This window comes from Jiangella muralis, from assembly GCF_001270745.1.
GTDB lineage: Bacteria > Actinomycetota > Actinomycetes > Jiangellales > Jiangellaceae > Jiangella > Jiangella muralis.
The window spans coordinates 1-57,671 of sequence record NZ_LFXL01000036.1 but is presented as its reverse complement, the minus strand read 5'-3'; the positions used below and the strand labels follow the sequence as shown (position 1 = coordinate 57,671).

Genomic DNA, 57,671 nt, shown 5'->3' with positions numbered 1-57,671 from the left:
CCCGCGATCGAGTAGGCGTCGGGGTCGCCGTACAGCTCCAGCAGGTAGGGCTGCATCGCGTAGAAGCCGTAGAAGCTGACGCCGGACACGAAAGGCGCGGCCAGCATGACCCAGCGCACCGGAGGGTTCTTCAGGCCGTGCTCGATGGACGCCGACCAGATGCCGCGCACCGCCTGCGCCGTGCCCGCCGACCGGTCCGGGGTGAAGCCGAGATCGCGCATCAGCAGGCCCGCCACGACGAACATCGCCAGCAGCACGCCCACCCGCAGCAGCATGGGCACCCCCAGGTCGGTCACCTGGGCGATCACGCCGCCGGCAACCGACCCACCGAGCATCGCCACGCCGGACACCATCTGGCCGCGGCCGAAGACGGCCTCGAGGCTGCCCTCGTACCCAGCGTGGTGCAGGGCGTCGACCAGCCACGCCTCGACCGCGCCGGAGAAGAACGTGAACCCCAGGCCGAGTAGCGCCGACACCACGGCCCACGCCCAGAACGGCGCGCTGATCTGCCACATCAGGTAGTACAGCGCGGTCGTCACGGCGAGCGTCACGGTGCCGAGCAGGTACGACACCCGCCGCCCCCAGGTGTCCGCGATGACCCCCGTCGGAACCTCGAAGAGCACGACGCCGACCGTGTAGAACGCGTTGGCGGCGAACGCCTCGAGGTTGCTCAGCCCGGCGTCGAGCAGGAACAGCGTGTTGATGCCCCAGATGAACGAGGCGGCCAGCGTGTTGCCGAGCATCAACGTGATGTAGACGCTCTGGATGCGGCGGGCCTGCACGTTCATGCGTGGGGCGTCCTCTCGTCCGGTCGCGTCGTCGCGACTGCCTTGCTACAAGCGCCGGCGGCCGTGAACTATGCCCGGCTGGTCACGTCCCCACGCCGCGATCGTCCAGCACCTGCTGGAGCAGCGTCGGCCGGTCGGTCATGATGCCGTCGACGCCGAGGTCGATGAGCCGCTCCATCTCGACGCGGTCGTTGATGGTCCAGACGTGGACGGCGAGGCCGCGGCGGTGCGCGTCGGCGACGAAGTCGGCCGTGACGACCGGGATGCCCGACTGTGACGGCGGCACCTGCAGCGCGTGGTGTCCGTGCAGCGTGATGCCGGTCAGCGGGCCGAGCGTGTTCAGCCAGAACGCCGTGGCCTGCGTGCTGCCCGGCGACGTGCTGACGTCGCGGTTGTAGAGCTTGAACCGGGTGACGGCGCTGTCGGAGAACGAGGCGACGACGGTGTCGGTGCCGCGGCCGAACTCGGCGAGGAGGTCGGCCATGGTGCGCTCGTATGGCGACGTCTCGGGGCGGGTCCGCTTGATCTCGACGTTGAGCAGGACACCCGGGAACGTCTCGAGCACCTCGCGCAGCGTCGGGATGCGGAAGTCGGCGGCCGTGTACCCGTCCGGCGCCGGCCGCTCCCCTGTCGCGACGCCGCGGAACGCGTAGGCGGCGGGGTCCTGGCCGTGGCAGGTCCCGCAGCCGGGAACGAACCAGTGGGCCGCGTCGAGCGCCCGGATCTGCTCGAGCGTGAGCGCGTCGACCCGCCCGGCGCCGTTCGTCGTGCGGTCGACGGTGGTGTCGTGCAGGACGACCAACTCGCCGTCGGCCGTCGCGTGGACGTCCAGCTCGAGCACGTCGGCGCCCTGGTCGACCGCCGACTTGAACGCAAAGAGGGTGTCTGACGGCGCCTCGATCTCGCCGCCCTGGTGCGCGATGTTGAGGACGCGCCGCTCCAGCCACGGGTTCTCCGTGGCGGCGGTGGCCGTCGTCGTCGGGATGAGGACCGCGGCGACGGCGCCTGCGGTCAGGAGACCGGTGAGCCTGCTCATGGGGCGAACGGTAACGCCCGCCACTGACACGTGCGGCGACCCGAAGCTGAATGTCGGACCCCGCGGGTACCGTCCCGGCATGACGACCTATCCCAGCGTGTTGCAGACCGTGCTGGACACCACCGACGCACGCGGACTGGCGGAGTTCTACCGGCAGCTGCTCGGCTACGTGTACCGGCCCGGCCACGAGACCGTCGACCCCGCCGGCGACGACTGGCTGGTCCTGCACGACCACGACGGCAACCGCCGGCTGGGCTTCCAGCAGACCGACCAGCTGACGCCGTCGACGTGGCCCGACGGCGCCGTCCCGCAGCAGCTGCACCTCGACATGACCGTGCCGTCGATGGAGGAGCTGCTGGTCCAGCACGACCGCGTGCTCGAGCTCGGCGGCCGGATGATCTTCGACCGCATCGACGACCCCGACGAGCCGCTGCGCGTCTACGCCGACCTCGCCGGCCATCCGTTCTGCATCTTCGTGGCCTGACGGCGACAGCTCACTCGCCGGCCGGACGATTGGCGCGGGCGAGCCGGACCATTCGCGCGTTGGCCAGCATGCCGACGCCCAGGAAGCCGCAGAGCACCGTGAAGGCGAGCTGCCGGTCCGCCAGGAAGATCGCCAAGCCGGCCCCGGCCGAGACCAGCTCGGCCGCCAGCAGCTTGCCGTCGAACCGTCCGCGACGGAGCCGGTAGCGCTGTCCCAGCGTCATGTACATCCAGCCGATCGCTCCGGCCACCGGCGTGGCGGCGAGCGTGAGCACGAACAGGCCGGCGCCGCGACCGGCCGCGGCCACCACGAGCCCAATGCTGACGCCGATGAAGAGCACGCCGAAGGCGATCGAGAAGGGATACGCCCCATTCGGCCACATGCGGTCGTCGCGAGGGACGGGTGTCTCTGTCACGGACGAGAGCGTCGCAGACGCCCCGGACATTTCGCCCCGCTGGCGTCAGCCCAGGCGCTCGGCGAGGAAGTCCTCCCAGGTCCGGGTGCCGACGTCGGCGCCGTCCAGGGTGAGGTTGGCGCCGTCGCGATAGGCGCGGCCGGTCTTGCCGGGCAGCCGGACCGGCAGCAACGGCCGTCGCTTGCCGGCCGCCGTCAGGTACGAGCGCAGCAGGTCGCCCAGCGGCGCGACCCGCGGGCCGGCGAGGTCGGCGACCAGCCCGGCCGGCTCGCCGAGGGTCAGCTCGGTCAGCCGCGCGGCCACGTCGCGTGCGTCGACCGGCTGGAAGCGCAGGCCGCCGGGGACCGGGATCACCGGCAGCTTCGTCATCGCGGCCGCCGTCTTCAGGACGAGGTCGTGGAACTGGGCGGCGCGCAGGATCGTCCACGGCACGCCCGAGCCGGTCACGGCCTGCTCGGCGGCCAGCTTCGCCCGGAACCAGGCGATCGGCACGCGGTCGGCGCCGATCACCGAGATGTGCACCAGGTGCTTCACGCCGGCCGGCGCCGCGGCCCGGGCCAGCCGCTGCGCCGCCTCGCCGTCGCCCTTGGGGCCGCCGGCCAGGTGCAGGACCGTGTCGACGCCGTCGACGGCGGCCGCGACCGCGTCGCCGGCGTCGTCCGAGCGCAGATCGGCCGCGACGTACTCGACGCCGCCGCCCGGCTCATGCGGCGTGCGGCTGAGCACCCGGACCATCCGTCCGGCCTCGACCAGCCGTGGCACGATGAGACGTCCGAGGGTGCCGGTGCCACCGGTCACCAGGAGGGGTGTGGTCACTGTCAGCTCCAGTCCTGCCGAAGAGGTCCTTCACTGGACCGACCCGCGGCGCCGCGGAGATGTGACCGGATGAGCGACCTCGATTTCGAGCGGCACCGGCCACAGCTGCGCGCCGTCGCGTATCGCATGCTGGGGTCGCTCACCGAGGCCGACGACGCCGTGCAGGAGACCTGGCTGCGCTACCAGCGCGCCGACACCTCCGACGTCGAGAACCTCGCCGCCTGGCTGACGACCGTCGCCGGGCGGGTCTGCCTGAACCTGCTGCGGTCGCGGACGACGCGCGGCGAGGTCCCGTTGGACGACGGTGAGCCCGACGTGCGCCTGCCCGACCCTGTCGTCAGCCCGCTGACCGGCCCCGATCCAGAGCAGGAGGCGCTGCTGGCCGACTCCGTCGGGCTGGCGATGCAGGTGGTCCTCGACACCCTGACGCCGGCCGAGCGGCTCGCGTTCGTGCTGCACGACCTGTTCGCCGTCCCGTTCGACGACATCGCGCCGCTGGTCGAGCGAACCCCGGCCGCCGCCCGCCAGCTGGCCAGCCGGGGCCGTCGCCGGGTCCAGGACGCCGCGCCCGCGCCGGACGCCGACCTCGCGAAGCAGCGGGCCGCGGTCGACGCGTTCTACGCGGCCGCCCGCGACGGCGACTTCGACGCGCTGGTGGCGGTGCTCGACCCCGACGTCGTGCTGCGGGCCGACGGCGGCGCGCACCCGGCCCGGCCGACGGTGCTGCTGCGCGGCGCCCGGACCGTGGCCGGACAGGCGACGTTGGCCCGGCGGCTGGCGCAGCACGTGCGGCCGGCGCTGGTCAACGGCACGGCCGGCGCGGTAGCCGTCATCGGCGGGCAGGTGTTCGCGGTGATGGCGTTCACCGTCACCGACGGCCTGATCACGACGATCGACGTGCTCAACGACCCGGACCGGCTCAGCGGCATCGATCCGGCCGCCCTCGGCGTCTGACCCTGCGACGTGGGTCTTTCGACCCTGCTGGAGCGGCGCCGGCGGGTCGAGAGTGGGGACGTGGCGCGGGGCACGCGGGCCGGACCGGCGTGGCCGGGGGTCGCGCTGGTGCTGGTCACCGCGGTTGCCTCGGCCGCGGTAGCGTCCGCTGTCTGGGCGATCGGCGACGACCGGACACAGCGGGCGATGAGCGATCCGGCGCAGCAGGTCGCCGTCGTCCAGCAGGCCTGCGAGCAGTGGACGGCCGCCGGGCGGCCGAACGGCCCGAGCCGGCCGGACCGCGCGGGCCAGATGAGCCGTCCGGGCCGGGCTCGTCTCGGCGACGACGAGGACCGGTGCTCGGCACTGGCGGCCTGGCTGAACGGTTCGATCGCCCGCACCGGCCGGAGCCCCTGGATGATCTGGGGCTCGCCGCAGCGGCTGCTTCTCACCTGCCAGGACTGGATCGCTCAGACGACGCCGCCTGCCCCCTCGGCCTGGTGCGACGAGTTCGTCGGCTGGATGTCGGCGAACGTGGCCGACTGGAGCAGCGCGGCCGTACGCAACGACCGGGGCGGCACGGTCGGCTGGAGCGGTTGGTTGCGCAGCGATCCGCTGGTCGTGCCCTGACGGACCTGCCGTCCTCCGGCCGCCGCGATCAGGGCGGGTCACTCGCGGACGGCCGCCCGCAGGCCCGGGATCAGCACCGCGCCGACGGCGAGGTGCATCAGTACCAGACAGGCCTTGCCGCCGGCGTCCGCCTCGGCGCCCAGCGGCCCGCCCAGCGACAGCAGCAGCACCGTCAGCGCGACGCCGGTCCACACCCGCCGTCCGTCTCCGCCGCGCCGCCGCAGCAGCCACGTCAGCAACCCCCAACCGGCCAGCGACATCGTCAGCGCGCCGGCCAGCACCAACGGCAGCCCGACGTCCATCGTCACGCCGGCGCTGGTCACCTCGAGGTCCGCGCCGGCGATCACCGCGACGACCCACGGCCCGAGCGCCGCCGTCGTCGCCCCCGCGACCGCCAACGCGGCCCGGCCCCGTACCGCCTCGGCCGTCGTCGTCTCCTGCGTCGTCATCGGGTTCCTCCTGCTGTCACTCTGGCGGCGATGCCTGGACAGCGGTACGACGAGACGGCCCGGCCGAACGTCAGGCCGCACACGTCGGCGGGCTGTCTCGTCGGGAGGGTGAGAGGAGGTCGTAGACCATGACCGACCCGGACCTGACCGCAATCATGAGCGAGCGCCGCCAGCTGATCAACCTCGCCTACCGCCTGCTCGGCTCGCTGGCCGACGCCGAGGACGTCGTGCAGGAGACGTACGCCCGCTGGTACGCGCTGCGGCCGGAACAGCGGGAGGCGATCGAGGTGCCCGGCGCCTGGCTGACCACGGTCGCCAGCCGCATCTGCCTCGACCTGCTGCGGTCGGCGCGGGCCCGACGCGAGCGCTACGTCGGCGAGTGGATCCCGGAGCCGGTGCCCGACCGCGCCGAGTGGGTCGGCGGACGCCCGGGCGGTGCGACGGCCAACCCCGGCGACCCCGCCGACCGGGTCACGCTGGACGAGTCGATCAGCATGGCCTTCCTCGTCGTCCTCGAGTCGATGACGCCGGCCGAACGGGTCGCGTTCGTCCTGCACGACGTCTTCCGGTACCCGTTCGCCGAGATCGCCCGGATCGTCGGCCGCACCCCGGCGGCCTGCCGCCAGCTGGCGTCGTCCGCCCGGCGCCGGCTCCGCGCCGCCGAGGCCCCCACGACCCCGTCCGCCCGCCGGGCCGGCCTCGTCCGCGAGTTCAAGCAGGCGTGGGAGTCCCAGGACATCGAGGCGCTCGTCGGCCTGCTCGACCCGCACGCGACGGCGGTCGCCGACGGCGGCGGCCTCGCCACCGCGCTCGGGCCGCTCGAGGGCAGCTGGCCGATCGCCCGCGCCCTCATCGAGATCGCCGCGGCCGCGCCCGACCTGACGTTCCTGGAGCGGACGGTGAACGGGCAGCCCGGCCTGGTGCTGCAGCAGGACGGGGTGACCGGGACGGTGCTGGCGTTCGACCTGGCCGGCGACCGGATCGCCCGCGTCTGGGCGGTGCGCAACCCGGAGAAGCTGCGGCCCTGGACCAGCTGACCCCCGCCCGTAGACCGCACCGACGCCGGCACCCTCCGTCACCAGGCGCTTACGGAGCGCGACGAACTACCGATCATGCGAACACGTGTTCGATACTAGCGGTATGACGACTGCTCGCTGGCTGGACGATCCTCCGCTCGACCTCCTGGATCTCGATCCGGGGCGGCTGGAGATCAAGGTCCGGGCCCATACCGAGCCGTCCGGTCTCTACACCGCCGTGCCCATCGTCATGGGCGACCGGTCGAGCCGGCGGGTACAGGGGCGGCTGGTCGCGTGGGGGCGGCGACGAGGTGAGCACCGGTGGCGCTACCTGCTCGTCGTCTGGCCGGACCGGCAGGCCGACGCGAAGGGGCGGCTGGCCTGGGGCTGGCGGGCCGGCTGGTGCGTGTTCGATCCGCGCCGGGTCCGGCCGGCGCACCGGACCGAAGTGGTGCACGGCGGCGCCACCGCGGCCGCCGACCTCTCCGCCGCCATCCGCCGGGCCATGCCGCCCGGACTCGAGCCGATGCCGCCGCCCGAGCCGTACCGCTGAAGGAGCCCGATTCCTTTCCGGGCGAGCACCGGTCGGTACGAGGATGGGGCGAAGGAGGACCACGTGCGCGACGAGTTCATGCGGCAGGCGGAGGGGTACCGGCGGGAACTGCTGGCGCACTGCTACCGGATGACGGGCTCCCTCGACGACGCCGAGGACCTGGTGCAGGAGACGTATCTGCGGGCGTGGCGGTCCTACGACGGGTTCGAGGGCCGGTCGTCGCTGCGGACGTGGCTGTACCGGATCGCGACGAACGCCTGCCTCAACGCCCTGCAGCGCAGCGACCGGCGCGCCGTACCCGGCGGACTCGGGACCGGACCGGACGGCGGATCCGAGAGCCCGGCCGCCGGAGTCGGCTGGCTGCAGCCGCTGCCCGACGCCCTCGTCACGCCCGAGTCCGCCGACCCCGCCGCCATCGCCGTCGTGCGGGACGGGGTCCGGCTCGCGCTGATCGCCGGGCTGCAGTACCTGACACCGCGCCAGCGCGCCGTCCTCATCCTGCGCGACGTGCTCGCCTGGCCGGCCGCCGAGGTGGCGACGGCACTGTCCCTCGAGGTGGGGGCCGTGAAGTCCTTGCTGCAGCGCGCCCGGGCGCGGTTGCGCGAGGTGACGCCATCGATGGACGACGTGCTCGAGCCGGACCACCCGCGGGCTCGTGAGCTGCTGGAACGGTACATGACGGCGTTCGCGACGGCCGACGCCCGCGCATTCGAGGACGCCCTGCGCGCCGACGCCGTCCTCGAGTCGCCGGACGCGGCGACCTGGTTCTCCGGGAAGGTCGCCTGCGTGGAGTACCTGATGAGCGAGGTCGTCGGCGTGCCGGGCGACTGGCGCAAGCTGCCGGCGACGGCCAACGGGCAGCCCGCCTTCGGTGCGTACCACCGCGACGGGTCGGCGTTCGGGCTGGCCGTGCTGACGGTGACCGCGGCGGGGATCGCACGGGTCACCGTCTTCGCCACGCCGGAGCTGCTCCCCCGGTTCGGCCTCCCGGCGACGCTCCCCTGACCGCGGCGCCCGGCGCCTGGCAGACCCCTCCCGGTCGGCAGACCCCTCCCGGCCGGCAGACCCCTCCCGGCCCGGGTGGGGCCCACCCCAGGGGCGGGCACCGACAAACTCGCCGACGCAGCCTCCCGGCCGCCACCGTCATCAGCCGATGAACTCCTTGGCGAACCGCCGGATCGCCTCCGGGTCCGTCGCCTCGTGGAAGCCGACGATCAGCTGCTGGACGCCGGCCTCCTCGTAGGCCGCGATGCGCCGCCGCACGGTGTCGGCCGTCCCGTAGAGCAGGTACGACGCGACGTCGCCCGGATAGAACACGCTCATCCCCGGCGACAGCGCCGCCTGCGCCGCCTCGTCCGACCCGGCGACGAGGCAGGCGGTCGTCGCGGTGCGCAGGACGGCGTCGTAGTCGCGGCCGGCCGTCGCGCAGTGGTCCCGCAGCACGCCGAATTTCCGCGCCGCGTCCGCCGGCGACACCATGACGTTGCAGGCATCGGCGTACTCCGCCACGAGCTTCAGTGTCATCCGCTCCCCGCCGCCCGCGATCAGCAGCGGGATCGTCGGCCGCTGCACGCCGCGCGGAAACGTCGTCGGGTGCTCGGTCCACATCGCCTTGATGGTTCGCACGCCGTCGCGCAAGCCCCGCAGCCGCGCGGGCGCGTCGCCGAACTCGTACCCGAACGCCTCGTAGTCCGGCTCGTACCATCCGGCCCCGATCCCGAGCGTCAGCCGTCCACCCGACAGCACGTCGACCGTCGACGCGATCTTCGCCTGCAGTGCCGGGTTCCGGTAGCCGTTCGAGCTGACCAGCGGGCCGATCCGGATCCGGTCGGTGTCGCGGGCCAGCGCCGCCAGCATCGACCACGACTCGAACACCGGCGCCGTCGACGGCGGGACCGTCTGCAGATGGTCGGGCAGCCACGCCGCCGCGAAGCCGCACTCCTCCGCCGTCCGCGCCAGTTCGACGACCCGCTCCGCCGCCTCGACCGGATCGGCGAACGCGGCCAGTTCGCCGCCGAAGCCGACCGGCAGGAAGATGCCGAATTCCAGGGACATGCCGATTCCTTCCGTCCGCGCCGCCGTGTTGCGGCTGTTGTGCGGACAGACCGGGCGGCGCGGCCGGAGGAATCGCGGCGCCGGACGCACGAAGGGGCCGGCCTCAGCCGACCCCGTTCGCTCCCTGCGGTTCGACCTCAGCCGAACTGATGCAGGGCAACACCCAGAATCGAGGAGATCACCACGCCCACCGGCCACAGATCCCTCAGGATCTGGCCGATGACCTCGGTGTGCTCGCGCAGCTCTCGTAGCCTGCGCAGCAACGTCCCTCGCCTGTTGTCGTGGTTCACTGAGGTTCCTCCCAAGTGCTGAGGGCACCGGTGAACCGCGCTAACAGCCCGCCCGGTAGCCCATCTCTGGACTACGCCGGGCGGATTCCCGATGTAGTTAACCGACCAGCATGACATTCAGACAATCAACCCGTCAACGGCTAACATTGGCAGTGGCTGGGGGAGGTGCGCTAACACCGACGATCCCGGCTGAGGCCCCGGCGCGTCCTCCACATCGTGGTTCACTGCGCGCCGGGGCTTCTTCGCGCCTCGACCGCCGGAATGCGGGGATGGCCGGACCGGTTGGCGCTAGGGACACACCCGTCCGTGGGAGGGATGCGACCCCGATGAAGGCGATCGTGCACGACGAGTCCGGCGCGGCCGACGTTCTCCGGCTCACCGAGCGGCCGGTGCCGGAGCCCGGTCCCGGCGAGGTGCGCATCCGGGTCGTCGTCTCCGGCGTGAACCCGACCGACTGGAAGACGCGCAGCGGCGGCTTCGGCGCGGTGTCCGGGACCGAGGCAGTGCCCAACCACGACGGTTCCGGCGTCGTCGACGCGGTCGGCGACGGCGTCGGCGGACTGGCCGTGGGCGATCGGGTGTGGGTGACGCAGGCGGCGTACCTGCGCCCGGACAGCGGGACGGCGCAGGAGTACACCGTCGTGCCGGTCGAGCGGGTGTTCGTGCTGCCCGACGGCGCCGGCTTCGACCTCGGCGCGGCGGTCGGCATCCCGGCGGGGACGGCGCATCGGGCGCTGACGGTCGCCGAGGACGGGCCGACGCGGCTGGGTTCGGGCGCGCTGGCCGGCCGCGTGGTGCTCGTGGCGGGTGGGGCGGGTGCGGTGGGGAACGCCGCGATCCAGCTGGCTCGCTGGTCCGGCGCGACGGTCATCGCGACGGTGAGCTCCGACGCCAAGGCCGCGCTGGCCACATCCGCCGGCGCCCACCACGTCGTGCGGTACGACGGCGGCGCCGACGTCGCGGCCGCCGTCCGCGCCATCGTCCCGGACGGCGTCGACCTCGTCGTCGAGGTGGCGGCCGGTGCCAACGCCGCGACGAACACGGGCGTGCTGAAGCCGCGCGGCACGGTCGCGATCTACGCCAACAACGGCGACCAGCCGTTCGACCTGAACGTGCGCGCATACATGGGTTTGAACGCGCGGCTGCAGTTCGTGCTGCTCTACACCGTCGGCTGGGACAAGCTCCGCGCCGCTGGCGACGACATCAACACGGCCATCGCTGCCGGCGCACTGCGCATCGGCGAGGACGCCGGCCTGCTCGTGCACCACTTCGCCCTGGAGCAGACGGCCGACGCCCACCGCGCCGTCGAGGACGGCGCGACCGGCAAGGTCCTCATCACCGTCGCCGACGCATGAGGAGCTCCCCGGCTCGCGCCGCCGGGACAGTCATACCGGCCCGCTACCGTAGAGCGCATGCTGGAGGAGCTTGACCACGAGGACGGCCACCACGCCGGTCCAGTGACGTCGGCCATCCAGCCCTTCAGCTACCTCGGAACACCGAACGCGACCCTGTATCGCGACGTGATGCGGACGTTCGCCCAGGCCAAGGCCAGATTCATCGTCCATCTGCGTCCCGAGGACGTGGCCGCCGAACTCCACCGCGACGGCGACGAACAGCTCACCGAGGCACTCGACAAGCTGGTCAGGTGGGGCAATCTTCGAGCCGATCCTGACACCAGCCGTGCCACCTCACCCGAGGACTTCCACCGCAAGCGGTTCCTGTACCAGCTCACCACGGCCGGGCACGCCGCGGAGGAGGCCATCGCGTTCTACGAGCAGGCCATCGGCCGTCGAGGTTCCTTGCAATCGGTGGCGCTGGAGGACATCGCCGAGCAGCTCGCGGCGTTGCTGGTGCTCGCGGAACAGCCCGAGCCCGATCCCGCCAAGACACACCGTCTGTTGTTGTCGCTGGCCGAGCGTTTCGCGTCGCTCGCCGACAACGCACAGGCGTTCATGGCGTCATTGCGGCGGGCCATCGACTTCTCCGACGGCGACGTCGAGGGCTTTCTCGCCTACAAGGAACGGCTGATCGACTACATCAACCGTTTCATCGCGGACCTCGCCAATTCCGGCGCCCGTATCGCGACGCTCCTCGCCGACCTGGAGTCCCACGACCACGACCGGCTGTTGCGGCTGGCGGCTCGGCGAGAAGCACTCGACTCCGTTCCCGACGGCCCGGACGGCACCGACGCCTACACCGACGCCGAGGTCGTCACGCTCGGCGCGTGGCACAACCGCTGGCGCGGGCTGCGCGACTGGTTCGTCTCCGCCGACACCGGCCACCCGTCACAGGCGCGGCTGCTGCGGCAGGCCGCCGTCACGGCGATCAAGCAGCTCATCGACACCGTCGGCCTGCTCAACGAGCGCCGCACGGGCCGCTCCGACCGTTCCGCCGACTTCCGCACGCTGGCGCGCTGGTTCGCCGAAGCACCCGACGACGCAGCCATGCACCGGCTGTGGCGCGCGGCGTTCGGCCTCTCGCCGGCCCGACACCTCAGTGTCACCGCGACCACGCTGGCCGAATGGGAGGAAGCGGAGCCGCCGGCATCCACGCCATGGTCACAAGCGCCACCGATCCGCATCTCACCACAGCTGCGCAGGACCGGCTCGTACGAGCGGCGCGGCCGGCCCCATCGGGTCGAGGATCGCTCGGCCGCGCGTGAGCTGCTCCGAAGACACGCCGAGCAGGAAGCGGCCGAGCTCGCCGCCGCCCGGCGCCGACTCGCCACCAACGGTCCGATCCGGCTGTCGCAGCTGGGCGAACTCGACACGCGGGCGTTCCGGCTCTTCCTCGGACTGCTCGGCGACGCGCTCGCGGCCCGGCTCCCCGGTGAGACCGAGGTCAAGACGACCACGTCCGACGGTTCGATGGAGGTGCGGCTGTCGCTGCTCCAGGACGACACCGACGGTGACACCGCCGTGATCATCCAGACCCAGGACGGCATCCTGCGTGGCCCGGAGCATCTCATCGAGATCACCGACCTGGCGGGTGCGACATGATCCTCGACGAAGAGACGGCCCAGCGGCGCGCCGCGCTGCGCGCCCTGCTCGTCAAGCCGCTGCTGACGGCTGAGCACGACGCGGACGCCTTGGTCACCGTCCGACGTCACCTGCCGTACCTACGCGAGTGGCTGGCCCGCGAGACCGGTTGGCGGCTCCAGGCCGATCCTGAGACCGCTCGGTTGTTCGTGACCACACCGACGACGACCGATTCCACCCGTCCGGCCCGCGGCCGGGCTGGTGAACCCTACGGGCGCCGACGCTACGTGCTGGTGTGCCTGGCGCTGGCCGTCCTCGAGCGTTCCGACGCCCAGACCACGCTCGGCACGCTGGCCGATCAGTTGCTCGACCTGGCAGCGGAACCGGAACTGGCCGCCACTGGCATCGAGTTCACCATGGACAACCGGGCTGAGCGGTCCGATCTGGTCGCGGTCGTACGCATGCTGCTCGACTGGGGCGTGCTCACCAAGGTGGCCGGTGACGAGGACGCTTACCTGTCGGTCACCGGTGACGTGCTGTACGACATCCAGCGGCAGGTGCTGGCCGCGCTCCTCACCGGCAGCCGCGGGCCGTCCACCGTCACCGCTGCGGCGTTCGAGCAACGGCTGACCGGGCTGACCGCCGAGCCGGTACCCGACACCGACGACCTCCGCAACCAGGCGCTCCGCCGGCGGCTGACCCGCCGGCTGCTGCTCGACCCGGTCGTCTACTACGACGACCTCGACCCCGCCGAGCTGGCGTACCTGACGTCCCAGCGGTCCGCCGTCACCCGGCGGATCCACGAGGCCACCGGACTCTGGCCGGAGATCCGCGCCGAGGGCATCGCCATGGTCGATCCCGACGACCAGCTGACCGACGTCCGTATGCCCGAGCAGCGCACCGACGGACACGTCACCCTGCTCGTCGCCGAGCATCTCGCCCGCCGGCAGGAAGCCACCGTCGACGAATTGCACGAGTTCATCCGCCGGATGGCCCGGCAGCACACGGCGTACTGGCGCAAGGGTGTGACGGAGCCGGGCGCAGAGCGACAACTGCTCGCCGTCGCGCTGGAGAGGCTGACCGCGCTGCGGCTGGTCGAGGCCGGCACCCGCACCGTTCGCAGCCTGCCCGCCATCGGCAGGTTCGCCATCGACGAGCCCACCATCCGCTCCGCTGAAGCGCTGGAGACATGATGACCGTGGCCACGGCGCCGCCGACGATGCTCCCTGTCCCGACGTCCCAGCGGTGGAAGCCGCTGCGGGCCGGCCTGGTGGACGTCTTCTACTACGACGTCGAGGAGTTCCACTTCCACGACGGCCGCTTGCTTCTGCGCGGCAACAACGGCACCGGCAAGTCGAAGGTGCTGGCGCTGATCCTGCCGTTCCTGCTGGACGGAGAGCTGTCACCGCACCGCGTGGAACCCGACGGAGACCGCCAGAAGCGGATGGAATGGAACCTGCTGCTCGGCGGGAAACATCCACATCCGGAACGCACTGGATACACCTGGATGGAGTTCGGCCGGGTAGGCGCCGACGGCGCACCCGAGTTCCTGACCATCGGCTGCGGCCTCAAGGCCGTCAAGGACCGCGGCATCGCCCGGCACTGGTACTTCGTCACCCCACAACGCGTCGGTGCGGATCTGGCGCTGGTCGGCGCCGGCCGGGTGCCCGTCACCCGCGAGCGGCTCCGCGACGCGGTCGAGGGACACGGCCTGGTCTACGACCGTGCCTCCGACTATCGCCGCGCGGTCGATGAGGCGCTTTTCGGCCTGGGCGAGCGGCGGTACGAGGCGCTGGTCAACCTGCTGATCCAGCTCCGTCAGCCGCAGCTGTCCAAGAAGCCTGATGAGAAGCGGTTGTCCGCGGCGCTCACCGAGGCGCTCCAGCCGGTCAGCCCGGCCCTGATCCGCACGGTCGCCGAGGCGTTCCGCGGGCTCGACGAAGAACGGCATGCCATCGACGGGTTGCGCGAGGCCGAGCAGGCCGCCACCGAGTTCCTGCGGCACTATCGGCGTTACGCGGAGCTGGCGGCCAAGCGCATGGCTCGCGGGCCGCGCGAGACGCACAGCCGTTACGAATGGCTGGGCCGCGACCTCGCGGAGGCCGAGCGACGCTACGCCGAGGCGCAGAGCGACCTGGACGCCGTGGAAGCCCTGCTGACCGAGCTCGCCGACACGAAGAGTCGGATGGAAGCCCGACGCGACGCTCTCCAGCAGAGTCCGGAGATGCGCGACGCCGAGCGGCTCCAGCATCTGGAGGCCGACGCCGGACGGTTGGAGACGTACGCCACGACGCTGGAAGCCGACCGTGACCGGCTCAGCGACGATCTCGGGCGCCGCCGGTCGGCCACCGAGCGGGCAGCCGGCCGGGAGCGACAAGCAGGCTCGACGTTCGGATTGGCCGACGCGGCAGCCGCGGAGGCCGCTGCGCGTGGACTGTGCGCGACCGAGCACCGGGACGTGGCCGCACGATGGGAGCTCGATCTCACGGCGGCCCGCCGCCAGACCGCCGCCCTGGCCGACCGGCACACGCGTGCCGTCGAAGAACTCGAACGGCTGCTGGCGGTCGTGATGGCAGAGGCGGAACGGCTCGGGCAGGCCCAGCGCGAGGTCGACCGGCTGACCGCCGAACTGCAGGCCGACGCTGACCGCATCGCCGGCGCCGAACAGGCCATCGACGACGAGACCAGCAACCTGTCCCGGCGGTACCGGGACTACCTGAACAGCGTGACCGAGCTCCACGTGGCCGGCACCGATGCGGTGCTGTCGCTGCTCGAGGCGTGGGCCGTCAACATCGACGGCGGCAACCCCGCGGCCGATGCGGTCGACGGCGCAATGCGGGCAGCGACCACTGAGCTCGGGCGCCGGGAAGCCGGGCTGGAGTCCGAACGCCAGGACCTCCGGACCGCCTTCCGTGAGACCACCGACGAGATCGAACGGCTCGAAGCCGGCGGCCACGACGCCCCGCCGACGTCGTACACCCGCGCTCCCGAAGCGCGGGAAGACCGGCCCGGCGCGCCGTTCTGGAAGACCGTCGACTTCGCCGGCAGTGTCCCGGACGAGCACCGGGCCGGTCTGGAGGCTGCGCTGGAGGCGGCCGGGATCCTCGACGCCTGGCTGTCCCCGGACGGAACGCTGCGGGACGCGGACGACACCGTCCTGGTCACCGCCGCCGACGGTTCCGCGACGGCGGCCGGCGCGGGGCGTGCGACCTGCCGGGCCGTGCTGCGTCCCGCCATCGACCGTGCTGACCAGCAGGCCGCGACGCTTGCGGACGATCTGGTCGATGCGGTCATCGGCCAGATAGGGCTGGGCGCCGACAACGGGCGCACCACCTGGGTCGCCGTCGACGGGCGCTGGGCCAACGGCGTGCTCGCCGGGTCCTGGCACAAGCCCGACGCAGTGTTCATCGGCGAGGGCGCCCGCGAGCAGGCACGACGCGCCCGGCTGGCGCGCCTGCGCGCTGAGCTGGTCACGCTCGAGTCCCGGCTGACGGAGTTGGACGCCGCACTCGAGGAGCTCATTGCCCGCCGTCAACGCCTCGATGAAGAACATCGCGCTCGCCCCGACGATCAGCTGCTGCGCGAGGCACACCTCAAGCTGGCCGGCGAGCATGAGCGTCAGCGCGACCACCAGAAGGCCCACGAGGCGGCGAAGCGGGTGGCCACCGAACGCGAGGCAGAGCTCGCCCTCGTCCGAGACCGGGCGTCGGAGTTCGCCGCGGACGTTGGCCTGCCGGTCGCCGCCGACGAGCTGGCGGCGGTCAGAACCGGCCTCGGCGAGTACCGCGTCGCGCTCGCCGGGCTGTGGCCGGCGGCCGAGGCCCTGCTCGAGGCACGCGAGGCGGCACGAGCTGCGGCAGAGGAACTGGAGCACACCGCCGAACGACACGAGGAGGCCACGGTCACCGCCGCCGAAGCCAGCGAACGCGCCTCAGCAGCGGCGGAGACCTTCCGAGTCCTCCATGAAACGGTCGGCGACGCGGTCGAGGAGTTGCGACGAAAGTTCCACACCGTGGCCGAGGAGCTACGCCGACGCGACGAGAAGGAGCGGGTCACCCGTCACGCCGCCAACGAAGCTCGGGACAACCGCGGACGAGCTGAAGGCGCCAGGGAGAAGCTGACCGAGGAGATCGCCGAGGCCGAGAACACCCGCGATGCCGCGGTCGAGGAGTTCCAGCACTTCGTCACGACCGGCCTGCTCCGCGTCGCACTGCCCGAGCTGGACGTGCCCGACGTCGACGAGCCATGGGCGGCGACCCCTGCCGTGCACGTGGCTCGGACCGTCAACGCGGCACTCGAGCAGACCGACGACGCCGACGGCCTCTGGGATCGCGTGCAGAAGCGTGTATCCGACGAGGAGAAGCTGCTGTCCGACGCCATGGCTCGGCATGGTCATTCCGTCGGGCACACGTTGCGCGCCGGCGTCATGGTGGTCGACGTCGTCTTCCAGGGCCGGCCCCGGGAGATTCCCGAGCTCACCACGGCACTGCAGACCGAGATCGGCGACCGCTCCCAGCTACTGTCCGCACGCGAGCGGGAGATCCTGGAGAACCACCTGCTCAATGAGGTCGCCGGCACCCTGCATGAACTCATCGCCGCTGCTGAGGACGAAGTCCGGACGATGAACGACGAGCTCGCCGCGCGGCCGACCTCCACCGGGATGCGGCTGCGGCTGCTCTGGCGGACGGCGCGCGACGCACCAGAGGGATTGGACCGCGTCCGCGCCAAGCTCCGGCAGACCGTCGACGCCTGGGCCGAGGCCGACCGCGCCGCCGTCGGCGAGTTCCTCCAGCGGCAGATCGCCCGCGAACACGCCGAGAACCCCGCGGTCGGCTGGTACGACCAGCTCACGACAGCGCTGGACTACCGCACGTGGCACGAGTTCACCATCCAGCGGTATCAGGACGGCCAATGGCGGCCGGCCACCGGGCCGGCGTCGGGCGGAGAGCGCGCGCTGGCGGCGTCGGTGCCCCTGTTCGCCGCCGCGTCCGCGCACTACAAATCCGCGGCCAACCCGCACGCACCGCGCCTGGTGGCACTCGACGAAGCCTTCGCCGGCGTCGACGACGACTCCCGCGCCAAATGCCTCGGGCTGCTCGCCACGTTCGACATGGACGTCGTGATGACCAGCGAACGCGAATGGGGCTGCTACCCCGAGGTGCCCGGTCTGGCCATCAGCCACCTGGCGCGCCGCGACGGCATCGACGCCGTGCTCGTCACGTCCTGGCGATGGGACGGGCGCGAGCGGCGCCGAGTGGATCGTCTGGTTCCGTCCCTGCCGCCGGCCGAGCCGTCGCCGCGATCCGGCGACACCGGGCAGGCGGACCTGTTCGGCGCGGACTGAGGCGGTTCGGTCTCGTGGAACAACTGTCGGGGGCTGATCGACTACGCCGTCTGCTCGGCGGGCCGCACACAGCGTGGCTGGTCGAACGGATGCGGCGCCGGCTGGAGCTGGGCAAACCGCTGAGCGGGGCCGTGACGCTGGTCAGCGCTTCGGCAGAGCAGCGCCGCGCCGTCGAACTGCTCCTGGGCCGGCGGCCGAACAGCGGTGCGTCGCTCAACGTGTCCCTGGACGAGCTGGATCGGACGTTGCGCGCATCCGGAGCCGCTCCGGACGGCCTGGCCGTCGCTGTCGAGCAGCTGGCCGGTCCCGTCCGGGACCGATCGGCGGAGGCCGCGAGCGTCGCTGCCGCCTGGGACTCGGCCTTCCGCGAGCTCGACACCGCGGTGGCGGACCGCCCCGACCTGGCGGACTGGCGATCCTGGCTCGACACGACCGGCGTGGTCCGGCGGCTGGTCGCCGACCCGGCGGCGGCTCGGCCCGTCCTCGACGCGGTGGCGCGGGTGGTCCGGCGGCTGCCGTCGACGGGCGTACCTCTCGGACGACTCGCAGCCGAAGCATGCGGCGACGCCCACGCGCTCGACGAGGGGAGACCGGTCGCGACGCTGGCCTTGTCGGCCGCTCGGGCCTTGGCCGGTAGGTCCGTGGGCAGTTCAGTTGCGGGCAGTTCCCTTGCCGGCGCTTCGCCGCCCGCCGGTCGTCGCGCCGCCTGGGCAGCGGTCGGCGTCCACCTCGACGAACTCTCGTCCACGGTGCTATGCCTCGGCATTCCCGGCAACGTGCGGAGCCCCGTTGGCCGGATGCTGGCTGCGACGCAAGATGCCGGCGAACCGTGCGTACTGACCCTGCGCCAGTTGCGCCGCCACGACGGTCCGATCCTGACCAGCGGACGGGTCGTGCGGCTGTGTGAGAATCCGGTCGTCGTGGCGGCAGCAGCAGAGGAGCTCGGCGCCTCGTGCCCACCGCTCGTCTGCGTCAACGGCCGGCCGTCGGCAGCCGTGTGGCGGCTGCTCGACTTGCTGACGTCGGACGGGGCCGGGTTCGCCTACCACGGCGACTTCGACTGGGGCGGCGTGGCCATTGCGATCGCGGTGTACGAGCGGTTCGGCTTTGCGCCGTGGCGATACGACGCCGCCGACTACGAGACAGCCATGGGGTCGGCACCGCTCACCGGGATCCCGGTGTCGACGCCGTGGGATCCGTCGCTGCGCACGTCCATGGTGCGCCGCGGCGCGCGCATCGAGGAAGAGCTCGTCCTCGACGACCTGCTCCGAGACCTCGCGACCTGAGAGCGGCGGCTGCACGACGCCACCGGCCGATGCGTTGCACCGTGATCTGCGTCGACGCCGCGACGTTCGCTCCATCTCGTCGGCGTGCCGCTCCCGCTCGACGCAGGTGTGGAGCAGACCCGCGATCGCGGCGCGCAGCTCACCACGGTCGGCCGACCCTGCCAATGCCACGCCTGACCTCCTGCACCGGCACGGCCGACGAAACCGGGCTCTACCCGACTGACCACCGCGTTCGTCAACATCGGCCGTCACGTTCACGTGACGCGCGGGTCGAGTGGCCGCTACTCCAGCAGCTGCCGGATGTCGTCGACGCCGAGGCGGTCGCCGAACGCGTTGCCGTCGTCCATCACACTTGCGGCCAGCTTCGCCTTGCGGTCCTTGAGCGCCATGACCTTCTGCTCGATGGTGTCGGCGGCGATCAGCCGGTACACCATGACGTTGCGGGTCTGGCCGATGCGGTGGGTGCGGTCGACGGCCTGCGCCTCGGTGGCCGGGTTCCACCAGGGGTCGAGGATGAAGCAGTAGTCGGCCTCGATGAGGTTGAGCCCGAACCCGCCGGCCTTGAGGCTGATCAGGAAGACCGGTGCCGTGCCTTCCTTGAACCGGCTGATCACCTGCTCGCGGCGCCGCGTGGCCCCGTCGAGGTAGCAGTACTCGATGCCCGCCGCCTCGAGCCGCTCGCGCACCAGGCCGAGGAACCCGGTGAACTGGCTGAACACCAACGCCCGGTGCCCGCCGTCGATGACGTCGCCGAGCTGCTCGATCAGCAGGTCGATCTTGGCGCTGGCCAGCCCGCCGTGCGCGTCGTCGACCAGGCCGGCGTGCAGGCTGAGCTGCCGCAACAGGGTGAGCGAACGCAGGATCGTGAACCGGTTCTTGTCGACGTCGTCGAGCAGGCCGAGGACCCGCTGCCGCTCGCGCTGCAGGTACTTGTCGTAGACCTTGCGGTGCTTCGGATGCAGGTCGACCTCGAGCACCTGCTCCTGCTTGGCCGGGAGGTCCGCGGCCACCTGCTCCTTCGTGCGGCGCAGCACCAGCGGTTTGATGCGACGGCGGAACTGAGCCAGCCGCTCGGCGTCGCCCTGCCGCTCGATCGGCTTGCCGTAGTACTCCTCGAACCGCCCCGGATGCGGGAACAGGCCGGGTGCTGCGATGGACAGCTGCGACCACAGTTCCATCAGGTTGTTCTCGACCGGCGTGCCAGTGACGGCCAGCTTCAGCGGCGCCGGCAGCCGCCGCGCCGCCTGGTACGTCTTCGACTGGTGGTTCTTCACGTGCTGCGCTTCGTCGAGCACCAGCCCCGACCACGTGACCTGCGCATACGCGTCGGCGTCGAGCCGCAGCAGCGTGTACGTGGTGACGACGACGTCGGCGCCGGCCACGACGTCCTCGATCGGCCGGCAGCGACGTTTGAGGGTGTCGGTGACCGGCACGACGGTGAGCCCGGGCGCGAAGCGGGCCGCCTCGGTCACCCAGTTCGACACCACACTCGTCGGCGCGACGACGAGGAACGGCGGCAGGTGCGGGTCGGCCTGCTTGGCGTGGCAGAACAGCGCCAGCGTCTGCAGCGTCTTCCCCAGCCCCATGTCGTCGGCCAGGATGCCGCCGAGCCCGTTCTCCCAGAGGAACGTCAGCCAGCGGTAGCCGTCGAGCTGGTACGGACGCAGCTGTGCCTGCAGGGTGCCGGGCGGGACGGCGGTGTCGTCGAGGTCGCCGAGCGCCAGGAGTCCCTGGACCTGACGCTGCCAGCTGTCGGCCTGGTGGGTGACGACGCCTAGTGCCGCCAGCTCTTCCCAGAGTCCGGCCTGGAAGCGGCTGATCCGGGTGCCGTCGCCGGACCCGGCACCGTCGCCGAGCGCCCGCGCCTCGTCCATCAGCCGGCGCAGCGACTGCAGCTCGGGCTTCTCCAGCGAGAAGTACCCGCCGTCCGCCAGCAGCAGATACGGCTCGTCGCGCGCCAGCGCCGTGAACACGTCGGTGAACGGGACGTCGTGCCCGTCGGCGGTGATGCTGACGCCGAGGTCGAACCAGTCGGTCTCGCCCTGCGCGGCCTCCGCGGACACGCCGATGACCAGCGAGTCGCCGACCTCCCGATAGTCGGCCGGGTCGCCCGTCACTTCGACCTCGACGTCGTCGAGGTCGCGCAGCCGGGGCAGCGCCTCGGTGCTGAACCGCATGGTCTCGAGCCCGTCGAACCGGTGGCTGGTGTCGGGCGCGCCGGACCGCGGACCGAACCCGTTGAACCCGTCGTCGAGGAGGCCCGCGAGCACGGCACGTTCGGCGGCGGGGTCGCGGAACCCGTCGTCCGCGTCAGTGCTGTCCTGCTGGCCCAGCGCCAGCCGGTGGTCCGTGTCGCCGACCTGATAGCGCCATTGCCAGTTCAGCTGCAGCCCGTGGTCGTCGCCGTACTCCGCGTAGGCGACGAGCGTCGGGCCCGACACCTCCGGTGGGACGAATGACCCGTCGGACGAGACGACCGCCGCCAGCCGCTGCAGCCGCGGGACGTACTCGTCGCGGAACCGGTGACCGTCGGCCGCGGGCACCGTCAGCCGGCCCTCGTCGAGCGTCAGCTGCTGCAACTGCCGCCCGGCCGGACGCTCGAGCTTGGCGAGGCCGAACCGCCAGCTCTGCGGGTTCGCGCCGCGCTCGACCTCGGCACGCCGCACGTAGACCACACCATGACCGTCGGCGCCGATGAAGCGGACCGGCATCACCTCACCGTCCACCCCGTCGACGGTGAGGACCGGCACCACCACCAGCTCGCCGGACGCGTCGTCGCTGGTGACGTCGAGTGACAGCCGCGCCGAGCCGTAGCCGTTGACGTCGCCGGGGCTCTTCTTGCCGTACACCAGCCGGAGGCCCAACGCGGCGGCCTCGTCGAGCAGCGGCCACAACTGACTGGACTCGAACGCCGTCAGGTCGAGGTACTTGTCGTCGCGGCCGTAGGACGTGTAGTAGCTGGTGTCGGCCCGTCCGGCCTCATAGAGCAGGAAGAACTGACGCAGCCAGCGCAGCTGCTCGGCCGGGCCGCCGACCAGCTCGGCCCGCTGCCGCAACCGGTTCCAGCTCAGGTCGCCGGCCACCCAGCCGCCCCGCCCCGGTCGCACCAGCCGGGCCATCAGCCGAGGCTGCGTGCCGGGCGCGTCCTGCCACCGGCCGGTCGACCGCGGCTTGCTGGACAGCGTCAACTCGACGGCGATCTCCCGCGGCGCCTGTTCGCCGCGCCAGCCGCCGTCGCCGCCGAGGAGTGAGTCGAGCGAACGCTCCCAGTCCGCCGTCGGGTCCTGCGGAGCAGGCCCGTCGGAGTCGCCGCCGCTGAGCGCCGTCATCACCAGCGCGACAACGTGCTTGCAGTCGAACCCGACGGGGCAGCTGCACCGGCCCTCGACGAATGCATAGCTGCCCGGGCCGGTCGGCGTGAGGATGGCGACCGTCGAGTACGGGCTGCGCGCGCTCCCGATGACGTTGCCGGTGACGATGCTTTCGTTCGGTCCCCACGCCAGGTCGACCACGGCGCCGTGCTGCGCGTACATGAGGCCGCGCACGAACGTGGACGGGTCCACCACCTTCAGCAGACCCGCGTCGTCGTTCGCTTGGATTCCCGGCCACATGACGACCACGCTAACCGTCGGAACTGACAACATCGGGCGGCGGAGGCGGCGCGCCGTTCAGTAGTAAGTCCAGGTGCCGCCTGATCAGCTGTTCCTCGCAAGCTGACCGTCCTTGACGTAAGGGTGGGGCGCTTGGACGGCGGCGATCGTGAAGTCGATCTCGCGCCCCCACCGCAGCGGCAGGGTGGGGGTACGGGGCACGCCGTAGGCACGGAACGCCGCCGTGGGCCAAGCGTGCCCCGCAGTGCCGCGACCAGCGCGCCAGCCAACGGATCCAGCGCAGAAGCGCGTGTCACTGAATGCGGGCGCGAGGGCCGGGGCTTCACACGTCCAGCGGTGCCCGATGGTCCGAGCGTGTCGGAGGCACCGCTGGGAGTCATGACTCTGGCGTGCCGTCAGGCGCCAAGCGGCTGAACCCGAGGTACGGGACCAGCTTCGGCGGCATCGTCACCGATCCATCGGCCTGCTGGTGCTGTTCCAGGATGGCGGCAAGAGTTCGGCCGATCGGGAGCCCGGAGCCGTTCAGGGTCGCCACAGGTGTGCGTTTGCCGTGCTCGTCACGCATCCGGATGCTGGCGCGCCGGGCCTGGAACGTGCCGCAGTCGGAGCAGGAGGAGATCTCGCGGTACTGCTGCTGACTGGGCAGCCAGACCTCGATGTCGTAGGTGATCTGCGCCGTGAAGGCCATGTCACCGGCAGCGAGCGCGACGACGCGGTAGGCGAGGTCGAGCTCTCGAAGGCAGGCCTCGGCGTGACCGAGCATCAGCTCGAGCTGCGACCGTGAGTCCTCCGGCCGGCACAGGCGCACGAGCTCGACCTTGGTGAACTGATGGAGCCGCAGAATGCCACGGGTGTCCTTGCCGTAGGAGCCGGCTTCTGACCGGAAGCACGGTGTCCACGCCGTGTAGGCGAGCGGCAGGTCGGCGCCGTCGAGGATCTCGTCGGCATGGAGATTGACCAGCGGCACTTCGGCGGTGGGGATCAGGTAGAGATCGCGCGACGCGGTGCCGGTCTTGAACAGGTCTTCCTCGAACTTGGGCAGCTGCCCACTGCGGGTCATCGTCTCCTGGCTGACCAGATATGGCAACGAGTACTCCAGATACCCGTGCTCGGCGTGCAGGTCGAGGAGGAATGCGGCCAGCGCGCGTTCCAATCTCGCGCCAACCCCGACCGCAATCGAGAACCGCGCGCCGGACAGCTTCGCCGCCCGGCGCAGGTCCAGGATGCCCATGGCCTCGCCGAGATCGACATGGTCCCGCGGCTCGAAAGCCGGCGAGGGCGGACTACCCACCCTGCGAACCTCGACGGCGAAGTCCTCGGAGTCACCGTCGGGTGCGTCGTCGGACGGCAGGTTGGGAATCTCCATGAGCATCTCGTGAAGTGCCGAGTCGAGCCGCTGCTGGTCCTCCTCCAGGCGGCGGATCTGCTCCTTGAGCTCGCGGGCGTTCTCCTTCAGCCCGGTGGTGTCCTGCCCGGACCTCGCCGCGCCCTGCACCTGCTGAGCTACCTGCTTGGACTCGCTCCGCCGAGCCTCGGCCTCCCGGACTGCGCCGTTTCTGCACGACAGGAGTTCCTCCAGCCGTTGCAGGTCGAGCGGGTAACCACGGCGAGCAAGACGCTTAACCGCGTCTTCGCCCAGCTGTAGCAGCGTTCGTGCGTCGTGCATTGTGACGTACTCCTGCCTCCAAAATCGGGGTGTGGACCGTGACGCGCCACGGCCGGGCCAAGAGCTGACCCGTGGCGCTGAGGCTCACCGGTCACGCGATACGTGAGGCAACGGGCCGACCGGCTCGACGCACTCGCCGAGCAGTGCTCTGACGTCGCGAACATGCGGACCTCTTCCGCGCGGAAGAGGTCCGCTTCGACCAGCTCGATCTCAGGTGTCGATGCGGGCGACCCTACGCCCCACCTTGAGATACAGCTCGGCACCATCCAATGCACCGATCTCGCTGACGACTGCGCCGAACGTCTGCTGAACAGAATCCTCCGTCAGTGGCGTCGGTTGTTGGCCTCCGTTCGATTCGCGGATCAAGCGGAGGCCCTTCTGCTGGGCAATACGTCGCACTGCGGAGATGCTGGGAGCGAAATCCAAGGTGCGGCTGACCAACACCCCAAGGGTGTCGTTGGCGTGGTCCTTCAAGGAGACGACGGGGAGGTTCTGAGTGCCTCCGAAGGAGCGCTTGGAGAAGCGCGCCGTGAACTCCGCGCGAGCAGCGGCGGCAGCGTCGAGACCATGGAGGGTGGCCACCACCTCACCGGCCAGGATCCGCTTGACCGCCATCGGGTGCGCGGTGCCGGCTTCCAGCAGCTTGGTGACAACTCCGATCTCGTCATCCGTCCATTCGGTGAGCAGCTGGAAGTAAGGCTCGGTCAGATGATCGGGGATGGACATCAGCCGGCCGTAGACCTCGTCTGGGGAGGCCGTCAGGCCCACGTAGTTGCCCTTGCTCTTGCTCATCTTGGCGCCCGTGCCGTCGGTGCCCTCGATGAGCGGGGTGGTGATGACGACCTCGGGAGCCTGGTCAGAGATCTCCATGACCTTGCGGCACATCTGGAGATTCAGGAGCTGGTCCACGCCGCCGAGTTCTACGTCGGCATCTATAGCCACTGAGTCCCACGCCATGACGACGGAGTAGACGAACTCGGCCACGGACAGCCCATGACCCTCGGCGAGCCGGGTGCGGAAGTCCTCGCGCTGGAGTGACATGGAGACCGGCACCCGCGCGAGGACCCCGACGAGCTCCGGCAGCGTGACCTTGTTCAGCCACTCGCCGTTGAAGCGCAGGTCGGCGCGCTCGAAGTCGATGAACGGTGTGACTTGTTGCTGGTAACCGCGCAGGTTGCGGGCGATGTCCTCGTCGGTGAGGGCCGGTCGCTCTGACGAGCGACCGGACGGATCGCCGATCTTGGCCGTGACGTCGCCGATGATGAACACCACGTGGTGGCCCATCCGCTGGAACCTGCTGGCGATGATGATCGGCACCGCGTGGCCGAGGTGGACGTCGGGCGAGGTCGGGTCGATGCCGTACTTGACGACGAACGGACGTCCAGCGGCCTGCGCGGCTTCGATCTTCTCGGCGAGCACCGCAGCCGAGGGGATCAGGTGATTCGCGCGACCCTCGACCAGCGCAGCCTGCTCGCGGGGCGAGAGGTCGGAGAGGTCCAAGGAGCGCCTGGCTGTCGTCTCGCCGAGGAGTTGCGCGACCGTATAGTCCGCACCGAGGTCCGCTCCCTCGAGGAGGTGCATGACACGGGTGACAGACTCACTCAAACGGCTCATGACGCCTATACGCTCCAAGGGTATGGACAACTGGCCTGACCAGCAGGGATTGGGACGGCGATTTTATCATCGCCGCCTTGCGTGCATCGCCGGGTTTGATCATGGATGAGCCCGTAGCCGAATGCGCGTGCGGGGACGTGCCAGGAGATGCGTACGAGCCGCTCACCGGGCATCTCCGTACACGCGGGCGTATTGCTCCAGAATCACCTGGTGCTCCTGAGTCCTGTAGTCGAGGAACTCATGGTCCAAGGCGCCGGATCTGGAGCCCAGCCGTTCAACCGCATTCTCCAACGCCACCAGGAATCTCTCCCCGAAGAGGTTGGGATGCCCCTGCGACCAGTCGAACCACTCGGGTTCCTCAACGAGTCCTTTGTGCTGTTCGTACTGTTCGGACAGGTGCCCCGTGCGAGAGCAGACCGGAAGGAGGTTCAGGTCGAAGGCCAGCTCCAGTTGCCCAGAGTGGCTGCCCCAGAGGTAAGGGAGTAGCAGCGCGTCCGTAGCCAGGCCGGCTCGCACCACCTCCTCGTCCGTGGGATACGGGCGCATGGTCAGTCGGATCCGGGGATCGCGTCGGGCCATGTCCAGCAGCAGCGGAGCCCGCCCGCCGTCGGCGAAGTCGGCAGGACTGAACGCGCGCAGAAGGACGTGGAGGGTGCTGTCGGGATCAGTGATCCCCAAACTCCAGTTGGCCATGGTGGACAGGTGGTCCCGGCTGGCCCGCGAAGCCCCGAACATGAGGTACCGGGACGAGCTGCTCGACTCGCGCTCCACACCAGCCAGCGTTTCCGGGGCGGCCACGTATCCGTGCGGAATGACCGCTGCGTCGGGGCGCTCGCCGAGGACCGCGGTCAGGTGGGTTACGGAGCCTTCGGTGAGACAGACCCAGCTGACCCCGGCCGTGTGGAGCATCCGCAGGCGCGCGGTGAAATCTTCGCCGTTGCCGACCATGTGCCGCGTATCGTGGGCCGTGAAGACCACGGAGACGCCGCTGTCGAGGCACGTGTCGAGCAGGCGCTCCAGGGTGGCAAGGGACTCGAAGTCGATGTGGTGCAGGTGTAGGACATCGAGCCACGTGAGAGGGCGGTGTTCGAGGAGCCAGGCCGCGTCGACGGCTGCAGGCACCGTGTCGCCGCTCGGAATCTTGCTCGCGTTCAGGATGCGAAACTCATCGCTCTGCAGCTTCCACGCATACGGAGTACGCGCAGGCAGATGGACGACGCGCAGGCCAGAGACATGAGAAATCACCGTCACCGTTGTTCCCCCTTCGACACATCCGCACCGACGAGGAACAGGGTCGTCCGCCGATGGACCGGCGGGGGCATGCTCTCTATGTGCACGGGAACTCCTCGCTTACTTCGGCCAGTGGGAGAACAGCGAGATCAGCCGCTCGACCACGTGCTCGCGCACGGTGTCCCATTCAGGGCCCCCGGCGCGGCGCGCGGTCGAAGCCCGGTCGTAGTCCCGCCCGTCGACCTCTGGCAGACAGGCGTACATCTGCAGCAGCGTCGAGCCGTCGTTGGTAGGCGCGCTGTCGGTGTCCGCCTCGAGGCGGGCACGGATGTCCTCGGCGCGCATGGACGCGTCGATCCCGGAGCCGGGGATGCTCTTACTCATTTTCGGGAGGCCTCCGAGGCCCGGGATCATCTTCGTGTAGATGCCCGACATGCGCTCCGCGGGCAGGCCCCAGCGATCCGCTCCGCGCCGGGCGAGGGCGACGTACTTGTGCTCGTCGACCCCGAGGGAGACCAGCACGTGGCGCCCTTCGCGGAGGAGATGGACGAAGTCCGCGGCCATGAGCAGGGTGGCCTGCTTCATCCCGTAGTTGAGGTGGTCGAAGACTCCGTGCTTGCGGTAGAGCCCGGCGAGGTCTTCCTCCGCCCACTGGAAGTCGACGTCGTCCAGATGACGTGCGAGTAGGAACGCTGTAGCCAGGACGTCGGTCTCGCCCTCCTGCCTGCGCAGCACGCCGCGCTGGGCGTCGAACCCGAGGCACAGCACGAACTCCTCGTACTGGTCGGCGAGTTTCCGCACGGACTCCAGGGGCGTACGGCGTGCGTTGTAGGAATCGAGATCGCCCAGCACGATCTGGACGTCGAGCCCGCCCTGCTGCAGTTTGATCGCGCGCAGCAGTTGGAAGAGCGTGCCGGCGTGGGGCACGCCCCCGAGTCCGACGCCGGTGGTGACGATCGTCGGCCGCCCGGCTGCGATCGCCTCCGCGAATCGACGCGCGCCCGTGTGGCACACCCACTTCGTGTGAAGGTCGTCGGGGCTCATTCCCGCAAGGGCGAAGTCGATCGTGCCGAGCCCCAAATGTTCATAGCGGTGCTGGTCGATGACCTTCTTGTAGTAGTGGTGTCGAACTTCATGCGGTTCCTTCCAGCGGTGTCTGCTCACGGAGGGCGAAGGCCCGGCGGACCAGCGGCTCGAAGCCGGTGACCGGCAGGTCGCCGAGTACCGCGTTGCGAGGGGCTGCGACGCTGCCGAGGTCGGCGGTGACCGTCCCGTCGGCGAGGACCCAGACGCGGAATGGGTACGGATCCTCTGGGAGTCGCGTCGGCTGGGCATAGATCGTCACTCCGTTGACTTCGCCACGTACTTCCTCAACGGCTCGTACGAAATCGTCCCGCTCGAAGCCGTAGATCTCCGCTTTTCGCGTGCTCGCACGGCCGATGGGGCGGTACTGAGAGATCAGCCAGTACTCGACCTCAGTTCGTTCGGTCACTCTGGCGATCAGCTGAGCGAGGCCCGGCAGATCCTTCACCGAGGCGGCCGTGGTGAAGGTGTTGAACGCAAGCCGACGTCGGTCGCTCGCGAGGAACTCGACGTTGGACACGAAGCGTTCGAAGTAGCCCTGTCCGCGGAACCAGTCTGCCGTCTCAGAGCTTGGTCCATCGACCGCCAGGGAGTAGACCGTCACGTGATCGCGAAGATCGGCATAGCGATCGCTCAGAAGCAGGCCGTTGGTGTGGAGATTCGTCTCGAAACCGACTTCGGTGGCATGCCGGAGGGCAACCTCCAGATGATTGTCGTACGGCATGACGGGGTCGCCGCCAGTGAAGACGCACCGATAGGCCTCTGACTCGGAACGGACTCGGTCGACCACACGGCGGACCGTGTCCGCATCAGTGCTCACCCGGTTGCGCTCGCGATAGCAGAAGCGGCAAACGCCCGGCGAGTTGTTGGTCGCCTTCAGGTCCCAGGCGTTGCAGTCGGTGTTGAGGACCAGATGGACGATCGCGAGTTCGTCGTGCGTCAGCATGGGGTCGTCTCCTTGCCGCCGGAGCTGACCAGAAGGGGTGTCCGAGCGACCGGTTCCAGGAGCGAGCGGAGCTTGTCCGGGCCGCCGCCCGTGAGACGTACGAACTGCTGCAGCGTGTCCAGACCCGCGCCTGCGTCAATGATCGTGAGTGCCAGGTCGATGCCGGATTGGATGCTGGACACCACGTTGGACATCAGCATGAGCAGGGCGGCGTTCAGGGCCACCGCGTTCTGCGCCTGGCTGGTGTCCTGGCCCGCTAGCACCCGTATGGCGGCAGCAACGTTCTGCCGTGGGTCATCGTGCTGGGTAACGGACATCAGGTCCTGCGGCATCGAAGCCGCGCTTTGGCGCAACTCGTCGTCGAACGTCAGGTCCTCATGGCCGTGGCTGATTCGGCAGGCCCGCACCGTACATCCGGGGATCAGTTCGTCGACTTGCACCGCCGCGCCAGCACTGGAGTTGACGACTGTCACGTCCGGTAGACCGAGTTTGGAGAGCAACCGAGCGGACGTGTGAACCGCGGGATGCGCCAGGCCGTACACGTAGGCGTGGCAGGTGACCGGGCTGAGCAGAGCGGGGAACGCGAGGCTCAGGGCGTGCACGGCCTGGAACCTGCCTCCGTAGCGACGGTTGAACTCGGGTACGCGGTGCTCGATGGAGAAGAACCCGAAGCCGATCTCTGCCGTGATGTCGACCATCTCGTGGTGCGGCACCATGTCGCTCGCCGCTCCCACCCGGTCGACGAAGTCGCGGGAGCCGGTCTTCGAGGACGCACTACGCGATCCGAGTTTCGCGATGTGTGCACCACCAGTGGCCGCCACCAGCGCCGCGGCGGTACTGAGGTTGATCGTCTTGAAGGTCTTCTTCCCGCTGCCCGTGTAGCCGACGAATCGCACACCCTCTGGTGGCTTGTGGAAGTCCCAACTGTTGCTGTCCAGGGCTATCGCGGCTCGGACCGCGGCCTCGACCTCCTCGAGTCTCGGTCCTCGCAGGAGCAGGCCCGTCAGGACGCTCCCCAGCATGACGTCTCGCGTGTGGCCTTCCGGCAACGAGAGGATCCGCGTGATTCCGTCGTGGACGTCCTGTGGCGGGATCGCGGCCGGCGAGTTGATCTCGTGGGCCAGCAGCGGCGTTGTGACCGTCACGCATTGGCTCCTTCCATCAGGTGTGGGATGTGAGCAGAACCTTGAAGGGGCGGTGGCGGTTGTTCATGGCCGCCAGTCCCTGTGGCAATTCGCTGAGGGGGAATCGGTCCCGTGTCATCAAGGCGGCCCAGTCGCCGCCCTCCGCGACGAGGTCGATGGCGTCTCGGAAGTCGTCATGGCCGGCCGCGCGGCAGTATGAGAACGAGCCCCGCAGGGTGATCGAGCGACGGAAGACGTCCCGCAGGGGTACCGAGAGAACAACGCTTGGGGCGTAGGCGTTCTGGACGAGAATCGTGCCGCCGTCACGGACGGCTTTCAGCGCCCGGCGTATAGGGGCCTCGCTGTGACCAGATGCGGCGTCCACGACGACGTCGCACGCCGGCAGCTCGGCAGAGTGGAGAGCGATGCGCGGGTCGAGAACGCGCCGCAGTTGATACAACCGCGAGGGCTCTCTGACGATCATGTGGACGTCCCACCCAACTCTCGTCGCGCAGATCGCCGTGCACGCCGCAACCACGCCGCCCCCGATGACGCCGAGTCGCCCCAGAGGCGCTGAGAGCCCACAGCGGACTCCGTGCAGCGCCACTGCCATCGGATCGGCGAGGACTCCGTACGCGGGATCGTGCAGTTGGGGAAGGGGGATGACGCTGCCGCGGGGAACTCTCACGTGATCGGCGAGACCTCCGGGAAGGTCCCACCCGATACGCCGGAGCTGCGGGCAAAGGTGAACATTGCCGCGCTTGCAGTCGTCACATGAGCGGCAGGAGACCAGAGCATCGATTGCGACCCAAGCTCCTGTGTCCGTGTCGATGCCGACGATTTCGTGCCCGATGTACCACGGTTCCGGCAGCGGCCCGCGCCATGGAGACGCGAGTTTCGCGACGTCGCTCCCACATAGTCCTGCGTAGCGAGTCGCGATGATCGTCGAGTCGACCATCGGCGACGGGCTGGTCGGGGCGGGCAGTTGGCAAAGGACTCCGTTACTAACCGCCCACGCGTACGGGTCCCTCATCGCGTCCTCAAGGCGCTGAGGAGCGCGGGAAGGGCTTCCACGTCGAGTAAGGGGCTGCCGAACCAGGCGACACCCTCGCCAAACGCGAGCCTGCTCTGGCCGCCCCGCCGTACCACGCGCATCGCGCACATCCCGGCCCGCATCGCACCCGCTAGCTCGTTACCGCCGCCGTCGCCGCAATTGAGGGCTTGGTCCGCAGCGACATCGAGTTCTCGGAGGGTGGCGTCAAAGAGCAGCGGATCGGGCTTCACAGCGCCAGCGATGCTGCTGAACACAGCTGCATCGAAATGTCCTACGAGAGCGCTCCGGCCCCAGGCCTCGGCGATGTCCGGGGCGGCGTCGCTGAGGATGGCCAGCCGGATCCCGTCGGACTTCAGCCGCACCAATGCTTGAAGCACCGTTGTATCGGCCTGCAGGCGGGCGTCGGCGAGGCCGGCTAGGAGCATCTCCAGCTCACCCGCACATTCGGCCGAGGCGTTGCAGCGCATGGTGAGGTGAGCCGCGACCTCCGCGGAGGACGTCAGTCGCCCACCGTGCCGTGCCTGCCAGATTTCAAGCAGAGCCGACTCCGCGACCGTTGGTGATATTCGTAGGATCTCGGCCATCCGTGCAGCAGCAGTACTCCGCTCGCTCGCGCTCGGGGCTGCGACGAGTGTGCCGAAGAGATCGAGTATGACCGCGGTCGGATATGACAGGGGAGCAGCAGAGTTCCGCTGAAGCGCCCTCGTCATTGACGTGCCCTTGGCTGCCGCGTGTTCATCAAGAACACCCACCGGGACAGACGACGATCAGATCGGGTGCAGCATCGTGGCCGCCCGCCGTCGTCCTCGCCGCGGTAGCCGTCGCGATCTGCGCCCGGGCAGGTCGGGGCGCCGCGGAGGCCGTGCAGACAGACGGTGTGGCTCCGACCGAGCGCACACCAGATGCCGCAATGAGCGGTCCACGCCCTGTCCGCCTGCGGTCGCGTGGCATCGTCGAGCCTTTCGTTCGAGAGGCACGAGTCGGGCGCGATCGAAGCCATCACACGCCCGAGCCGTCCCCCTGCGTCGTTGGAGTCGGCGGGCCACCGGGCGGCAAGGGGTCACCGGCGGCCCGCCTCGAACCTCGACCAGTTCGTGATTCGATCGTGCCGTCCACCGGGCGCGGGAAGAGTAGCCACAAGGGTGGCCAAACTAGTGGCCAGCGCCGGCTGGAGGCGGTGACCGTCGTGGAGGTGACGGGGCTGCCCGGACCGCATCGCCGCGACGCTTCGACCGTCCGGCGCCGCGTACGACTGCCTGGCGATTGCCCTCGGTCAGATGGGGCTCGCCGGACCTCCGAGTCCTAGTCGTAGAGAGGAGGCTCGGCCTTCACTGCGCACCTCGTGCGCTCGAGAGCTCGGCCTCGCGCCGTAGCCACTCGTAGAGCCACGATCGTTGCGCCAACTCTGACTCGAAGCGAGGCAGGAACGTCGTCACCACACTCGAATCCTTGCTCCCCAACAGGAGTTGCCGCACCTCGCCGAGCTGCTGCGTCACGAGGAAAGAGCTGCGCTGTCGCGTCGCGTCCAACGCCTGGTCGACAACGGCGCACGCCTCGTCCGCGTCTCCCTTGGCAATGAGCGTCCGGGCAAGAGTCAGCTGCGCAAACGCACGACTCCGAGTGCGGTCAGGTGTTCGGAGCTGCAGAATCCGCTCAGCCTGTGCTCGTGCGGCGCGCATGTCACGCAACCGCAGGAACGAACGCGCGGCCTCACTCGCGAGCGAACCCTCATCGAAGCGACTCACCCACGGCGAGAGCTCCTCCTCTTCCTCTGTGCTGAGAGCGTCTTCTGCCTGCCGCAGCAGCTGGGTCGCGTGTGCGGCCTCGCCGATTTCGGCATGAGCGCGTGCTTGCATGGCGAGCAATCGCGCAGCCAGCTCAGGCTGCCGCGGGCCGGCGGCGAGCAGGTCGTGTCCATCCCGAGCCAGCTGAACGGCCTGAGCATGCTGGCCAACATGGCGGGCGTGGTGGCTCAGGCTGGCCAGGACATGAGCGCTCAGCTGCCGGTCGCCGCTCACCCGCGCAAGATTGCGCGCAAGCGACAGATGGCGGCGTGTGGCGCTGTCTCGACCGGCATCGTGAGCCATCCAGGCTGCCATCTCGGTCAGCGCGGCCGCGGCGGTGAAGACCGCTCGACCGTCATCTCCGCCATCGGCGTCGAAGAGCCGTCGCGCGACATCAGTCTGGAGGTAACGGATCACGCTCGGGTAGAGGTGTCCACCGCCGACGTTCCGGTCCGCGGCACGGAACAACTCCATGGTCGAGATAATCGCTTCGCTGGGCGCCATCCCGTCAGTGGGGGCGAGTTCCCTCATCGAGTCGTCAGCAGCGAAGCCGCTGCGTAGCTGCGACCGTCCTGGGCTTCCGGCGCTCGCCAGATCCTTGACATCGACGTCGAACACCGCGGCGAGATGCGTCAACCAAAACCGTGGACTACGCCGCCCATTCTCCCAGCGCGACACGTCGTTCCTGGTGAGCGTCGGCGTCCCGGCGGCTGCATTGAGGAAATCGGCAAGCTGACCTTGCGACCAGCCACGTTCCGTGCGCAGGCCGCGTACGACCTGCCCTACGGCCGCGGCGTCCATAAGGAGAACAACCCTACGGCCCCACTCGTCATACCGTCATCAGGCATCGCAAGCCCACCTTGGACGCCGGCGGGAAGTCCGGTCGTACCACCCGATCATTCGTAGCGTCGTAAGGCGCGAGGACGGCCGCGCAACGCGGTGATCACCGCACGGTGATCGCCACGCTCCGACATCGGCGCGTAACGAACCAAGTGGACATTTGATCCGATATGTCACATTGGTCCGTTCTCTTCCCCGGAGGAGTTGCGGTGCATCGGTCAGTCATCGTTCGGAGGTTGCTCTCTCTCGCCGTCGCGGCAGCTCTCGCCGCACCCGTCCTGGCGGCGCCCAGCGCGCCGCCGGTCAGCGCGGCACCGCCCCCCGCCCGTACTCGATCTGGAGACGCTCGACGGCGTCACGGCCGAGCGCATGCTGGAGTCCGGCGAGCTCACGTCCGTCCAGCTCGTGCAGGCATATCTGGAGCGCATCGAGGCGCTCAACAAGCGCGGCCCCGGCCTGAACGCCGTCACTCAGATCAACCCCGCCGTCATGGCGGAAGCGCGACGGGCCGACGAACTGCGCGCCCAGGGCGTCGTGCTCGGCCCGGCACACGGCCTGCCCGTGCTGCTCAAGGACCTCATCGACGTGAAGGGTATGTACACGTCGAACGGCAACTACTCGCTGCGTAACTCGTACCCCGAGGACGACGCCGGCATCGTGAAGAAGCTGCGCGAGAACGGCGTCGTCATTCTCGGCAAGGTGGGCCTGTCGGAGTGGGCGAACAGCTTCGGCAGCCAACCGTCGGGCTTCGGCAACCTCACCGGCCAGGTGCTCAACGCCAACGACGCCGACCAGAACCCGAGCGGGTCGTCGTCGGGCACCGGAGCCGCCGGCGCCGCAGCGCTGTCCGTGCTCACCGTCGGCACCGAGACCTCCGGCTCGATCATCAGCCCGTCGGGCGCGCAGAGCCTGGTCGGCATCCGGCCGACGGTCGGCATCGTGCCCGCCTACGGCATCGGCCCGATCTCGTCGTCGCAGGACACCGCCGGGCCGATGGATCGCACCGTCGCCAACGCGGCGATGAACCTTCAGTCGATGGTCGGCCGCGACCCGAAGAACGAGGCCGGCTACGCCGCCGTCTTCGGGCCGAACTGGCGGGCTCGATGCCGTCGCCGGCTGCGAACCGCCGAGGAGATAGCTGAACCGAACGCCTCGAGAACTGAGGCTGTCAGCTCGCCATGCGTTCGTGGACTCGCGCAATCGTCGATTCGGCGATATCGAGAGTGCCGGCGAGGTCAGCGAGATAGGCATCGTGAACAGCCCCGGCGTCGAGGCCGCATTCGTCCACGACTCGACGGAGTCGTTGCGCCTGAGCACGGGTCGCCGCGCTCGTGCACAGAGGATGGCTCAGAACGTCGCGGGCAGCGTAGCCGTCACTGACCGCGTGCCGGATCAGCCCGACGGCGACCGGCTCGATCGCAGCGTGACCGCCATCGAACGCATCTATCAGCGTCAGGCCCAGCCTGGTCCGGAACACGACGAGTCCATCCTCGGCATCTTCCAATTCGCTATAGGCCGTCAGCGCCGTGCTCGCGGCACCAATCTGGTCATCCGCGGCCATCAGCAGGGCGAGACAGGCAGTGACGGCGTTCTCCCATGCCTCGCCTGGCTGGGTGGCGTCGATGACCATGCGAGCGTCGCGGCGACGGCCGGCTCTGGCATGAGCGACGACGGTGATCTGCCGACCGTCGAGCATGCGTTTCCCGACACCGCTGTACTCGCTGAGCCGGCGGCTGGCCTCGTCCCATCGATCCGCGCTGGCGAGAGCATGGGCGCCTGTGCCGAGCAGCACCGTCCACAGCCACGAACGCACACCGGCATATGAGCCAGGCCGATCCGTGAGCTGGGCCGAGGGAACTGTCAGACCGTCGATCACCATGTCGGTCCGGGTGTCGATCGACCGGAACAGGTCCTCGAGTAGCGCCCAAGCAGCAAGACCGTTGCCTGCGCGGATGTGGAGGCGGGCCAGGTTCACGATCGGCTCGAGGCAATGACGGGGATCGAGCCCGCTCTCCAGGGCGACCCTCGCAAGCCGATGACACCAAGCGCGGGCCAGCTCAGACAGACCGCAGTCCGAGGCCAACAAGGCGGAGAGGTTGAACACTGCTGTGGCGGCGGTCGCATCATCGGTGTTCTGCGCATCAACGGCGCGTTCCCGGAGATCGGCGACCCGCTGGGATAGGTGTGTACAGCGTGGACGGGGCCGGGCGATCAAGGGAAACCTGCCGGCCGTGATCCTTTTCATCGACATCACTCCAGGGATGGGTCAGGTTGGCCGGGTCCGGCCCGAAGACAACGGTCCTGGCCGCTGTCGCGAGAGCCGCTTGATGCGGGCCGGGGATTCCACGTCGATTCCAGGTGAAGATCACGTGATGGGTGAGGGTCGACCGGATTCCACGGTGCAATTGCCCGGCGTCGTTGAGCTGCCTGAGGGCGGCACCGGCAGCGGTGTATGCCTTGATCCATGTGCACGCGTCCGCAAGTGGCCCGCCGTCATCCGTGAGGCTCGACGGGTCCACGGTCAGGAGCCGGCGAACCGGACCGAGCAGGTCCTCGACGAGAGCCTGCTGAGCTGGATCGCGATGTTCGACGGTGCGAGCCCAGACGTCGCCTTGCTCGTACCAGTCCAGCCCCGCTGCCCGCATCATGGCCGCGCACAACACGATCGACATCTCGCGGCGCCATTTCGGCTCGGCTTTGGCGGGTGAGTCGAAGAGGTGGCGGCTGTCCTCGTGCCAGAGCCTGTGCGCGACTTCCATGGCCATGGTGCCTCCGAACGCGTGTAGCTCGGGCTCGTACACACCTCGGACGATGGCGACCACATGGCCGGCCCGTTGCAGGGACGACAACCGCTCGATCAGGTAGGAGTCGGCTTCGGCCGTTGCAGCCACCGGCCGGTAGCGCAGCCGCCAGACGCCCTTACGGACGACGAACCACGCCGTGATCAATCGGCGGGCTTCGGTCTCGACGAGGATCGGCGCGAGGTGGGCGACAGCCGTCGCGGCGGCGGTGCGGGGATCTGGAAAGGCGATGCTGAGCTGGCGCCACACCGATCGCTTCACGGTCGATCTCCGGTTCACGATAGGCAGAGGACTGCATCCCAGCCAGTGACAGGGACTCCCGCACTGGCGGTGTACAGGGCGAGAACGGCGCCGGCCGTGCCGTCCATCAGCTCGGGACTCGCTGCTCGGGCGACGACCAGCTGACTCGCCAGTTGTGTGGCCAGCCCGCGCAGTTCTGCGTGAAGCCTGCCCGCAAGGTATGGGTCGGTACTGGTGACGGCCATACGCCAGGCTGCTTGGAGCAGACCGGCTCGACCATGGCAGAGGCCGACCTCAGGGAGGCCGGCGCGCTGGGCGGGGTCCTCGAGTACGGCCAACATGGCGTTCTCCGCGAGCTTCTGCCGGGCAATGTCACGCAGAGCGAGACCGGCAAGTTGCTGAGCGCGGGCGATACCGGCGGTGCCGTAGCACCATGAGGGTCGGTGGCGCCGTGGACGAGTCGAGCCGGTCGTGACGTATCCAGGCCACCAAGGTCCGGCGGAGTCGCCATACTGGCGCTGCTGATCGATCCAGTCGCAGAGAACGGCGAGAGCGTCTGGGTTGCAGGCGCCGCGTGGCCTCGGAGGATCGCGAGAGAGAGGATCGCGATGACCGCGCTGACGCCGTGGGCAACGCCCAGGTTGCCGTGCCCATGCGGGAAGTCCGGGTCGGGAGTGCCACCGAGTCCCGAAGGCAGCCACCACGGTACACGCCCGGTGGTCACATCGAGGGGCTCAGTGAGGCGCGCGAGGTAGGCGAGCACATCGGCAGTGATTGGGTGCTCGGAATGTGCCTGCAGGTGGTAGACGCCCAGTCCGACGAGACCGTGGACGAGGTCGAACTCGACCATGGAGAGGGCATCACCACGGTCGATGCGGGCATGGGCAGCGGCGAGCCGGTTCCGCGTGATCTGAATGGTGGCCTCGTCGAGGTCGGCCAGCGCACGACGGTAGCCGCCTAACGGAGCCGCTATGTGCAGGACGAAAGCCAGTGTCGGCGCGCCGTAGTACAGGTTGGCGTTCGGGCCTGCGCTGACTGGCTCGCCGGCCAAGGTGCGCAGCCAGGCGTGGGCGGTTGCCTCTTCGCCGAATCCCGCCAGTGCACGCTCGATGTGCAGCAGCGTGATGCCGGCGGCGCCACCGGCCAGCGACTGCGGGCGCGTGCGTCCGTCGGCGGAGTCGGCGACGACGGCTGGATCGACGAGGCGTTCGGCGGCCGAAGCGGCGGCGGCCGCGAGGTCCGTCTCCGCGGGCAGGTTCGTAGTCGTCACGGATGGCTCCTCGTCGTCCAGCTCAGCGCGCCGGCGCGCGCCAGGTGCAGGCAGGCTCTTTCGCTCTCCAAGTCAGGTCCCGTGATGCGGACATGGTGAAGGTGCAGCAGATCTGGTAGCAGGTCGACCGGCGCGATAGCCGAAATCGAGGGCAGAGCATCGCGCCAGGTGGCTAGCACGTGCTGGCGCTCTTCCCAGCGCGTCAGCACGTCCTCGCCGTCGGGTAGTGCGACCAACGCACCACGGTCGTACGGATTGGCTAGGGCGATCGCCGTGTCGTACACCGTTCGTTCGGGCGCAGGCTGGTGGGCTCGGGTGTGGGTGACGATCCACCGCATGGCCTCGTGCGCATCGCCGATGACCGCCGCCGCGAGGTCGACCATGCTGGCTGCGGCCAAGGCTCGCCAGTCAGGTCCGTGACGGTGGCCGGCCGTAGCCAACTGCGCGAGTGCAGCCGCGGAGTCTGCGGTGAAGGAGGCGGCGACTGCCGCGTAGGCGGCAGGAGAGCCGAATCGGCCCGGCTCGGGGAAGTCGGTGTCCCATAGGATTCGGCGGGTCAGATCGGCCTCGACCAGCTGCCGGCCCCACGCGGTGATCGCCGCTGCGGACACGCCGGCGATCCGCAGCCGTAAATGGGGGTCGGGATCCGTGTAGCGCTGGTACCACCAGGTCCCGCTCGGCGGGAGCTGGTCGAGCAGCACAGACAGGTGATCCGTCAAGATCGTGGTCTGTTGCTCCAGGCGGGCGTACACCTTCAGGTATCGGTGGCCACCGCCAGGTAGTGTGCCGTGCTCGCGTACATCCACCACATGGCTGGTGATGCGGGGTTTCGACGGTTTCGGCCTAGCGGCGGCAAGAGGGATGACGATCTCGTGTGGGTGACCGTCGATCCAGCCGTCATCAACCGGCACGGCCCGCAGGTGTGCTCGCGAGTTGCGGATCAGATCGTCGCGCAGGAGCGCACGGTGAGCCGGTTCGTCCAGATCGAGACCGATCGTCTGGTCGCCGATGCCCATGGAGACCCTTGCAGGGCACCCTGTTGCGTGGCGCCACTCGTTCAGCTTGTGCTCCCAGTCGGCCCAGTCGGCCTCCCGACCGGCCAGATCAGCAGCGTGCAACAGCCAGCGAGCGGGGCTGAGGAACGTCCGGCCATGGCGCAGGGCCGGAAGGAACGGAAGATCGCGGGCAGCCGAGCCCCACTCGAACGGGGAGCACGGGGTAGCGAATGCAACCGGCGCCTCCGCGAGGAACCGGGCGATCGGCAGGGCATGCCGCACCGGCTCCACCGCATTGACGGGCATCGGCTGCAGTGCGCACCGACGGGATCTCGAGACCAGGTAGAGGCGGTGAGCGTCTGCTGTCACTGCGATGTCGTCGAGGCCGATCACGTTCGAGGTCGTTCTGTGGAACTCCCCCACCGGAATGATGACTGGCAGGAGCTGTGCGGCCCGGGCGACGTCCAAGCTGACGGTGTATCGGGTGACGGCCGACAGCTGGACAGGCAGGGTAGCGGCGGGAGCGCTGCCGCGAGCGGCGGCCGTCATCTTCTGCAGATCGGTTTCATCCAGCAGGTCGAGAAAGCGGCCGGTACTCATGAAGGCGTGCCCGCATGCTCGTGCGACCGACATCTGGAAGATCCCGTCGGCCAATGCCGCGAGGGTGGGGGCATGCACGCGCACGGTCAGTTCGGCGGATGGCCGGACATCGTCCGGGACAGGACCGGCGATGGTGTTCAGCGCGGCATCGGTCAGGACGATCTCCTGCTCACGGTGCAGCGCGGCGCGCTGAGCCAGCGCGAGCAGAGCGCGGTCGCGGTCGGAGATCGGAGGCGGGGCGGCGGGTGGGGCTCCGGTGAATCCGGCCGGGTAGCCCAGGCCGACATCTGCGTCGACCACGTCGCGCACCGGGACCAGAGCATGCGGGCCGTAGCGGTCCAGAAATCTCGAATGCCAGTCGCGCCAGCCGATCGTCGTGGGGCGAGCCAGACGCGTCAGCGCCTCCGCTGCTCGGCAGGCCTCGGCCGTCACAACTTCGGGCAGGACCAGGTCGCAGTCCACTCGCACGTCGACAGCAACTCGTGGGCCGGTCGTAGCGACAGTCATGGCCGCTGCGTCGAGCTCCCGCCGATGGGGCGCGGTATCCCTGCCTAGTGAACGGTCGTGCGAGCTCCTCTGGTCTCTGACCTGCCGCAGCCGAGCCAGCCACTCGTCCACGTCCGCCCCCTCGGCGAGAAGCGCCTCGAGCCGATCCACGAGTCGTGCGAGTGGGTCGGTAGCGATGGACGGTGGACGCAGATCGGTCAGGAGAAGTCGCTGTGACACGAGCTGTGCGATCAACCGGTCGGCGACGGCGGTCGAGGCGCCGCTCTCGGCGCTGATCTTGCCGCTGAGGTCACTCCAACGGATCGGGTCGGCAGCCAGCGCCAGCGCTGCACGGATCACAGCGGTCCCGCGGATTCGCAGATGCACCGGCGCGCCCTCGGGGGCATGACTGGCCCGGTGCTCCAAGACGAGGTGTTCGCCGCGTGCGACCAGCAGGTTGTTGGCCTGGAGCAACACATGCCGACGGACCCGCTCGTCCGCTTCCAGCTGGTCGAGCACGTCGGCCACCCAGGCTGCACGCATACGCGCCACCGGACGGTGGGCAGTACCGACACGCACCTTGGCGGTGCGGTCAGCAGCTGCTGGGGCGACCCCCGCGAACAGCCCGTACGGTGTCGCCCTGGTGGATGCACGCATGAGGTAACGCATGACCGCGATGACCACACGACGCAGGTCCGGTTGAGAGAGCTTGCCCTGAAGAGCTGCATCGAGGCGGCCGGAGAGGACAGGGCTGGCATGTTCCAGCGCAGCGGCGAATCCGGACACCTGAAGTGCCTGGTGCAGCCACGACTGCCAGCCAGCCGGGGCATCAGTGCTGGTCAGGTCGGGCCACGGGCCTAGCTCGTCGGGGCGGAACAGGGCCATGCGAACCAGTAGGGCGTCGTCCAGGCTCCTGTACATGCTGTCCTCTCTCCACAGCGGTTGGCCGTCGCAGGCCCTTGGACTCCTGCCTGGGCCGCGTTGACGTCAGCGGCCCCAGGCAGGCGTCGACATCACCGACGGCATGTGCGGTCGACTGATCCCGGCCGATCCGTCGGCGAAGCCCGGTCAGCAGCTCGTGCAGGCGGTCTGGCACGTGGTGCCGCAGTTGTCGTCGGTCATCTTGATGATGTGGTCGACAGTGCTGCCGGCCTCGATGAACTCGATGTCGAGGTCGAAGTCGCCGAGAGGCTCGAGTTGGACGGTCATGACACACCTCCAGAGTTGGTGAAATGGATCTTCCGGTGCCCCTCCCCTTCAATGGCTGGGCAGACACCGGGAGCTCATGGCCAGCTGACGGCGAGGGTTCCGCGCCGCTTGACGGCGCGCCAACCCGTCAGGTCGCCGGCGTCGACGGAGTCCGGGTGGTACTCGATGTGGGCGGCACCCCGCCGGAAGTACCGTCCGGCCCAGTCACGAATCAGTTCCAGGAGTTCGTCGGCGACCTGCTCGGCCTCGGGGCCGCGAGCGAGGACCCCGGTCTCGTAGCCGCTGACTGTTGCCGCGTTCTCGCGTTTGATGCGGTGCGCGAAGCTGCCGCCGCGAACGATCGCCGGGGTGCCGTGGCGCACTGTGGGATGGACGACACCGTCGTCGATGGCCGACTGTCCTGCGTGGAGCATCGGAACATCAGGACCACTCGTGAGCAGGAAGAGTTCCAGCTCGTCAGGCATGTCGAAGGGCGCGCCGGACCATCGCTCGATCGGCGGGTCATCAAGAGCCGTTCGCAGCGCGGGAGCGTCGAAGTCGGCCTGGTGCTGAGGGTCCAGCCGGAGCGCGATGTCCCTTGTGATGGCGACCATCTGTTCGGTGGCAGCGCCGTCGCCTTGCATCGGCACGAATGAGCCGAGGCGATAGTTGCCGGCGGTCAGAACCGAGGTAGCCGGGTCGCGGTCAAAGGCGATGAGCCGGGTGATCGCAGCGAAGCGAAGCGGGACGACGATGCGGCCCACAGGGGTGAGCTGGTCGGGCCAGGCAGATGGGATGTCCCACGCGCCAACGGTCGCGATGATCCGATCATACGGAGCGCGTTGCGGTACGCCGTTCTCCGCATCTGCGAGTACGACCTCGACCTGCTCGTACCCGGCGGCGCGCAGGCATGTGCGAGCGCGGTCCACGACGTCGGCATCGATGTCGACGGTGGTCACCGAGCCGGTGGGGCCGACGAGTTCCGCGATCAAGGCGGCGTTGTAACCTCCGGAGCCGACCTCCAGGACGTTCATACCGTCCTCGATGCCAGCCTGTTCGAGCTGGATCGCCTGGATGTGCGATGCCGACACGACGCTGGTCTGGCGGCCGTCGGGACCGACCTTGGGAACCAGGGTGGTGTTCGTCCCATATACCTTGTCCAGCGGCTCGCCCGGCGCGAAGACCTGGCGCGGGACGCTGTTCATGGCGGCGGCCACACGGTCGGTGGTGATCAAGCCCTCGTCGCGCAATGCGGCCACCATGGCAGCGCGCAAGGCAGCTGGATCGTCGATCTTCAATGTCATCTCAGTGTCCTCTGACAGGTGGTGTGCTGCTCCATGTGGGAAGGAGGCTCTCATCGCGCTGGTACGGGGATCGCCCTTCACGTCACTCGAGTCGGCGGCCGCCGGACGGCCAGGATCACCAGTGGCCCGCCTCGAACTGAGCTAGTTCGTGCCTCGAATCATGCCGTCAATATGGCGTCGGGTGGGGTAGCCACCAGGTGGCCAAACTAGTGGCCACCGCCGGCTAGCTAGAGGCGGTGGCCGTCGCGCAGGTAGCAAGCTTGCCCGGATCGCAAGGCCTGAAGGGCCTCGCTCACGCGACGCCACACATACGGACGAAGCCTCTCCGCAGCCTGCGCCTCAGAGCAGAACTCGAACCCGCCGAGCTCCTCATCACGCGGGGTGAGCGCGTCGATCCCCTCGTCATCAAGCTGCCCACCGTCAAAGATGAAGGCGAGCAGGTCGTCCCAGGGACCGTGCGGCGACACCCAATCGACGCAGAGCAGCTGGACGACCTGGACCTTCAGCCCGAGTTCCTCGCCCAGTTCACGCTGGACGGCCGTGTGGGGCGGCTCGTTGGCCTCGGCCATGCCGCCGGGAAGGTCCCAGTCCGGTTTGTACTTCGGGTCGACGAGCAGAATCCGGTCGGCGCGATCGAACAGCAGCACATCAGCACTCACTCACTTGCGCGGCTGCCTCGCGTTGCCCTAGGCCAGGTGGGCTCGCCAGGCCTCTGGGTCCCGGTCATAGAGAGGAACCTCGGATGAGGAGCGCCGACGGAGTGGGCCGCGCGGTCCGCTGCACGGCATTCCTGTTCTTCTCGACGACTCCTTCGACGTTCGTGGCCTGCCGACGACGGCGGGCTCGATCGCGCTGCAGTCGTCGATGCCCGCTGACGATGCCGCCGTGGTCGCGCAGTTGCGGGCGGCCGGGGCGATCATCCTGGGCAAGACCAACGTGACGGAGCTCAACGGCGTGTTCGACGCGAACCTGCCCGAGGGCTACTCGTCGCTCGGCGGTCAGGTGCTGCTGCCGTCGGACACCGACAAGACGGCCGCCGGCTCGTCGGCCGGCTCCGCGGCGGCGACGGCGGCGGGCTTGGCGGCGTTGACCGTCGGCATGGAGACCGGCACGGACGTGGGCGCGCAGCTCATCGCCCCAGCAGGTGTCGCCGGAGTCGTGGGCCTGAAGCCCACGGTGGGACTGGACGACGGCGACGGCGTCCTGCCGGTCGCGTCGTCGCAGGACTCCTTCGGTCCTTTGACGCGGTCGGTGTACGACACGGCGGTGGCTCTCGGTGCCGTCGACACCGCGTCAGTTGACTACACGGCCGGGCTGTCGCCGTCTGCTCTCGCCGGCAAGAAGGTCGCCGTCGTCGCCGGCGGGACCGGTCCCTACCCGTCCGCCGTCGCCACCGTGCAGGCTCTGGGCGCGACGACGGGTGAGGTGACGCTCGGGGCGGCGACCACGCGGCCGAGCATCGTGCTGCGGGAGTTCGAGCAGGATCTCGACAAGTACCTGACGGACGCTTCAGGCGGGGCGTCCTCGCTGGACGAGATCATCGAGTACAACGCCGCCAACCCGGTCGAGGGCCTGAAGTACCAGCAGAACGAGCTGCTCGCGGCCTCGTCGGCAACGATGGCGACGTACGAGTCGGACCTGGCCGTGGGGCGCGCCGAGAGCGCGGCCGTCATCGACTCGGTCCTTTCGTCCGGCTACGACGTGATCATGGTGCCGAGTAACAGCACCCTAGTCGGGATCGCCGACCGCGCCGGCTACCCCGTCCTCACCGTCCCCGCGGGAGAGGGCACAGGCAACGCCGGCCGCAATCCCATCGGCGTCACCTTCGTCGGGACGGCGGGCAGCGAGGCGTCGCTGCTGGCGGCGGGGTACGCGTTCGAGCAGGGCCACTCGTACGACCGCCGGGCGCCTGGGGTGACGAACCCATCGATGTGGCGCTGCACTCCTGGCGGCTCGTTCTTCACCGGCGAGCTCTGCAACCCCGGCGACGAAGGCGAAGCACTCGCCGAACTCGTCGATGGTGTCGGCCCCGGCCGCAATTGGTCCACGCTGGTCGGCCAGATCCAGTCCGCCAAGGCCGACGACCGCCCGGCCGTCGCCTGCAGCTTGATCGACGCCTTGGTTTCAAACGTTGGCAGGTCCGGTAGGGCCGTCCCCGCCGCCACCGCCACATCAATCACCACCGAGGCCTCCCGCCTCGGTGCCGTGACCGGCTGCGAACCGCCGAGAAGGTAATGGCCCCGGCGCTGGGTGGGACCTTAAGCGCGAGGCCCCACCCAGCACGACCAGATTCAGCTCGGCGATTGGCAGGCCGTAGCCGAACCCTCGATGAGGGATGACCAAAGTCAATTCTCCCGCCTCATAGGCTCGCCCCATGGCCAGCGAGCACACTGACGCGCCCGCCTGGAAGGTCTACGGCAAGCGGACGCTGTACGACAACCCATGGGTGCGGCTCGATCAAGTCGACATCGAACCTCCAGGTGGACATCGCTGGTGGCACCACGTCGTCCGTCTGCGACCGATCGCGGCAGCGGTCATGCTCGATTCAGATGACCGCGTGCTCATGCTCTATCGGCATCGCTTCGTCCCGGACCAGTTCGGATGGGAACTGCCCGGCGGAGTCATCGAGGACGGCGAAGTCGGCGTAGAGACCGCGGCACGAGAGGCCGAAGAAGAGACAGGGTGGCGACCAAGCGGGCCGATGAAGCGATTGTGTGCTTTTGAGCCAATGCCAGGGATGGTCGGCGCTCGTCACGAGGTCTACCTGTCGCTCACAGCTACACGAGTCGGTGAACCTACGGATGCTGACGAAGCTGGCCAGATCGCGTGGATCTCCCTCAAGGAGATCCCCGGAATGGTGTCTCGCGGACAGGTCGCGGGTGGAGCGTCGCTGGTCGGCCTGCTGTATCTACTTGCCTTACGCGGCACCGAGCAAGGACTCGAGTCGCCGCACCCGCCTCGTTGGCGAGCTGACCCGACACGAGTGGCTAAGGTGGCGGCGAGCTTGAGTTCGAATCGCGCCTCCCTGTCGCGCCCGACGGCCTGGAGCGCGCCCGCTAGGTCAACGTGTACGGCGGCCCAAGCGCGGGTGAACGTGCGATCCAAGCGCCCGAGCGCCACACGGAGTTGAATCGAGAGCGGCGACGCTGCCAAGGGCAGTCATGGCAGCACCTCGACACCGCCCCAAGTGAACTTCTCCGAGAACGACGTACGGCATTTCAGGGTCCACCAGAACCGCCGGAAGCAGCGCTTCAGCAACCTCGCCGTTGCGCGAGCCGAGCTGCTCATCCCTGTGGAGAGCGATCGCCGTCGCCGCCGGCGTACTACTTCGGCGGATCGACGGCAGCCTCGCCTTCCTGCGCCTTCACCCGGACTGTCCACTGGATGAGGTCACGTTTGTGAGGAGTCGCCGACGCAGGCGCAGCGAACGAGAGCAGCGGGACGACGTGGCCAGCGGTCAGTGTCCCAAGCTTGTTGCGGTGCTTGTCTTCGGGCCGGTCATCGGCGAGATAAACGAGCACGACACCACGGGCTGCAGCGCCAGAGAGACCAGGCATATCTTCGCCGCGGGCGACTGGCTCAAGTGCTTTCGTGTGCTTCCGGTCGGAACCGATGAAGTCGATACGAGGTTCGGCGCGGCGCCGACGAGTCACGATCGGCGACGTTCCAAGCCCATCCAGGTTGATCGAGCCATCAACCTTGGTGGGTTGGTGCCACGCGACGACCCATTCCTTGATGCGGCCGTCCGATGTCGCGTTCTCGAGGAACGCCTTGAAGGGCCTGATCACCTCGTCGTACTCGCGATGCCACGTGTACTGCTGCAGCAGATCCATGAGGTCATCGGCGGCGACCGTCCCAATCTTGAAGCTCTCGGTTCCGGTCGACCCGTTATCCAGGATGTAGGGCAAGGAGATCGTCTTGTCTGCCTCGCCCAAGAGCGGAACTCCGACTGCCGTCAGGTTCGCAAGGTTCGCCGCGTCTCCCCGCGCCGGCAGGCTGTAGCGGTCCTGGAACCCGCCAGCTGTTGCCTTAGCGGCAATGACGGCGTTCCACATCTTGTTCCGGGCGGTTGGCTTCAGCCACGGGAGGTGCTGACTGACCAGCGGAGGGATCTGGCGTGGTTCCAGGCGAGGCATCCCGTCATCGTCGAAGCCTTCGTATTGCTTAAGCTCTTCGCGGAACGCCTCCTCGTCGAGCAGCAGAGCTTCGAATGCGTCGTAGAGATCGACTCTGTTGTCTCGTCGGATGTAGAGGCGCACGAGATCCTGATAGCCCGACCTGAAGCCAAACCATCGGCCAGCCTGCATCAGGGTGTCTGCTTGCCCAGCCTTCCTGCGGAAGTAGGATACGGTCAGTCCCTCGACGGTGAAGCCCCGACTGAGTTGCGTACCTCCGATCAGAATTCGCCAGACCTTGTCAGCCTCGAAGTCGAGCTTCTTCTGCTGCGCCTTGATCTGAGCATCGGAGTTGACGATGAGGATCGGGTCACCATCGACCATGATCTGGGCCAAGGCTTCCGCAACGAACGGCTTCAGTTCATCGAACGAGGACGGAATGGCGGCTGCCTCTGCCCGCGCCAGCATCACAGGATGATAGTCGGCGTCGTAGAGTTTCTTCAGCCGAGCGTGTCCCTCGGTCGATGTGAATTTCGAGCCGTTCCACAGCGCCCTGACGTCGTTCGCCGTCGCCTCGTGCTCCGCCCGCTTGACGGATTCGTGAACCAGCATCGTGTGATGCAGGTACGGTTTACGGCCCCTGCCTTCCCGGTACTTCTTGATCGCGCCGGAGAGGACCCAAGCGTCCAGAGCTTCCTGCAGCTCCTCGAGCCTGCCGTTCGGGTTCGTGGACGCGTCACCGAAGAGTGCTCGAACATGCGCCTTCTCGTTGGAGGAGTTGAACGTCTTCTCTTCGTCGTCCCACCGCCTGCCGATGTCGTGAAACTCTTGGACTCCCATGTAGCCCGGGGGCCTGTGGAGTGACAATACGAAGTCGGCCGGGAATAGGTCACGCTCGTCGTCGGGATCCACGAAAACGTTCGCGAACGGCGTGGCCGTGTAGCCGACGTACTGGGCTCGATGGCATACCTTGAGGATCTCCGTGATCAGACGATTGATTGTCGTGCGTTCACGATTCTCGACGGAGTTCTTGTTCCACTTGACCGGGTTTGTGGTGTCGACCGACGCCTGGTCAGACTCGTCGTCGATTATGAGCACTGGCAGCTGAGCGAGATCGCCCTTGTGTGGTTTCAGATCAGCGAGCAGCTTCTCGAGGGGTGCCTTGTTCTTCTTAATGACCGCGACGTAGGCGTCCGCATTGAACAGGTTGGCCGGATCGTTCAACGGCTTCTGTTTGTCCGTCCGGAAGAACCGTAATTTGGTCAGCCCCTGCGGCAGACGTTTGTAATCGCTTCGGTGTGTCGTGACCCGGTCGATGTGGACCACACCGGACTGGTCCAGCATCGCGCCGTGTTTGACGAAGTTGTCAGCGATCCAGTCCTTGTCCTGCTGGTAGTCGAGCTCCTTCGCCACCTTTGGATCGGTCGGGTCCAGGCCCCGCAGGATGTTCTCCCGGCCGATGAGCTCCATATCCATCCTTCGCTGTGTCTGCGCGCGGAGGATCTCGATGGTCCCGGTCAAGATGATGATCAGGCGGTAGCCAGCATCGACCGCCTTGGCGGCAACGCCGGTGAAGTTGGCGGTCTTCCCGCTCTGCACGTAGCCGACAACCAGGCCCTTTGTCTGCTTGATGTCAATTCGAACAGGATCGCTCAGCCTTTCGACGACCTCAGTGGTCGTCTGATCCAGAGACGCGATGGCCGATGCGTCCCAGTTCTTAACGTCGCGCAGGTAGGCCTCGTAGTTGTCCCAGTAGACGTTCGTGCGCTCTTTCCTAGCCTCGGCGTACCACGGCTGGAACACCTTCGAGATGACGATCGCCGGCGCTTCGTAGACCGGGAAGTGTTCGGAGAACGCGTCGGCCACAGTGTCTGTGAGCTGCAGCGCGGCGTAGATGGCGGTACGCCGTGCCGCAGATCTCGGTGCGGTCTCGAGCGCGGGGTCATCGTCAGCGTCCCACTTGGCGAGCGCCATCGTGATCTGAGTGCGCGCCGGGTCGTTGACGTCGGCGTTGCAGATGAAGTCCAGCAACTGGTCGTTCGCGACTTCCGCCCCAGACAGGGCGGCGAGGAGCGTGCCTAGCGGGGCCGGCTGCTGGTGGGCCAGAGCGATGAAGACGTTCTTGAGGGCGTCGGCCCATGCGGGGCGCTGATTGTTCACGGGCGTCAGTTCTCCTTCGCTTCCACGAAGCCGCCGACGGGATCGGGAGGCGAGTCGTATTCGAGATCAGTGAGGTCCACTTTGTACGAAACCTCCGACACAAGCCCGAAGCTCGGCACGACCGGCCCGACAGCGTTGGGCGTGATCGCCGGGAAATCGCCGTGCACGGCATATGCGCGCGGCTCAGTCCGGAGAGCCCAGAACGTCGGGTAGAGGTCAGCGTCGCCGCTGCACCATGCAAATGTGTCGAGCATCGCGTCGACGGCCACTCGGTGCCCGCCAGCCAAGGTACGGACCTGTGCCACTAGCTGTGGCAGCGTACGTCCACCCTCAGGCGAGCTTCGGGTGAGCTGAATCGAAAGGAGGCTCAGCGGGACGCCACGAAGTGGAACAAGCTGTTCCAAGCCGTGAATCACATGCTTGCGGCGTTCGCCGCTGGTCGTCTTCACCTCAACGTGGACGGAGTCGAACGTGAAGTCGTGTTCCTCCGACATCGGCCCCTGCCAGGTTGCGACAGCAGGACCGGCACCGACTGCTTGGATTAAGAACTCGAGGAAGAGCAGTTCTCCGAAGAAGCCGATCTCCTTCTCAGTGGTGAGGGCTCCGCGACTCGCCAGCACGTTGCGATGCCGCGCAACGCCCGCGGCGACGGCCGCTGCCAGCGGTAGCTTCTCCACCTGGAGTTCGTCTGCGACGGTGGCGAGCAGACCGTAGGCGCTGTGGACGTTCCCCTCGACCCGGACGGTGAGTTCTGCCAAGTCATCGTGCCCCGAGGAGACCGCGTTGAATCCGATGTGCTTCAGTTTGGCGACGTCGGGTTCGGGGGTTTCGTACGTCGTGACGAGCGTTATGAACCCGTTCTTGGGATCGAGTTGGAGCCGACATGGTGGTTCGCCCTTGATGGGCAGCACCATGGGGGTTCTGCTGTTCCAGAGCTCGTCGAGGGTCGTGAACGTCAGGTGTCGTGCGTCGCCTGGCGGAACTGTCATCCCATCTCGTCCCTACTCGCCGCGCATACGCTCCTCGGCTACCACCGCTGCACCGAGGATACTCTTCCAGAGTGCGATCTGGTCCTTGTCCTTCGCTCCGAGATGTCGTCCCTCGAAGACCTCATGTGTCAGCAGGAACATCAACGCTTTGAGGACAGGCGCGTCGTTGAGACTTCCGCCGGATGGCGCGAAGAGCGGCCGGTAACGGCTGTTGAGCCAGAGGGTCTTAGTTGGGAGCTCCACGTCGAAGAACTCCCCAGCGGGCATGCGTCGCCACTTGAGGTCGATCGAGTCGCCGTCGATGAACTGCAGCTCGTTGCCGATGCGCTTGCGGACAGCAGGAGTGAATCCCTTGTCTGGCCGAATGACGGGGCGCCGTCGGCGCTTCCGCTTGTTGGCGTCGATGTGGATCGATTCGGCATCCTGCAGGTACTCAATGAACGTGGTGCCGTCGGCTGCCGCCGCTCGGCCGAGAGCGTCGTGGAAGATCGGCTCGAACTTGAGCCCGCTCTTCTCGGGGTTCATGGTGAGGAACGAGCCGATGGCCTGGCTGTCCTCGAGGACGACGCGGGCCAACTGTCGCGCAGGGCTCGGGTTAGCGGTGTCTGACCATCCCCCCGCCTGCAGCAGCCGATCGTTACGGTAGATGTAGAACCCCTGGAACTGCTCGCCGGGCTTCGTCCCGATCCGAAAGCCTGTGATGTCGGACCTGGCCGGCCAGACATGGCAGCGCAGCTTGACTCGGGTCTCGCCAGCCTTCGCAACCAGAACCTTCGGGTAGTCAGGGTGCCCTGAGGTGGCGTATCCGAACGGGTCTATCGGAAGCACCGGCACCCCCGGCGCAGCCAACGCTTCGCCGAGCTCATCGACCAGGACGTCGATGCGGAGGCGTCTGTCAGCCAGGAGACGATGGAACGTAACTCCGAGGTGGGCTCGCAATGCTTCGTTTCGGGTCGCCAGCCACCGGCGAGCTTCGTCCGCGGCGTCGCCACGGTAGGCGTTGCGTACCTCCGTCCAGATGATCGATGTCCCCACGTCGGATCCGAGAATCACGCTCCTGTCCGCGGAATGCTCCTCCGCCACCTTGGCCGACAGCACCTCGCACGTGAAGTCCTTTGAGAAGTCCGCTCGGCGAATTCTGCGACCAACAGGTGTGGCGCCGTACTTGGTCGACCACACAGTTAGTACATCAGCGTGGCCGAACGAGGCGACCTTGAGGCCCATACCGAAATGACCGAGATCATCCACGCTGTAGTCGCGTTGATGGCCGATGGTCATGGCTGCATTGACGACGTTGACATCCATGCCCTTGCCGTCATCAAGGACCTCGACCTGAACGAGCCGGTCCTGTCGCGTCAGCAACCGAACTGAGACTCGGCCTGCACCGGCGTCGATGCTGTTGTCCACGAGATCAGCGATGGCGGATTCCAGCGTGTGATTCGCCCCGAGGCTCTTTACCAGCCCGGCATCAGGAGCGAGCTGAATTCGCTCGACGACGTCGCCTGATGCGGCTACCACTCGACATCCTCGAAGTCGCTCTTGTCGAAACCAAGGAAGGTGCTGGCGCGTCCTCGTGCCTGAAGTCCGAGCCCCTGAGCCTCCAACGGGAAGGTCGCCTCGCCGACGCACGGATCCAAGATAGTCGGAGACCTCCCCCCTGTAGACCTTCGAATTCCCCAATTGGCCTCCTCAAAGACCTTCGGATCTTGAATGCCCTCCCAGGCAACCATCCGCTGGATGATGCCGTGCAGGCGAGCGCGCTCCAACACCCGAGCTTCCTCTGTAGGGAGCTCGTCGGGACGTTCACTCGGGTCGTCGACGAGTTGGGCGGAGGGGATCACTCGCGCTGCCGCGAACGGCCGACGCGCCCACCGGGGAAGCGAGGTCACGGGGTGGCCCCGCCGAGAAACCGACTGTCCGTTCGCGGACTCGCGGTTGATCGCTCCCAGCGGCAGCGACACTTCCCTGAGCTTGCGCTTCAAAACCCGTTCCCTCAACTTAGCCACGGAGCGGAGCCGACCGGCCCCGTCACACATCTACCAGACGAGCCCGACAGAACTCGTTATGTCCCGAACTGATCCGATCGAGCAGCGGCTTCGACGAGATCGGCCGCGAGCTCCGGGTCCTCGTGCTCCCAGATTCGGACCACTCGCCACCCCAGGTCAGCAAGGTGCGCGTCGGTCTCCCGATCACGCTCGATGTTGCGAGCGAGCTTTGCGGCCCACCACGCGGCGTTGTTCTTGGGCTCTGTCTTGTGCACAGGGCATCCGTGCCAGAAACAGCCGTCGACAAAGACCGCGAGGCGCTGACGCGGGAATGAGAGGTCAGCTCGCCTCCTGGGAAGTCCGGGAAGGGCAGCGTCTACGCGGTACCGAAGACCGCGGGCATGTAGGACTCGCCGGAGGCTCAGCTCTGCCTCCGTGTCTCGACGCCGCTGCCGCGACATCCGCCTGGAGGTGATCTCGTTCGTTAGCGGCCGGTCCACGCCGGTCAGCTCCCTTCGACGTGAAAGAGCAAGCCAGCCTTACCGATGTCGAGGGCAGGAATGTACGGATCAAGGTACGGGTAGTTCAGGTCCGAGCAGCCGCCACCCGCGAACCGGCCCACGCCCGCCATCATGAGGGCGTCAGCGCGTTCAGCCTGCCGAGGACTCTCATTTCTGGTCCGTTGAGACTCACGCTGCGTCGCACGTTGCGGTCGCGAGTCAGGGAAACATGACACCCGGGCAACCGGTTCTTTCAGCATCAGATCCCGGTCAGCACCCGCTGGCAGGCCCAGCTCATCCCTGACGGGCGGCAGCTCGAGACCGGACGGCTGCTGGTCATTCAGGATGTTGGAGTCGAGTCCCACGCCAAGCTGGCAGTGACAGCCCGGATCCAACGACTCAGGAAGCACAGCGTCGCAGATGCCGACGCCGCCTGCAGCCCTCACATCGCACAACACGCTTCGAGCGTAGGCGTCCTCCGGACAATCGGAGTAGCCAGTTGGGGCGAGTCGCACCGAGCTCGCCACACGGGATGTCCGACCGACCCGTTAGAGTTCCGTACCATGGTGCAATCTCGGTCGTCCCTGCGCGCCGAGATCCGCGTGCTCGACCTCTTCAGCGGCGCTGGCGGCCTGAGCGAGGGCTTCAAACGCGCGTCCGCGATGCGGACCGCTACGCGGAGGTACTCGACAGTTCGAGCGGTCGAGTTCGACCGTGCCGCCGCCGCCTCGTATGAGGCGAACCATGGCAGGTCGAAGGTCTTCGCTGGCGCGATCGAAGATTGGCTCGCGACCGAGGACGTTCCAGAGGCGGACCTCATCATCGGCGGACCCCCGTGCCAGGGCTTCTCAGCCCTCGGCAAGAAGGACGTCCACGATCAACGCAACCGTCTCTGGGAGTACTACGCACAGACGATTTCGAAGGCAAACCCTCGTTTCTTCGTACTGGAGAACGTCCCCAGATTTCTGGGTTCGACCCAGTATGCACAGTTCGAGGAGATGTGTAGTCCCGGCGGGGCACTCCGCGACTACGCATTCCAAGCTAAGATCTTGAACGCTGCCGAGCACGGCGCCGCTCAGGTCCGTAAGCGGGTCATCTTGATCGGCCACCATCGTGACCTGCCCTTCCCGGGCTTTCCAGAAGTCGAGACGCGCTTCAAGGATCCAGCAAATTGGCGGACGCTCCGGAGCGTGCTGGAAAAGCTGCCGGAAACGGTGCGGCTTCAGAGCCTCCCGGATCGGTGGTACGAGTTTGAAGGCGAGACGCTCGCTGGCGCTTACCGGACGGACGAGCTTCATGTAACCCGCCATTACGAGGAGATCTCGCTGAAGCGATTCGCCTTCATTAAGGAAGGCGAGAATCGTTTTAAGCTTCCGGAAGACCTCAAGTCAAATTGTTGGAGAAATCACACCACCGGATCCGCCGACGTGATGGGGCGCCTGTGGTGGAACCGGCCATCGGTTACGATCCGGACGGAGTTCTTCAAACCCGAGAAGGGTCGATACCTACACCCCTCAGAACCCCGCGCGCTAACCCACCAGGAAGCAGCGCGTATCCAAGGCTTCCGTGATACTTACAAGTGGGTGGGATCGAAGACAGCAATTGCTCGCCAAATCGGCAACGCTGTCCCGATCCCGCTCGGTAAGGCTCTAGGCCAGCACCTTATGGCCGCGTTCCCTACAGCCTGACAGTAGAACCGGAGAGCGCGATCCCCACCATGAGCGCCACTCACCAGCCTGACGAATCCGCCCTCGTCCTGAAGTTCGACCCCCACACGATCGAACACCTTGGCTCGAATATGTACTCGCGCCTGCCAAATGCTGTGGCAGAGCTTGTCGCCAATGCCTACGATGCCGACGCCACCGAGATCACCGTCCATGTCATCGGTAGCGGCCATGACCAACGGATCGTAGTTGAGGACAACGGGCACGGCATGTCTCGCAACGACGTGCGCGGCAAGTACCTGCGAATCGGCCGGAACCGCCGGGGCTCGTCATTGATCGCGATGTCCGAGAGTGGCAAGCGGACAGTCTCCGGCAAGAAGGGCCTTGGCAAGCTCGCACTCTTCGGCATTGGCCACAAGATCGAAGTAGCAACGACCCGCCAAGGCAGCGACGAGCGCCTCATCGTCACGCTGGACTGGCAAGAACTGATCGATACCGAGGACGGCGACTATGAACCCGGCTCTATCTCAGAGCCAGCCGTAGTGCACGAACACGGGACCTCGGTCACCGTCTCTCAGCTAACGCGTAGCAGCGATATCTCGCCGACAGATCTGGCAGAGAGCCTGTCCAGGCTCTTCCAGTACGGCGCCAACGAGGTTGCCCTCCGAGTCCTTGGCCGTGACGGCTCGGCGATTCCGGTTACTCGGGAGCTTCGGATGTCATCCGTCGCTACGGAGTTCACGTGGGCTGTTCCAGGCGATCTACCCTGAAAGCTCCGGGGACCTGACGTCCGTTGGCGTCGTCGGCGTCATCATCGCTGCCGAGAAGCCGCTCCCCACACAGATGCGAGGCGTCGCCGTCTACGCCAACGGGCGCCTCGTTAGCGAGCCCGAATTCTTCGGGGCATCAGACTCCAGCTATGCGTATGCCTATCTGACCGGTCACATCGCCGTCGACGGACTGGATGCGATCAAGCCGGACGTGGTCGCAACCGACAGGCGGGCCGTAAACTGGGAGCATGCCGACGCAGCGAGGATACGGGTGCTGCTCAAGCGAATGGTCGAGGAGATCGCCCAGCTCCGACGACAACTGCGCGCCGATAAGAAAAAGGCACAGATCAAGGATGAGACTGGCGTCGATTCGGACGAGTGGGTCGAAACGGTGAAAGGCCCTGAGAAGGAACCTTTGAGGGACCTGATCAGCCTCATCGAGTCCGAAGACACCGATATGAGCGATGAAGACCGGGGCAAGGCTGTCAGAAACCTCAAGGACATCGCTCCGCCGTACGCGGATCTTGTCTGGCGTCATCTCCACACCAGCATTCAGGCGGCATGCGAGTCCTATTTCAAGGCTGGAGACTACTACCAAGCGCTCTTGGAGGCGTGCAAGCAGTATGTCGCCGACCTGCGTTCCGCCGCTCAGCTGCCCGACGGAGATGAAGCATCGCTGTTCGGGAAGGCCCTAGGCGATGGATCCGGACGACGCTTGAACTTCACATTGCCTTTCAGAGTCAGGAGTCCATCGATATCCGATAACTCCGCCAAGAATCTTGAGAACGGCCAGCGCGAACTCGCGAGAGCGATCTGGTCGGCGTTCCGCAATCCACTCTCGCACGAACCGATGGAGACGATCAAGTCCTTAGGGGTCATCAGCCACCATGATTGCCTCGACGCACTCAGTCTCATGTCACACCTGCGACGCAGACTCGACAGCGCGACGCTCCTGCCATGAACCCAATGAGACCCGGACGGCGAGTATCGTCCGGCGCAAGGAACTTCATTGGTGTGCCTATTGAGGACGACGACGTTCACCCTTGGCTCCACCCAGCTTGTGAGGTCGAGCGTGACTGCCCCGGTCGATCAAGCGGATTCGTCACAACGCTGCGCCGCGACCGCACGATCCAGATGGTTACGGATTCCACGCACTGACCGCCGCCAACAACCACCCGAAGACGTCCGCAAGCAGATAAAGCGGCGCTGTGCGCACAACTTGGCCCAGGTTGGGGCCTAGGTACGCTCGCGAGTCGCGCCTGGCCCCGACGTGGAGTCCGATTGCGATGCGCGACGTACGGCCACGCCTCACAGGCCGTGGTCGGGAATCGCGGCAATCAGGTGTGCTATGCGCTGCTGGTCAGGCATCGGCCAGTATAGGAATCGTGGATCAAGCAGACAGTGGTACGAACCTGAGGCGAATAGCCATTCAAGAAGTTCCTGAGGATCAGTGATCGCAAGCCCTAGGCGCCTGAGGGCTTGGGCACCACGAAGCATCCCGCGGTCCTTTGTGATCATCACGTGGACTCCGCTGCGGACGGCAGCGCGTACCAATTGACGATCCAGACCGGCGGGTACGGCTTGAAGCGTGTCGTCGATGATCCGGTTCGGCAGCTCCAACAGCCCCGCTCTTGACGGTGCCTCAAGGTTGTCGCCGTCAGTCGTCGAGCTCACCAGCCGCAGTGCGCCTACGAATTCCTGGAAGGCGTTGATGCGGTCGCGTCGCCGCTGGTCGCTGAGTCGCTTCCTCGCGTCACTTATCACTTGCGGCAGGAGAACGAAGCGGATGTCACGGACGACCCACAAGGCGAGAAGGAGCTCCAAGCCCTCCAGAGCTAGGTAATTCCCTTCTTCCAAGGATTCGGGCAGACCCTCCCCTCGCCACAGGCGCGCACCGAAGTCGAAGTAGTCGATCAGTAGATTCGTGTCCCAGGCTATGTAAAGGGGACCGCGCCCACGGCGGGTGCCGAACAGGTCCATGGAACCTGCGTAATCAAAGTCAGGTCCGACCGGCGCGCCCATCGCCATGCCCGCGGCAATGGCTGGCCCCAGCTCGTCGCCTAGCTCCTCACGGATCCACGCGCCGGCAAAGCTCGCCAGTTGCGCTCCCCACTTTTCGAGGCGCGTGTAGCTGCCGGTCAGGTCGATGTACAAGACATCCGGAGCATCGAAGTTGAATTGAGAACCTTCCACGAGCTCAGTATCGGGTGCAGCTCGGATCGGCCGCCACGCAAATCTTGCGGATGGCGGCCCGTAGCAACAGAGATGATCCGGGGCGGCGTCTGCAGTACCCGGCGACTCCCGAGGCTGCCGCGGTGTCGAGTGGCTTGGCACAGGACCTCGTAGTCTGGGCGCTGGCAATGATCGAGAGCTTACGAGGTCAGGACGACGGCCATCGTGTAGTCACGTACGGCAGGCCTCGTGTGGCCGCCGGGCCCGGAGCACCGGTCCCAGTTTCGAGATTGCGCCAGCATTCACCGATCCGTGATGCGCAGCCGACCGCCGAAGCTGGGGATTGAACCGCCCCGGGATGTCCGGACACTTCGGATCGTGTCTCTACTCGGTCGGGACGAGACGGT

General features: G+C 68.0%; 48 protein-coding genes and 2 pseudogenes (1 of these 50 running past the window's edge). 18 read left to right on the top strand and 32 right to left on the bottom strand.

What is annotated here, in order from left to right; translation table 11 throughout:
- Together ACW62_RS26345 and ACW62_RS26340 are read right to left on the bottom strand one after the other, a co-directional pair.
- Positions 1-788, bottom strand: the 5' portion of a protein-coding gene (locus ACW62_RS26345; protein ID WP_053207091.1) for an MFS transporter. 505 nt of this gene lie to the left of the window's left edge; only the first 788 of its 1,293 coding nucleotides appear in the window; its start codon is at positions 786-788; the stop codon falls past the left edge of the window.
- An 82-nt stretch (positions 789-870) separates the two neighbouring features.
- Positions 871-1,824, bottom strand: a complete 954-nt coding sequence (locus ACW62_RS26340; RefSeq protein WP_053207090.1) for a glycerophosphodiester phosphodiesterase family protein — start codon at positions 1,822-1,824, stop codon at positions 871-873.
- 79 nt (positions 1,825-1,903) lie between these two features.
- Between ACW62_RS26340 and ACW62_RS26335 the strand changes: the two genes are divergently transcribed.
- Positions 1,904-2,308, top strand: a complete 405-nt coding sequence (locus ACW62_RS26335) for a VOC family protein (protein WP_053207089.1) — start codon at positions 1,904-1,906, stop codon at positions 2,306-2,308.
- 10 nt (positions 2,309-2,318) lie between these two features.
- Here ACW62_RS26335 and ACW62_RS26330 read toward each other — a convergent pair whose 3' ends face one another.
- Both ACW62_RS26330 and ACW62_RS26325 read right to left on the bottom strand, forming a co-directional pair.
- Positions 2,319-2,723 (bottom strand): hypothetical protein, encoded by a 405-nt coding sequence (locus ACW62_RS26330; protein WP_157574993.1) that lies wholly within the window; start codon positions 2,721-2,723, stop codon positions 2,319-2,321.
- Between the two features lie 45 nt (positions 2,724-2,768).
- Positions 2,769-3,539 carry an SDR family oxidoreductase gene (locus ACW62_RS26325; protein ID WP_053207087.1) on the bottom strand — a complete coding sequence of 257 codons (771 nt, stop codon included), beginning with the start codon at positions 3,537-3,539 and terminating at the stop codon, positions 2,769-2,771.
- Between the two features lie 69 nt (positions 3,540-3,608).
- On the opposite strand from ACW62_RS26325, the gene ACW62_RS26320 reads away from it, so the two are divergent.
- Both ACW62_RS26320 and ACW62_RS26315 read left to right on the top strand, forming a co-directional pair.
- The gene (locus tag ACW62_RS26320; protein ID WP_053207086.1) at positions 3,609-4,493 is read left to right on the top strand and encodes a sigma-70 family RNA polymerase sigma factor; all 885 of its coding nucleotides are present in this window, start codon (positions 3,609-3,611) and stop codon (positions 4,491-4,493) included.
- 9 nt (positions 4,494-4,502) lie between these two features.
- Positions 4,503-5,102, top strand: coding sequence for a hypothetical protein (locus tag ACW62_RS26315; protein ID WP_053207085.1), 600 nt, complete (start codon positions 4,503-4,505; stop codon positions 5,100-5,102).
- Positions 5,103-5,140: 38 nt separating this feature from the next.
- Here the strand turns inward: ACW62_RS26315 and ACW62_RS26310 are convergent, their stop codons facing one another.
- A complete protein-coding gene (locus tag ACW62_RS26310; protein ID WP_053207084.1) occupies positions 5,141-5,551 on the bottom strand; it encodes a DUF6069 family protein in 411 nt (136 codons plus the stop codon).
- 128 nt (positions 5,552-5,679) lie between these two features.
- On the opposite strand from ACW62_RS26310, the gene sigJ reads away from it, so the two are divergent.
- The 3 genes from sigJ to ACW62_RS26295 all read left to right on the top strand — a co-directional run bounded on the left by sigJ (position 5,680) and on the right by ACW62_RS26295 (position 8,125).
- Positions 5,680-6,588, top strand: coding sequence for an RNA polymerase sigma factor SigJ (sigJ, locus tag ACW62_RS26305; protein WP_053207083.1), 909 nt, complete (start codon positions 5,680-5,682; stop codon positions 6,586-6,588).
- 103 nt (positions 6,589-6,691) lie between these two features.
- Entirely contained in the window at positions 6,692-7,120 is a 429-nt protein-coding gene (locus ACW62_RS26300; RefSeq protein WP_053207082.1) for a hypothetical protein, read from the top strand.
- A 9-nt stretch (positions 7,121-7,129) separates the two neighbouring features.
- Positions 7,130-8,125 (top strand): RNA polymerase subunit sigma-70, encoded by a 996-nt coding sequence (locus ACW62_RS26295; protein WP_276202976.1) that lies wholly within the window; start codon positions 7,130-7,132, stop codon positions 8,123-8,125.
- 141 nt (positions 8,126-8,266) lie between these two features.
- On the opposite strand, the gene ACW62_RS26290 is transcribed toward ACW62_RS26295, so the two are convergent.
- Positions 8,267-9,175 carry an LLM class flavin-dependent oxidoreductase gene (locus ACW62_RS26290; protein WP_053207081.1) on the bottom strand — a complete coding sequence of 303 codons (909 nt, stop codon included), beginning with the start codon at positions 9,173-9,175 and terminating at the stop codon, positions 8,267-8,269.
- Between the two features lie 137 nt (positions 9,176-9,312).
- A complete protein-coding gene (locus ACW62_RS34370) occupies positions 9,313-9,465 on the bottom strand; it encodes a hypothetical protein (RefSeq protein WP_157574992.1) in 153 nt (50 codons plus the stop codon).
- Positions 9,466-9,791: 326 nt separating this feature from the next.
- Between ACW62_RS34370 and ACW62_RS26285 the strand changes: the two genes are divergently transcribed.
- The 5 genes from ACW62_RS26285 (at position 9,792) to ACW62_RS26265 (ending at position 19,073) form a co-directional block, all read left to right on the top strand.
- A complete protein-coding gene (locus ACW62_RS26285) occupies positions 9,792-10,820 on the top strand; it encodes an NADPH:quinone reductase (protein ID WP_053207080.1) in 1,029 nt (342 codons plus the stop codon).
- 57 nt (positions 10,821-10,877) lie between these two features.
- On the top strand, positions 10,878-12,464 hold the full coding sequence (locus tag ACW62_RS26280) for a TIGR02677 family protein (protein WP_157574991.1): 1,587 nt from the start codon (positions 10,878-10,880) through the stop codon (positions 12,462-12,464).
- Complete coding sequence (locus tag ACW62_RS26275; RefSeq protein WP_053207079.1) at positions 12,461-13,636, top strand: TIGR02678 family protein; 1,176 nt, start codon at positions 12,461-12,463, stop codon at positions 13,634-13,636. The genes ACW62_RS26280 and ACW62_RS26275 overlap by 4 nt, the downstream gene beginning before the upstream one ends.
- Positions 13,636-17,787 (top strand): TIGR02680 family protein, encoded by a 4,152-nt coding sequence (locus ACW62_RS26270; protein WP_053207133.1) that lies wholly within the window; start codon positions 13,636-13,638, stop codon positions 17,785-17,787. The genes ACW62_RS26275 and ACW62_RS26270 overlap by 1 nt, the downstream gene beginning before the upstream one ends.
- 89 nt (positions 17,788-17,876) lie before the next feature.
- The gene (locus ACW62_RS26265) at positions 17,877-19,073 is read left to right on the top strand and encodes a TIGR02679 family protein (protein WP_205629620.1); all 1,197 of its coding nucleotides are present in this window, start codon (positions 17,877-17,879) and stop codon (positions 19,071-19,073) included.
- Positions 19,074-19,354: 281 nt separating this feature from the next.
- On the opposite strand, the gene ACW62_RS26260 is transcribed toward ACW62_RS26265, so the two are convergent.
- From ACW62_RS26260 to ACW62_RS26210, 11 genes and pseudogenes are all read right to left on the bottom strand, one after another.
- Positions 19,355-22,684 carry a DEAD/DEAH box helicase gene (locus ACW62_RS26260; RefSeq protein ID WP_053207131.1) on the bottom strand — a complete coding sequence of 1,110 codons (3,330 nt, stop codon included), beginning with the start codon at positions 22,682-22,684 and terminating at the stop codon, positions 19,355-19,357.
- A gap of 376 nt (positions 22,685-23,060) precedes the next feature.
- Positions 23,061-24,350, bottom strand: coding sequence for a serine--tRNA ligase (gene serS, locus ACW62_RS26255; RefSeq protein ID WP_053207078.1), 1,290 nt, complete (start codon positions 24,348-24,350; stop codon positions 23,061-23,063).
- 210 nt (positions 24,351-24,560) lie between these two features.
- Positions 24,561-25,964 (bottom strand): tyrosine--tRNA ligase, encoded by a 1,404-nt coding sequence (tyrS, locus tag ACW62_RS26250; protein ID WP_053207077.1) that lies wholly within the window; start codon positions 25,962-25,964, stop codon positions 24,561-24,563.
- A 162-nt stretch (positions 25,965-26,126) separates the two neighbouring features.
- Positions 26,127-27,215, bottom strand: a complete 1,089-nt coding sequence (locus tag ACW62_RS26245; protein WP_205629618.1) for a hypothetical protein — start codon at positions 27,213-27,215, stop codon at positions 26,127-26,129.
- A gap of 99 nt (positions 27,216-27,314) precedes the next feature.
- Positions 27,315-28,358 carry a nucleotidyl transferase family protein gene (locus ACW62_RS26240; protein WP_169792129.1) on the bottom strand — a complete coding sequence of 348 codons (1,044 nt, stop codon included), beginning with the start codon at positions 28,356-28,358 and terminating at the stop codon, positions 27,315-27,317.
- A complete protein-coding gene (locus ACW62_RS26235) occupies positions 28,327-29,223 on the bottom strand; it encodes a radical SAM protein (protein ID WP_053207075.1) in 897 nt (298 codons plus the stop codon). The genes ACW62_RS26240 and ACW62_RS26235 overlap by 32 nt, the downstream gene beginning before the upstream one ends.
- Positions 29,217-30,368 carry a hypothetical protein gene (locus ACW62_RS26230; protein ID WP_053207074.1) on the bottom strand — a complete coding sequence of 384 codons (1,152 nt, stop codon included), beginning with the start codon at positions 30,366-30,368 and terminating at the stop codon, positions 29,217-29,219. Before ACW62_RS26230 ends, ACW62_RS26235 begins: the two co-directional genes overlap by 7 nt.
- A gap of 16 nt (positions 30,369-30,384) precedes the next feature.
- Entirely contained in the window at positions 30,385-30,831 is a 447-nt protein-coding gene (locus ACW62_RS35975; RefSeq protein WP_240477424.1) for an MDR/zinc-dependent alcohol dehydrogenase-like family protein, read from the bottom strand.
- Between the two features lie 177 nt (positions 30,832-31,008).
- A pseudogene (locus ACW62_RS36635) lies at positions 31,009-31,305 on the bottom strand (alcohol dehydrogenase catalytic domain-containing protein); the annotation flags it as partial.
- A 71-nt stretch (positions 31,306-31,376) separates the two neighbouring features.
- Entirely contained in the window at positions 31,377-32,111 is a 735-nt protein-coding gene (locus tag ACW62_RS26215; RefSeq protein ID WP_083460191.1) for an HAD family hydrolase, read from the bottom strand.
- A 618-nt stretch (positions 32,112-32,729) separates the two neighbouring features.
- Entirely contained in the window at positions 32,730-33,986 is a 1,257-nt protein-coding gene (locus tag ACW62_RS26210; protein WP_083460190.1) for a helix-turn-helix domain-containing protein, read from the bottom strand.
- Between the two features lie 408 nt (positions 33,987-34,394).
- Between ACW62_RS26210 and ACW62_RS33435 the strand changes: the two genes are divergently transcribed.
- Together ACW62_RS33435 and ACW62_RS33430 are read left to right on the top strand one after the other, a co-directional pair.
- Positions 34,395-35,405 carry an amidase family protein gene (locus ACW62_RS33435; RefSeq protein WP_083460189.1) on the top strand — a complete coding sequence of 337 codons (1,011 nt, stop codon included), beginning with the start codon at positions 34,395-34,397 and terminating at the stop codon, positions 35,403-35,405.
- Positions 35,368-35,850, top strand: coding sequence for a hypothetical protein (locus ACW62_RS33430; RefSeq protein ID WP_157574989.1), 483 nt, complete (start codon positions 35,368-35,370; stop codon positions 35,848-35,850). The genes ACW62_RS33435 and ACW62_RS33430 overlap by 38 nt, the downstream gene beginning before the upstream one ends.
- Positions 35,851-36,166: 316 nt before the next feature.
- Here the strand turns inward: ACW62_RS33430 and ACW62_RS26190 are convergent, their stop codons facing one another.
- The 7 genes and pseudogenes from ACW62_RS26190 to ACW62_RS33415 all read right to left on the bottom strand — a co-directional run bounded on the left by ACW62_RS26190 (position 36,167) and on the right by ACW62_RS33415 (position 43,556).
- The gene (locus ACW62_RS26190; RefSeq protein ID WP_083460187.1) at positions 36,167-37,087 is read right to left on the bottom strand and encodes a thiopeptide-type bacteriocin biosynthesis protein; all 921 of its coding nucleotides are present in this window, start codon (positions 37,085-37,087) and stop codon (positions 36,167-36,169) included.
- A gap of 14 nt (positions 37,088-37,101) precedes the next feature.
- Positions 37,102-37,767, bottom strand: coding sequence for a lanthionine synthetase LanC family protein (locus ACW62_RS36630; protein ID WP_420843618.1), 666 nt, complete (start codon positions 37,765-37,767; stop codon positions 37,102-37,104).
- A pseudogene (locus tag ACW62_RS36625) lies at positions 37,701-38,336 on the bottom strand (lanthionine synthetase LanC family protein); the annotation flags it as partial. The gene ACW62_RS36630 and the pseudogene ACW62_RS36625, both read right to left, overlap by 67 nt.
- The gene (locus ACW62_RS26175) at positions 38,333-41,302 is read right to left on the bottom strand and encodes a lantibiotic dehydratase (RefSeq protein WP_205629616.1); all 2,970 of its coding nucleotides are present in this window, start codon (positions 41,300-41,302) and stop codon (positions 38,333-38,335) included. The gene ACW62_RS26175 and the pseudogene ACW62_RS36625, both read right to left, overlap by 4 nt.
- Before the next feature lie 183 nt (positions 41,303-41,485).
- Entirely contained in the window at positions 41,486-41,626 is a 141-nt protein-coding gene (locus ACW62_RS33420; protein ID WP_083460186.1) for an FxLD family lanthipeptide, read from the bottom strand.
- A 74-nt stretch (positions 41,627-41,700) separates the two neighbouring features.
- Entirely contained in the window at positions 41,701-42,909 is a 1,209-nt protein-coding gene (fxlM, locus tag ACW62_RS26170; protein WP_083460185.1) for a methyltransferase, FxLD system, read from the bottom strand.
- A 227-nt stretch (positions 42,910-43,136) separates the two neighbouring features.
- Positions 43,137-43,556 carry an NUDIX domain-containing protein gene (locus tag ACW62_RS33415; protein ID WP_205629615.1) on the bottom strand — a complete coding sequence of 140 codons (420 nt, stop codon included), beginning with the start codon at positions 43,554-43,556 and terminating at the stop codon, positions 43,137-43,139.
- Positions 43,557-43,686: 130 nt separating this feature from the next.
- Here ACW62_RS33415 and ACW62_RS34870 point away from each other — a divergent pair, with 130 nt between their 5' ends.
- Positions 43,687-45,144, top strand: a complete 1,458-nt coding sequence (locus ACW62_RS34870) for an amidase family protein (protein WP_083460184.1) — start codon at positions 43,687-43,689, stop codon at positions 45,142-45,144.
- A gap of 139 nt (positions 45,145-45,283) precedes the next feature.
- On the top strand, positions 45,284-46,039 hold the full coding sequence (locus ACW62_RS33410) for an NUDIX hydrolase (protein ID WP_083460183.1): 756 nt from the start codon (positions 45,284-45,286) through the stop codon (positions 46,037-46,039).
- A 193-nt stretch (positions 46,040-46,232) separates the two neighbouring features.
- Here ACW62_RS33410 and ACW62_RS26155 read toward each other — a convergent pair whose 3' ends face one another.
- The 6 genes from ACW62_RS26155 to ACW62_RS34365 are packed head-to-tail and all read right to left on the bottom strand — an operon-like array spanning position 46,233 to position 53,116.
- A complete protein-coding gene (locus ACW62_RS26155) occupies positions 46,233-49,184 on the bottom strand; it encodes a Z1 domain-containing protein (RefSeq protein ID WP_205629614.1) in 2,952 nt (983 codons plus the stop codon).
- Between the two features lie 5 nt (positions 49,185-49,189).
- Positions 49,190-50,173: a PD-(D/E)XK motif protein gene (locus ACW62_RS26150; protein ID WP_205629613.1), complete on the bottom strand. Its 984-nt coding sequence runs from the start codon at positions 50,171-50,173 to the stop codon at positions 49,190-49,192.
- Between the two features lie 12 nt (positions 50,174-50,185).
- On the bottom strand, positions 50,186-51,691 hold the full coding sequence (locus ACW62_RS26145; RefSeq protein WP_053207061.1) for an ATP-binding protein: 1,506 nt from the start codon (positions 51,689-51,691) through the stop codon (positions 50,186-50,188).
- The gene (locus ACW62_RS36620; protein ID WP_083460182.1) at positions 51,685-52,209 is read right to left on the bottom strand and encodes a DUF1156 domain-containing protein; all 525 of its coding nucleotides are present in this window, start codon (positions 52,207-52,209) and stop codon (positions 51,685-51,687) included. The genes ACW62_RS26145 and ACW62_RS36620 overlap by 7 nt, the downstream gene beginning before the upstream one ends.
- Positions 52,210-52,235: 26 nt before the next feature.
- A complete protein-coding gene (locus ACW62_RS26135; protein ID WP_157574996.1) occupies positions 52,236-52,667 on the bottom strand; it encodes a very short patch repair endonuclease in 432 nt (143 codons plus the stop codon).
- Entirely contained in the window at positions 52,664-53,116 is a 453-nt protein-coding gene (locus tag ACW62_RS34365; RefSeq protein ID WP_157574986.1) for a hypothetical protein, read from the bottom strand. Before ACW62_RS34365 ends, ACW62_RS26135 begins: the two co-directional genes overlap by 4 nt.
- A gap of 144 nt (positions 53,117-53,260) precedes the next feature.
- On the opposite strand from ACW62_RS34365, the gene ACW62_RS26130 reads away from it, so the two are divergent.
- From ACW62_RS26130 to ACW62_RS26120, 3 genes are all read left to right on the top strand, one after another.
- On the top strand, positions 53,261-54,346 hold the full coding sequence (locus ACW62_RS26130; protein ID WP_205629611.1) for a DNA cytosine methyltransferase: 1,086 nt from the start codon (positions 53,261-53,263) through the stop codon (positions 54,344-54,346).
- A gap of 29 nt (positions 54,347-54,375) precedes the next feature.
- Entirely contained in the window at positions 54,376-55,092 is a 717-nt protein-coding gene (locus ACW62_RS26125) for an ATP-binding protein (RefSeq protein ID WP_053207058.1), read from the top strand.
- A 73-nt stretch (positions 55,093-55,165) separates the two neighbouring features.
- Positions 55,166-56,053, top strand: coding sequence for a TIGR02391 family protein (locus tag ACW62_RS26120; RefSeq protein ID WP_053207057.1), 888 nt, complete (start codon positions 55,166-55,168; stop codon positions 56,051-56,053).
- Between the two features lie 347 nt (positions 56,054-56,400).
- On the opposite strand, the gene ACW62_RS26115 is transcribed toward ACW62_RS26120, so the two are convergent.
- Complete coding sequence (locus ACW62_RS26115; protein WP_157574985.1) at positions 56,401-57,285, bottom strand: hypothetical protein; 885 nt, start codon at positions 57,283-57,285, stop codon at positions 56,401-56,403.
- Between the last annotated feature and the right edge of the window lie 386 nt (positions 57,286-57,671).

What these genes read in the sequence shown, in the direction of transcription:
- ACW62_RS26210 (WP_083460190.1), bottom strand. Translation starts at nt 33,986, where the DNA reads ATGGACGCCGCGGCCGTAGGGCAGGTCGTACGCGGCCTGCGCACGGAA.
- ACW62_RS33410 (WP_083460183.1), top strand. Translation starts at nt 45,284, where the DNA reads ATGGCCAGCGAGCACACTGACGCGCCCGCCTGGAAGGTCTACGGCAAG.
- ACW62_RS26320 (WP_053207086.1), top strand. Translation starts at nt 3,609, where the DNA reads ATGAGCGACCTCGATTTCGAGCGGCACCGGCCACAGCTGCGCGCCGTC.
- ACW62_RS26275 (WP_053207079.1), top strand. Translation starts at nt 12,461, where the DNA reads ATGATCCTCGACGAAGAGACGGCCCAGCGGCGCGCCGCGCTGCGCGCC.
- ACW62_RS35975 (WP_240477424.1), bottom strand. Translation starts at nt 30,831, where the DNA reads ATGATCGTCAGAGAGCCCTCGCGGTTGTATCAACTGCGGCGCGTTCTC.
- ACW62_RS26290 (WP_053207081.1), bottom strand. Translation starts at nt 9,175, where the DNA reads ATGTCCCTGGAATTCGGCATCTTCCTGCCGGTCGGCTTCGGCGGCGAA.
- fxlM (WP_083460185.1), bottom strand. Translation starts at nt 42,909, where the DNA reads ATGACATTGAAGATCGACGATCCAGCTGCCTTGCGCGCTGCCATGGTG.
- ACW62_RS26175 (WP_205629616.1), bottom strand. Translation starts at nt 41,302, where the DNA reads ATGGCCCTGTTCCGCCCCGACGAGCTAGGCCCGTGGCCCGACCTGACC.
- ACW62_RS33435 (WP_083460189.1), top strand. Translation starts at nt 34,395, where the DNA reads ATGCTGGAGTCCGGCGAGCTCACGTCCGTCCAGCTCGTGCAGGCATAT.
- ACW62_RS26280 (WP_157574991.1), top strand. Translation starts at nt 10,878, where the DNA reads ATGCTGGAGGAGCTTGACCACGAGGACGGCCACCACGCCGGTCCAGTG.
- ACW62_RS33420 (WP_083460186.1), bottom strand. Translation starts at nt 41,626, where the DNA reads ATGACCGTCCAACTCGAGCCTCTCGGCGACTTCGACCTCGACATCGAG.
- ACW62_RS26150 (WP_205629613.1), bottom strand. Translation starts at nt 50,173, where the DNA reads ATGACAGTTCCGCCAGGCGACGCACGACACCTGACGTTCACGACCCTC.
- ACW62_RS26125 (WP_053207058.1), top strand. Translation starts at nt 54,376, where the DNA reads ATGAGCGCCACTCACCAGCCTGACGAATCCGCCCTCGTCCTGAAGTTC.
- ACW62_RS26335 (WP_053207089.1), top strand. Translation starts at nt 1,904, where the DNA reads ATGACGACCTATCCCAGCGTGTTGCAGACCGTGCTGGACACCACCGAC.
- ACW62_RS33430 (WP_157574989.1), top strand. Translation starts at nt 35,368, where the DNA reads ATGGCTCAGAACGTCGCGGGCAGCGTAGCCGTCACTGACCGCGTGCCG.
- ACW62_RS26270 (WP_053207133.1), top strand. Translation starts at nt 13,636, where the DNA reads ATGACCGTGGCCACGGCGCCGCCGACGATGCTCCCTGTCCCGACGTCC.
- ACW62_RS26310 (WP_053207084.1), bottom strand. Translation starts at nt 5,551, where the DNA reads ATGACGACGCAGGAGACGACGACGGCCGAGGCGGTACGGGGCCGGGCC.
- ACW62_RS26265 (WP_205629620.1), top strand. Translation starts at nt 17,877, where the DNA reads ATGCGGCGCCGGCTGGAGCTGGGCAAACCGCTGAGCGGGGCCGTGACG.
- ACW62_RS26300 (WP_053207082.1), top strand. Translation starts at nt 6,692, where the DNA reads ATGACGACTGCTCGCTGGCTGGACGATCCTCCGCTCGACCTCCTGGAT.
- serS (WP_053207078.1), bottom strand. Translation starts at nt 24,350, where the DNA reads ATGCACGACGCACGAACGCTGCTACAGCTGGGCGAAGACGCGGTTAAG.
- ACW62_RS26235 (WP_053207075.1), bottom strand. Translation starts at nt 29,223, where the DNA reads ATGCTGACGCACGACGAACTCGCGATCGTCCATCTGGTCCTCAACACC.
- ACW62_RS36620 (WP_083460182.1), bottom strand. Translation starts at nt 52,209, where the DNA reads ATGTGTGACGGGGCCGGTCGGCTCCGCTCCGTGGCTAAGTTGAGGGAA.
- ACW62_RS26340 (WP_053207090.1), bottom strand. Translation starts at nt 1,824, where the DNA reads ATGAGCAGGCTCACCGGTCTCCTGACCGCAGGCGCCGTCGCCGCGGTC.
- ACW62_RS26120 (WP_053207057.1), top strand. Translation starts at nt 55,166, where the DNA reads ATGCGAGGCGTCGCCGTCTACGCCAACGGGCGCCTCGTTAGCGAGCCC.
- sigJ (WP_053207083.1), top strand. Translation starts at nt 5,680, where the DNA reads ATGACCGACCCGGACCTGACCGCAATCATGAGCGAGCGCCGCCAGCTG.
- ACW62_RS26285 (WP_053207080.1), top strand. Translation starts at nt 9,792, where the DNA reads ATGAAGGCGATCGTGCACGACGAGTCCGGCGCGGCCGACGTTCTCCGG.
- ACW62_RS26260 (WP_053207131.1), bottom strand. Translation starts at nt 22,684, where the DNA reads ATGTGGCCGGGAATCCAAGCGAACGACGACGCGGGTCTGCTGAAGGTG.
- tyrS (WP_053207077.1), bottom strand. Translation starts at nt 25,964, where the DNA reads ATGAGCCGTTTGAGTGAGTCTGTCACCCGTGTCATGCACCTCCTCGAG.
- ACW62_RS26215 (WP_083460191.1), bottom strand. Translation starts at nt 32,111, where the DNA reads ATGACGAGGGCGCTTCAGCGGAACTCTGCTGCTCCCCTGTCATATCCG.